This is a genomic window from Kribbella sp. NPDC049227 (assembly GCF_043197265.1).
Lineage (GTDB): Bacteria > Actinomycetota > Actinomycetes > Propionibacteriales > Kribbellaceae > Kribbella.
This window is the reverse complement of sequence record NZ_JBICST010000002.1, coordinates 807599-863641: the sequence shown is the minus strand read 5'-3', so window position 1 is coordinate 863641 and position 56043 is coordinate 807599. Positions and strand designations below refer to the sequence as shown.

52 protein-coding genes (2 of these 52 only partly in view) are annotated in these 56043 nt (G+C 69.0%); 20 read left to right on the top strand and 32 right to left on the bottom strand.

Going from position 1 to position 56043, the window contains the following annotated elements:
• Nucleotides 1–217, bottom strand: the start of a protein-coding gene (locus ACGFH6_RS10890; RefSeq protein ID WP_393382490.1) for a GNAT family N-acetyltransferase. The gene continues 326 nt to the left of window position 1, outside the view; the window shows 217 of its 543 coding nt (coding positions 1–217); it begins with the start codon at nt 215–217; the stop codon falls past the left edge of the window.
• Nucleotides 218–400: 183 nt separating this feature from the next.
• Between ACGFH6_RS10890 and ACGFH6_RS10885 the strand changes: the two genes are divergently transcribed.
• Together ACGFH6_RS10885 and ACGFH6_RS10880 are read left to right on the top strand one after the other, a co-directional pair.
• Nucleotides 401–1030, top strand: coding sequence for a sigma-70 family RNA polymerase sigma factor (locus tag ACGFH6_RS10885; protein WP_393382488.1), 630 nt, complete (start codon nt 401–403; stop codon nt 1028–1030).
• Nucleotides 1031–1128: 98 nt separating this feature from the next.
• Nucleotides 1129–3873 (top strand): AAA family ATPase, encoded by a 2745-nt coding sequence (locus ACGFH6_RS10880; RefSeq protein ID WP_393382486.1) that lies wholly within the window; start codon nt 1129–1131, stop codon nt 3871–3873.
• Here the strand turns inward: ACGFH6_RS10880 and ACGFH6_RS10875 are convergent.
• Nucleotides 3870–4031, bottom strand: a complete 162-nt coding sequence (locus tag ACGFH6_RS10875; RefSeq protein WP_393382484.1) for a hypothetical protein — start codon at nt 4029–4031, stop codon at nt 3870–3872. The genes ACGFH6_RS10880 and ACGFH6_RS10875 overlap by 4 nt on opposite strands.
• A 1293-nt stretch (nt 4032–5324) precedes the next feature.
• On the opposite strand from ACGFH6_RS10875, the gene ACGFH6_RS10870 reads away from it, so the two are divergent.
• Together ACGFH6_RS10870 and ACGFH6_RS10865 are read left to right on the top strand one after the other, a co-directional pair.
• Nucleotides 5325–6710 (top strand): NAD(P)/FAD-dependent oxidoreductase, encoded by a 1386-nt coding sequence (locus tag ACGFH6_RS10870; protein WP_393382482.1) that lies wholly within the window; start codon nt 5325–5327, stop codon nt 6708–6710.
• A complete protein-coding gene (locus ACGFH6_RS10865; RefSeq protein ID WP_393382480.1) occupies nt 6655–7401 on the top strand; it encodes a nucleotidyltransferase domain-containing protein in 747 nt (248 codons plus the stop codon). Before ACGFH6_RS10870 ends, ACGFH6_RS10865 begins: the two co-directional genes overlap by 56 nt.
• Here ACGFH6_RS10865 and ACGFH6_RS10860 read toward each other — a convergent pair.
• Genes ACGFH6_RS10860 through ACGFH6_RS10840 form a run of 5 tightly spaced genes read right to left on the bottom strand, consistent with a single transcriptional unit; the run spans nt 7388 to nt 12504 of the window.
• Nucleotides 7388–8407, bottom strand: a complete 1020-nt coding sequence (locus ACGFH6_RS10860; RefSeq protein ID WP_393382479.1) for an ABC transporter ATP-binding protein — start codon at nt 8405–8407, stop codon at nt 7388–7390. The genes ACGFH6_RS10865 and ACGFH6_RS10860 overlap by 14 nt on opposite strands.
• Nucleotides 8404–9444 (bottom strand): ABC transporter ATP-binding protein, encoded by a 1041-nt coding sequence (locus tag ACGFH6_RS10855; RefSeq protein WP_393382477.1) that lies wholly within the window; start codon nt 9442–9444, stop codon nt 8404–8406. Before ACGFH6_RS10855 ends, ACGFH6_RS10860 begins: the two co-directional genes overlap by 4 nt.
• Nucleotides 9441–10349 carry an ABC transporter permease gene (locus ACGFH6_RS10850; protein ID WP_393382475.1) on the bottom strand — a complete coding sequence of 303 codons (909 nt, stop codon included), beginning with the start codon at nt 10347–10349 and terminating at the stop codon, nt 9441–9443. Before ACGFH6_RS10850 ends, ACGFH6_RS10855 begins: the two co-directional genes overlap by 4 nt.
• Nucleotides 10342–11322 carry an ABC transporter permease gene (locus tag ACGFH6_RS10845; RefSeq protein WP_393382474.1) on the bottom strand — a complete coding sequence of 327 codons (981 nt, stop codon included), beginning with the start codon at nt 11320–11322 and terminating at the stop codon, nt 10342–10344. Before ACGFH6_RS10845 ends, ACGFH6_RS10850 begins: the two co-directional genes overlap by 8 nt.
• Before the next feature lie 6 nt (nt 11323–11328).
• Nucleotides 11329–12504 carry a serine hydrolase domain-containing protein gene (locus ACGFH6_RS10840; RefSeq protein ID WP_393382472.1) on the bottom strand — a complete coding sequence of 392 codons (1176 nt, stop codon included), beginning with the start codon at nt 12502–12504 and terminating at the stop codon, nt 11329–11331.
• A gap of 149 nt (nt 12505–12653) precedes the next feature.
• Between ACGFH6_RS10840 and ACGFH6_RS10835 the strand changes: the two genes are divergently transcribed.
• The 6 genes from ACGFH6_RS10835 to menC are packed head-to-tail and all read left to right on the top strand — an operon-like array spanning nt 12654 to nt 20890.
• A complete protein-coding gene (locus tag ACGFH6_RS10835) occupies nt 12654–14261 on the top strand; it encodes an amidohydrolase family protein (RefSeq protein ID WP_393382471.1) in 1608 nt (535 codons plus the stop codon).
• A gap of 18 nt (nt 14262–14279) precedes the next feature.
• Nucleotides 14280–16049, top strand: coding sequence for a serine hydrolase (locus ACGFH6_RS10830; protein WP_393382469.1), 1770 nt, complete (start codon nt 14280–14282; stop codon nt 16047–16049).
• 24 nt (nt 16050–16073) lie between these two features.
• Nucleotides 16074–17798, top strand: a complete 1725-nt coding sequence (locus tag ACGFH6_RS10825) for an ABC transporter family substrate-binding protein (protein WP_393382467.1) — start codon at nt 16074–16076, stop codon at nt 17796–17798.
• 25 nt (nt 17799–17823) lie between these two features.
• The gene (locus tag ACGFH6_RS10820; protein ID WP_393382465.1) at nt 17824–18915 is read left to right on the top strand and encodes a M20 family metallopeptidase; all 1092 of its coding nucleotides are present in this window, start codon (nt 17824–17826) and stop codon (nt 18913–18915) included.
• Nucleotides 18912–19784: a GNAT family N-acetyltransferase gene (locus tag ACGFH6_RS10815; RefSeq protein WP_393382464.1), complete on the top strand. Its 873-nt coding sequence runs from the start codon at nt 18912–18914 to the stop codon at nt 19782–19784. Before ACGFH6_RS10820 ends, ACGFH6_RS10815 begins: the two co-directional genes overlap by 4 nt.
• The gene (gene menC, locus ACGFH6_RS10810; RefSeq protein ID WP_393382462.1) at nt 19781–20890 is read left to right on the top strand and encodes an o-succinylbenzoate synthase; all 1110 of its coding nucleotides are present in this window, start codon (nt 19781–19783) and stop codon (nt 20888–20890) included. The genes ACGFH6_RS10815 and menC overlap by 4 nt, the downstream gene beginning before the upstream one ends.
• Here menC and ACGFH6_RS10805 read toward each other — a convergent pair whose 3' ends face one another.
• The 3 genes from ACGFH6_RS10805 to ACGFH6_RS10795 are packed head-to-tail and all read right to left on the bottom strand — an operon-like array spanning nt 20891 to nt 24141.
• A complete protein-coding gene (locus ACGFH6_RS10805) occupies nt 20891–22516 on the bottom strand; it encodes a helix-turn-helix domain-containing protein (protein ID WP_393382460.1) in 1626 nt (541 codons plus the stop codon).
• Nucleotides 22513–23061, bottom strand: coding sequence for a hypothetical protein (locus tag ACGFH6_RS10800; RefSeq protein ID WP_393382458.1), 549 nt, complete (start codon nt 23059–23061; stop codon nt 22513–22515). Before ACGFH6_RS10800 ends, ACGFH6_RS10805 begins: the two co-directional genes overlap by 4 nt.
• Before the next feature lie 51 nt (nt 23062–23112).
• Nucleotides 23113–24141 carry a DUF4037 domain-containing protein gene (locus tag ACGFH6_RS10795; RefSeq protein WP_393382457.1) on the bottom strand — a complete coding sequence of 343 codons (1029 nt, stop codon included), beginning with the start codon at nt 24139–24141 and terminating at the stop codon, nt 23113–23115.
• Between the two features lie 139 nt (nt 24142–24280).
• Between ACGFH6_RS10795 and ACGFH6_RS10790 the strand changes: the two genes are divergently transcribed.
• The 3 genes from ACGFH6_RS10790 (at nt 24281) to ACGFH6_RS10780 (ending at nt 25702) form a co-directional block, all read left to right on the top strand.
• The gene (locus ACGFH6_RS10790) at nt 24281–24844 is read left to right on the top strand and encodes a dihydrofolate reductase family protein (protein WP_393382455.1); all 564 of its coding nucleotides are present in this window, start codon (nt 24281–24283) and stop codon (nt 24842–24844) included.
• A gap of 83 nt (nt 24845–24927) precedes the next feature.
• Nucleotides 24928–25359: an SRPBCC domain-containing protein gene (locus tag ACGFH6_RS10785; protein WP_393382454.1), complete on the top strand. Its 432-nt coding sequence runs from the start codon at nt 24928–24930 to the stop codon at nt 25357–25359.
• Nucleotides 25349–25702 (top strand): ArsR/SmtB family transcription factor, encoded by a 354-nt coding sequence (locus ACGFH6_RS10780; protein ID WP_393382453.1) that lies wholly within the window; start codon nt 25349–25351, stop codon nt 25700–25702. Before ACGFH6_RS10785 ends, ACGFH6_RS10780 begins: the two co-directional genes overlap by 11 nt.
• Here the strand turns inward: ACGFH6_RS10780 and ACGFH6_RS10775 are convergent.
• The 4 genes from ACGFH6_RS10775 to ACGFH6_RS10760 are packed head-to-tail and all read right to left on the bottom strand — an operon-like array spanning nt 25679 to nt 30723.
• The gene (locus tag ACGFH6_RS10775) at nt 25679–27787 is read right to left on the bottom strand and encodes an alpha-galactosidase (RefSeq protein WP_393382451.1); all 2109 of its coding nucleotides are present in this window, start codon (nt 27785–27787) and stop codon (nt 25679–25681) included. The genes ACGFH6_RS10780 and ACGFH6_RS10775 overlap by 24 nt on opposite strands.
• Nucleotides 27784–28608 (bottom strand): carbohydrate ABC transporter permease, encoded by an 825-nt coding sequence (locus tag ACGFH6_RS10770; RefSeq protein WP_393382449.1) that lies wholly within the window; start codon nt 28606–28608, stop codon nt 27784–27786. Before ACGFH6_RS10770 ends, ACGFH6_RS10775 begins: the two co-directional genes overlap by 4 nt.
• Complete coding sequence (locus ACGFH6_RS10765) at nt 28605–29522, bottom strand: carbohydrate ABC transporter permease (RefSeq protein WP_393382447.1); 918 nt, start codon at nt 29520–29522, stop codon at nt 28605–28607. Before ACGFH6_RS10765 ends, ACGFH6_RS10770 begins: the two co-directional genes overlap by 4 nt.
• A gap of 28 nt (nt 29523–29550) precedes the next feature.
• A complete protein-coding gene (locus ACGFH6_RS10760) occupies nt 29551–30723 on the bottom strand; it encodes an extracellular solute-binding protein (RefSeq protein WP_393382445.1) in 1173 nt (390 codons plus the stop codon).
• 243 nt (nt 30724–30966) lie between these two features.
• Between ACGFH6_RS10760 and ACGFH6_RS10755 the strand changes: the two genes are divergently transcribed.
• Together ACGFH6_RS10755 and ACGFH6_RS10750 are read left to right on the top strand one after the other, a co-directional pair.
• Nucleotides 30967–32175 carry an ROK family protein gene (locus tag ACGFH6_RS10755; RefSeq protein WP_393382443.1) on the top strand — a complete coding sequence of 403 codons (1209 nt, stop codon included), beginning with the start codon at nt 30967–30969 and terminating at the stop codon, nt 32173–32175.
• A 108-nt stretch (nt 32176–32283) separates the two neighbouring features.
• The gene (locus ACGFH6_RS10750; protein WP_393382441.1) at nt 32284–35169 is read left to right on the top strand and encodes an alpha-L-fucosidase; all 2886 of its coding nucleotides are present in this window, start codon (nt 32284–32286) and stop codon (nt 35167–35169) included.
• Between the two features lie 106 nt (nt 35170–35275).
• On the opposite strand, the gene ACGFH6_RS10745 is transcribed toward ACGFH6_RS10750, so the two are convergent.
• A complete protein-coding gene (locus ACGFH6_RS10745) occupies nt 35276–35836 on the bottom strand; it encodes a TetR/AcrR family transcriptional regulator (RefSeq protein WP_393382440.1) in 561 nt (186 codons plus the stop codon).
• A gap of 91 nt (nt 35837–35927) precedes the next feature.
• Between ACGFH6_RS10745 and ACGFH6_RS10740 the strand changes: the two genes are divergently transcribed.
• Nucleotides 35928–36833 (top strand): SDR family oxidoreductase, encoded by a 906-nt coding sequence (locus tag ACGFH6_RS10740; protein ID WP_393382439.1) that lies wholly within the window; start codon nt 35928–35930, stop codon nt 36831–36833.
• Here the strand turns inward: ACGFH6_RS10740 and ACGFH6_RS10735 are convergent.
• Nucleotides 36830–37822: a Gfo/Idh/MocA family protein gene (locus ACGFH6_RS10735; RefSeq protein ID WP_393382438.1), complete on the bottom strand. Its 993-nt coding sequence runs from the start codon at nt 37820–37822 to the stop codon at nt 36830–36832. The two genes, ACGFH6_RS10740 and ACGFH6_RS10735, sit on opposite strands and share 4 nt — an antisense overlap.
• A gap of 11 nt (nt 37823–37833) precedes the next feature.
• Nucleotides 37834–38814, bottom strand: coding sequence for a Gfo/Idh/MocA family protein (locus tag ACGFH6_RS10730; protein WP_393382436.1), 981 nt, complete (start codon nt 38812–38814; stop codon nt 37834–37836).
• 199 nt (nt 38815–39013) lie between these two features.
• Between ACGFH6_RS10730 and ACGFH6_RS10725 the strand changes: the two genes are divergently transcribed.
• On the top strand, nt 39014–39727 hold the full coding sequence (locus ACGFH6_RS10725; protein ID WP_393382434.1) for an alpha/beta fold hydrolase: 714 nt from the start codon (nt 39014–39016) through the stop codon (nt 39725–39727).
• 88 nt (nt 39728–39815) lie between these two features.
• On the opposite strand, the gene ACGFH6_RS10720 is transcribed toward ACGFH6_RS10725, so the two are convergent.
• From ACGFH6_RS10720 to ACGFH6_RS10700, 5 genes are read right to left on the bottom strand one after another with little or no spacing between them, the layout of a single operon-like run.
• A complete protein-coding gene (locus tag ACGFH6_RS10720) occupies nt 39816–40580 on the bottom strand; it encodes an alanyl-tRNA editing protein (RefSeq protein WP_360449131.1) in 765 nt (254 codons plus the stop codon).
• Between the two features lie 3 nt (nt 40581–40583).
• Entirely contained in the window at nt 40584–40976 is a 393-nt protein-coding gene (locus ACGFH6_RS10715) for a hypothetical protein (protein ID WP_393382432.1), read from the bottom strand.
• Between the two features lie 50 nt (nt 40977–41026).
• Nucleotides 41027–41698, bottom strand: coding sequence for an APH(3') family aminoglycoside O-phosphotransferase (locus tag ACGFH6_RS10710; RefSeq protein WP_393382431.1), 672 nt, complete (start codon nt 41696–41698; stop codon nt 41027–41029).
• Between the two features lie 19 nt (nt 41699–41717).
• Nucleotides 41718–41924: a helix-turn-helix domain-containing protein gene (locus ACGFH6_RS10705; RefSeq protein ID WP_393382429.1), complete on the bottom strand. Its 207-nt coding sequence runs from the start codon at nt 41922–41924 to the stop codon at nt 41718–41720.
• Complete coding sequence (locus ACGFH6_RS10700; RefSeq protein ID WP_393382427.1) at nt 41924–42403, bottom strand: DUF2975 domain-containing protein; 480 nt, start codon at nt 42401–42403, stop codon at nt 41924–41926. The genes ACGFH6_RS10705 and ACGFH6_RS10700 overlap by 1 nt, the downstream gene beginning before the upstream one ends.
• Before the next feature lie 270 nt (nt 42404–42673).
• Here ACGFH6_RS10700 and ACGFH6_RS10695 point away from each other — a divergent pair, with 270 nt between their 5' ends.
• A complete protein-coding gene (locus ACGFH6_RS10695; protein WP_393382426.1) occupies nt 42674–44125 on the top strand; it encodes an alkaline phosphatase PhoX in 1452 nt (483 codons plus the stop codon).
• Nucleotides 44126–44159: 34 nt separating this feature from the next.
• On the opposite strand, the gene ACGFH6_RS10690 is transcribed toward ACGFH6_RS10695, so the two are convergent.
• The 3 genes from ACGFH6_RS10690 to ACGFH6_RS10680 all read right to left on the bottom strand — a co-directional run bounded on the left by ACGFH6_RS10690 (nt 44160) and on the right by ACGFH6_RS10680 (nt 47919).
• Nucleotides 44160–44618: a hypothetical protein gene (locus tag ACGFH6_RS10690; protein ID WP_393382425.1), complete on the bottom strand. Its 459-nt coding sequence runs from the start codon at nt 44616–44618 to the stop codon at nt 44160–44162.
• 37 nt (nt 44619–44655) lie between these two features.
• Complete coding sequence (locus tag ACGFH6_RS10685; protein WP_393382423.1) at nt 44656–45231, bottom strand: RNA polymerase sigma factor; 576 nt, start codon at nt 45229–45231, stop codon at nt 44656–44658.
• A 69-nt stretch (nt 45232–45300) separates the two neighbouring features.
• Nucleotides 45301–47919 carry a CHAT domain-containing protein gene (locus tag ACGFH6_RS10680; RefSeq protein ID WP_393382421.1) on the bottom strand — a complete coding sequence of 873 codons (2619 nt, stop codon included), beginning with the start codon at nt 47917–47919 and terminating at the stop codon, nt 45301–45303.
• A 74-nt stretch (nt 47920–47993) separates the two neighbouring features.
• Between ACGFH6_RS10680 and ACGFH6_RS10675 the strand changes: the two genes are divergently transcribed.
• Entirely contained in the window at nt 47994–49280 is a 1287-nt protein-coding gene (locus ACGFH6_RS10675) for a S8 family serine peptidase (RefSeq protein ID WP_393382419.1), read from the top strand.
• A gap of 183 nt (nt 49281–49463) precedes the next feature.
• Here the strand turns inward: ACGFH6_RS10675 and ACGFH6_RS10670 are convergent, their stop codons facing one another.
• Entirely contained in the window at nt 49464–50573 is a 1110-nt protein-coding gene (locus tag ACGFH6_RS10670) for a serine hydrolase domain-containing protein (RefSeq protein ID WP_393382417.1), read from the bottom strand.
• An 83-nt stretch (nt 50574–50656) separates the two neighbouring features.
• Between ACGFH6_RS10670 and ACGFH6_RS10665 the strand changes: the two genes are divergently transcribed.
• Nucleotides 50657–51238 carry a TetR/AcrR family transcriptional regulator gene (locus ACGFH6_RS10665; protein ID WP_393382416.1) on the top strand — a complete coding sequence of 194 codons (582 nt, stop codon included), beginning with the start codon at nt 50657–50659 and terminating at the stop codon, nt 51236–51238.
• Here ACGFH6_RS10665 and ACGFH6_RS10660 read toward each other — a convergent pair.
• The 6 genes in view from ACGFH6_RS10660 to ACGFH6_RS10635 are tightly spaced (at most 45 nt apart) and all read right to left on the bottom strand, a layout consistent with a single transcriptional unit that may run on beyond the window.
• Entirely contained in the window at nt 51207–52340 is a 1134-nt protein-coding gene (locus ACGFH6_RS10660; RefSeq protein ID WP_393382414.1) for an MFS transporter, read from the bottom strand. The genes ACGFH6_RS10665 and ACGFH6_RS10660 overlap by 32 nt on opposite strands.
• 45 nt (nt 52341–52385) lie before the next feature.
• On the bottom strand, nt 52386–53357 hold the full coding sequence (locus tag ACGFH6_RS10655) for a zinc-binding alcohol dehydrogenase family protein (RefSeq protein ID WP_393382413.1): 972 nt from the start codon (nt 53355–53357) through the stop codon (nt 52386–52388).
• A gap of 17 nt (nt 53358–53374) precedes the next feature.
• The gene (locus ACGFH6_RS10650) at nt 53375–53734 is read right to left on the bottom strand and encodes a hypothetical protein (RefSeq protein WP_393382411.1); all 360 of its coding nucleotides are present in this window, start codon (nt 53732–53734) and stop codon (nt 53375–53377) included.
• Nucleotides 53731–54594, bottom strand: coding sequence for a hypothetical protein (locus ACGFH6_RS10645; RefSeq protein ID WP_393382409.1), 864 nt, complete (start codon nt 54592–54594; stop codon nt 53731–53733). The genes ACGFH6_RS10650 and ACGFH6_RS10645 overlap by 4 nt, the downstream gene beginning before the upstream one ends.
• Nucleotides 54595–54621: 27 nt before the next feature.
• Nucleotides 54622–55398, bottom strand: coding sequence for a citryl-CoA lyase (locus tag ACGFH6_RS10640; protein ID WP_393382407.1), 777 nt, complete (start codon nt 55396–55398; stop codon nt 54622–54624).
• Nucleotides 55395–56043: the 3' portion of a CaiB/BaiF CoA-transferase family protein gene (locus ACGFH6_RS10635; protein WP_238163955.1), read on the bottom strand. The gene runs 488 nt beyond the window's last position; only the last 649 of its 1137 coding nucleotides appear in the window; the start codon falls outside the window, past its right edge; its stop codon occupies nt 55395–55397. Before ACGFH6_RS10635 ends, ACGFH6_RS10640 begins: the two co-directional genes overlap by 4 nt.

The following is a 56043-nucleotide window of genomic DNA, read 5'->3' as shown; positions in this document are numbered from 1 at the left end:
CGCGCAGCTCGACCGCCCAGTGACTGGCCGGTGCCACGTCCTGGGCCGCCCAGTCGTGCAGCACCTCTCGCATGGCCGGCTCGTCCGGAATCCGGCTCATGGCCGGCGTCAGCCAGCGGGTCACCTGCTCGTCGCCGTAGATGACCAGCGCGTCCGGCACATCGGTGTCGCGCCACGCCCTGATCAGCAGTCGTTCGGTCTCGATCGTCGGCTTCATCTCACGCTCCTGGGCTCAGCGAACCGGTCGGCACACCTAGGACCGGGCAGCGGCCGCGGCTGTGACACCCCAGGGAGACCACGGACTCGACCACGGACTTCCAGGGCGCGCCGACCACGGTCGGTCCGGGACGGTGTCAGTAGTCCTTCGCAAGCCCCCAGCGACGACTGAAGGAGTCCCGCCGTGAGTACGCCGACCGCCACTCTCGACCAAGCGGTGTCGGACTTCGTCCGGCTCCGTCCACGCCTGTTCCGGATCGCCTACCGGATCGTCGGCAATGTGCACGAGGCCGAGGACATCGTCCAGGACGTCTGGCTGCGCTGGCAGCGCACCGACCGGGCCGCCGTCGCCGACCCCGCGGCGTTCCTCGCCACCGCGACCTGCCGGCTCGCCATCAATGTCGTCCAGTCCGCCCGGCACCGGCACGAGACGTACGTCGCCCCGTGGCTGTCCGAGGAGACCGCGGAAGGCGGTGTCGATCCGCACACGGTGATCGAACGCCGTGAGGCCGTCGACCACGCCGTGCGACTCCTCCTGGAGCGACTGTCACCCGCGGAACGCGCCACCTATGTACTACGGGAAGGCTTCGAGTACCCGTACCGCGAGATCGCCGAGAGGCTGCACATCGCAGCGCCGAACGCCAGGCAACTCGTGAAGCGCGCCCGCGACCGGCTGTCGTCCGATCCCCGTCATCCGGTCGCCCCCGCGGCACACGATCGGCTCCGTCGTGCGCTGGCGTTGGCGTCCAGTGCCGGCGAGCTGGCCGGCCTCGAACAACTCCTCACCGCGGACCTCTCCGCCCAGGCAAGTTGACGCCGAACCCCTAGCAGATCGCGGATCTGAGACACCTCAGGGGTTCGCTGTCGTCGATCGGCGCCGGGCACTAGCCTCAGGTGAGGGGTGGTGGATTCGTGACGATCGGCGGGGCGGCACAGGAGCTGCGCGGGCGGCGGGCCGAGTGTGCCCACCTGGATCGGGTGGTGGCCGGAGTGCGTTCCGGCCAGGGCCAGGTCCTGGTCGTCCGGGGTGAGGCGGGCATCGGGAAGTCCGCGTTGCTCGACTACCTGGCCGGCCACGCCGGTGAATGCCGGGTCGCCCGCGCGGCGGGCGTCGAGGCCGAGATGGAGCTTCCGTTCGCCGGTCTGCACCAGTTGTGCCTACCGTTGCTGGATCACACCGATCAGCTGCCCCGGCCACAGCGCGAGGCGCTCGCCGTCGCGTTCGGCCTCGAGGCAGGTGGGCCACCGGACCGGTTTCTGGTCGGTGCGGCGGCACTGAGCCTGCTGGCCGAGGCGTCCGACGAGAAGCCCCTGCTGTGCGTGATCGACGACGCACAGTGGCTCGACCAAGCCTCGGCGCAGGCCCTGACGTTCGTCGGACGTCGCCTGTTCGCGGACCGCATCGGCCTGGTGTTCGCCGTACGCGAGCCTGTGACCGGTCCTGAATGGCGCGGGCTCCCGGAGTTGACCGTCGGGCGGTTGTCGGACCCCGATGCGAGCGCGCTGCTCGACTCCGTGGTTCCGGGGCGGCTGGACGAGCACGTCCGCGATCGGATCGTGGCCGAGACCCGCGGCAACCCGCTCGCCCTCCTGGAGCTGCCGCACGGTCTGACGGCTGCCGAGCTGGCCGGTGGGTTCGAGCGCCCGGACGCCCGGCCGCTCGCGAGTCAGATCGAGCAGAACTTCGCGCAGCGGCTGCGGGGGCTTCCGGCGGAGACGCAGATGCTGCTCCTCACCGCCGCAGCCGAGCCGGTCGGCGACGTACCGCTGCTGCTCCGGGCGCTCGGGATTCTCGGGATCCCGGTGAGTGCTGCCGGGCCGGCAGAGACGGCCGGTCTGTTCGAGATCGGTCGCCGGGTGCGGTTCCGGCATCCGTTGGTGCGATCGGCGTCGTACCGGGCAGCGACCTGGGCCGATCGTCGCGAGGTCCACCAAGCCATCGCCGAGGCGATCGACCCCGGCCACGATCCCGACCGGCGCGCCTGGCACCGCGCCAACGGAGCGGACGGGCCCGACGAGGACATCGCCGCTGAACTCATCAGCTCCGCCGACCGGGCGCAGCGCCGTGGCGGTGTCGCGGCCACGGCCGCGTTCCTGCAGCGAGCGGCCGAGCTGACTCCCGACCCGGCCCTGCGCGCGCAACGTGCCCTCGCCGCGGCGCAGGTCACCCTCGGCGCAGGTGCGTTCGAGACTGCGCTGAAACTGCTCGTCACCGCCGACGAGATTTCAGTCGGCACTCTCCACTCAGCCCAGGTGAACCTGCTCCGGGCACAGATCGGGTTCGCCTCGGGTCACACTGCGGACTCCGCCCACCTGCTGCTGGACGCCGCCCGGCGATTCGAACCGCTGGATGCCGACCTTGCCCGCGACACCTACCTCGACGCGATGGCGGCGGCGATGTTCGCCGGCCGCCTCGGCCCGGGCTCTCCACAGACCGACGTGGCGCGGGCCGCTCGCGCGGCACCACAGCCGGCGAAGCGCCGCAAGCACGACCTGCTGCTGGAGACCGAGGCGATCATGTTCACCGACGGGTACGCGGTAGCGGTCCCGTTGGCTCGGGAAGCGCTCCGGGAATTCGCCGACGAGCAGCTCGCCGAGCCGGGCGATCTGCGGTGGTTGTGGCTGGCCTCGCGTACCGCCGTGGATCTCTGGGACGACGAGTACTGGGATGTGCTCACCGCCCGGCACATCCGGATCGCGCGTGAGTTCGGCGATCTCGCCGGGCTTCCGCTGGTGCTGAACTCGCGAGTGTTCCTGCACCTGTTCGCCGGGCAGCTCGCGGCGGCCACGTCGCTCGTGGCCGAGATCCGGACGATCTCCGACGCGACCGGGCTCGGCCTGGCGCCGTACGGCACGCTCGGGCTGACGGTCTGGCGGGGTGACGTCGCCAAGGCCACCCCGCTGATCGTGGAGAGTCTGGAGGATGTGAGGGCACGCGGCGAAGGCGGCGGGATGTCCTTCACCCAGTGGGCCGGCTCGTTCCTGATGAACGGGCTCGCTCGCTATCCGGAGGCGCTCGAATTCGCCCGAGCCGCCACCGAGGATCCGAAGGACTTCGGCGTGGCCAACTGGGCCCTGCCGGAGCTGGTCGAGGCCGCGACGCGGTGCGACCGGACCGACCTGGCCGCGGACGCTCTCGACCGGCTGTCGGGGATGGCGCGTGCCAGCGGCACCAACTGGGCGCTCGGTTTGCTCGCCCGCTCGCGCGCGCTGATGGCTGGGCAGGAGTCCGACTACGAGGAGGCCGTCGTGCTCCTCGGCCGGACCCGCGCCCGGGTGGATCTCGCCCGGACCCATCTGCTGTACGGCGAGTGGCTGCGCCGGGAGGGCCGTCGCCAGGACGCTCGCACGCAACTCCGGACGGCGTACGAGATGTTCACCGCAGCCGGCGCCGACGTCTTCGTCGAACGGACGCGCAGTGAGCTAGCGGCCACCGGCGAGGTCGTCAACGGCGTAACCCGCCGCGCCGGCGACGGCCTCACCGCACAGGAAGCCCATATCGCCGAACTGGCCGGCACCGGCCTCACCAACGCCGAGATCGGCGCAAAGCTCTTCCTCAGCCAGCACACCGTCGAATGGCACCTCCGCAAAGTCTTCACCAAACTAGGCATAACCTCCCGCCGCCAACTCCGCCCCACCCCCAACCTCACCGGCTAGCGCCCGGCTACAACTGCCTGCCCGGCCCAAGTCACGTATCCGGTTGCCTCGACGGTCAACTGCGCCAAGGGCAGTCCGTCGAGCGCCTCCGCCTCGTCGAACCTCAGCAAATCGAAGTGCAGTCCGTCCAATGCCAATGCCTGATTGATAGACGTCATCTTCTCCGACAACCTCCGACAACGGCGACGGTGAAATCGTTTGAATCACGCACGCTTCTTTCGCCAACGTGAGAGCAGACTCTTGCGATCTTGCCCGCGCCCAACCGGAAGATACTGATACGGAGCGCCGAAATCATCCCAAAATGCCCACAGCCGAGCGCAGTTCGAGCATCTCCAAATCTCCTTCGAACGCCCTCTTAGCACAGCACTGTCCAGCTCCACATCATAATCGCTGTGTGAGATCACTAAGAACGTATCGACAGGATCATCGTCACGGACAACTTCCCCACAGACACACCGCATCTTCGCCACGAATCAAAGATATCAGCCATCGGAAACCTCGCCGTACCTCTTGACGAATCCGCCAACAATTCCGTTGGGATGAGAGGTTGTGGTCGCCGGTTGTCGGCTCCTGTGTTCAAGGCTTCAGTCGCCATAGATCAGCGGCTGGCTGCGTAACCGCCGACACCTGGAATCCGAAGTCCCGCAAGGCGTGCAAGATATTGTCGGATTGAGACGTCTTGAAGTAATACTCGCGCCCGTCGGTTCGCCTGAATCCCACACCACGGAACCGGAGAGTCGACCTGATCGGGAACGCTTCCACGAGATCGCCTGGATTCGCATGAAGGCTTTCTGCACGAGTTATTCGATGAAGTGGACCCCGGAGTCGCAATTCAACGGAGTTGCGGTCGAGGCGGAGCTCAGCGAAGAACTCCGTGGCGTTGATCCGCCACCCACCCATCGTTGGTAGATTCGCGCCTCCGATCCATCGCAGACTCTGAGGCGGACCTCCAGCCATGCTGTCATCACGCATGAGAAATCCTTACATGGCGGGAACACACCGTGCAGGCTTTGGCGGTTTTGGCGCGGTCGACGGGATCAGCCTCGCCGACAGACGCCCGCACCGAACCCACGTCCCCAGTCTTACCCGGCGCGCCGTACGAGCATGATGACCTACTCACCGTCACATCAACAGCACTCTCTGCCATTGCGTCGACCTGCGATGCATCCTGACGGTCGCCGGCACGTCAGCTTGCTGTCGGCGAGGCCAGGCGGGCGACGGGAACGACGTCGGAAGGACGGCTCTCCGGAAAGAAAGTTGCGCCTGGGGGCTGCAAGTTTCCGGAAAGGGCGGAAACGAGGGGCCTGTGGGGTGAGATGGTGGTCGGTTGGTTCAGCTGGGTGGCGCCGAGGGCCATGGGCTGACGAGACTGCGGGCAGGGCGCGGTGGCATGTCACAAATCGGTGGGCTGCCCTGTCTTAGTTAGTGAGGAATCGATGGAGGAGATGTTCGTGCGCAGGATTGTTGTGGTCGGTGGTGGGTACGCCGGCTTCTATGCGGCGTGGAAGCTGGAGAAGAAGCTGCGGCGGGGTGAGGCCGAGGTGGTTGTGATCGATCCGCGGCCGTACATGACGTACCAGCCGTTCCTGCCTGAGGTGCTGTCCGGGTCGGTCGAGGCTCGGCATGCGGCGATCTCGCTGCGGCGGAACCTGCGTCACACCAAGCTCATCGCCGGATCGGTGACCAGGGTCGAGCATGCCCGGCGCACGGTGACGATCCAGCCGGTCAAGGGGGCCGAGTACGAGCTCGAGTACGACATCATCGCGGTGACCGCCGGTGCGGTCACCCGGACGTTCGACCTGCCCGGTGTCGCCGACCGCGCGATCGGCATGAAGCACGTGGAGGAGGCAGTCGCGATTCGCGACCGTCTGCTCACCGCCTTCGACGAGGCGTCCGTGCTTCCGCCCGGGCCGGAGCGGCAGCGCCTTCTGACCGTGACGTTCGTGGGTGGCGGCTTCGCCGGCGTCGAAGGCTTCGGTGAGCTCCTGTCGCTGGCCAACGCCCTGCTCAAGAAGTACCCGGAGCTGAGCCGCGACGATCTGGCCTTCCACCTGGTCGAGGCGACCCAGCGGATCCTGCCCGAGGTCACCGACGGGCCCAGGAAGTGGGTGCGTTCGCTGCTCGAACGGCGTGGCGCACACCTCCACCTCGACACCACCCTCGTGTCGGCCGAGGACGGCCACGTGATCCTGTCGGACGGGACGGAGTACGACACGGAGCTGCTCGTCTGGACGGCCGGCAACGCCGCGACCCGACTGGTGCGTGGCCACACCGACCTGCCGGTGACGGAACGTGGTCTGATCCAGACGCGCGCCGATCTGCGGGTCGGCACCGAGGCCGAAGTGGTCCCGGACGCCTGGGCAGCCGGCGACGACGCCGCCGTCCCGGACCTCGCCTCCCCGGTCCCCGGGGCGTCCACGGTGCCCAACGCGCAGAACGCCGTACGCCAGGGGAAGCGGCTGGCGAAGAACCTGCTGGCGTCGCTGCGTGGCCGCGAGCCGAAGAACTACATCCACCACACGCTCGGGGCCGTTGCGACCCTGGGCCTGGGCACCGGGATCTTCCAGTTCCGCTGGATCGTCGTCAGGGGCTTCCTCGCCTGGCTCATGCACCGCGGCTATCACGTCCTGGCCGTCCCGACCTGGGACCGCAAGATGCGCGTGCTGTCCGTGTGGCTCGCGGCCGCGATCTACGGCCGCGACATCGTCTCGCTGGCGTCGGTCCAGCGACCGCGGGACGCCTTCGTGAACGAGGCTTCCCTGCCCAAGTTAAGTTTGGCGGATGTTCACAGTGGAGGAACGCCTGCGGTTGCGGAACCGGCTGATCGAAGCAGCTGAGCACGACGACCGGATCGCCGCTGCGGCACTGACGGGCTCGGCGGCCGCCGGGGCCGAGGACGAGTGGTCGGACATCGACCTCGCCTTCGGCCTCGCGGACGGAGCCGATCAGGCCGCCGTACTCGACGACTGGACCGGCCGGATGTACGGCGACCACGACTGCGTGGCCCACCTGGACATGCGGGTGCGCGGGACGGTCTACCGCGTCTTCCTGCTGCGGAACACCCTCCAGGTGGATATCGCGTTCGCGCCCGCGGGCGAGTTCGGCGCGCTCGGTCCGACGTTCGCGCTGCTGTTCGGCGAAGCGAGCGAGCAGCAGCCGTTCGCCGAAGCCGCGGCGAAGGACCTGATCGGCATGGCCTGGCTGTACGCGCTGCACGCCCGCTCCAGCATTGCCCGCGGCAAGGACTGGCAGGCCGAGTACATGATCAGTGGACTCCGCGATCACCTGCTCGCGTTGATGTGCCTCCGCCACGGCGTACCGACATCCCAGGGCCGCGGCTTCCACCTGTTGCCGGAGGCAATCACCAAGCCGGTCGAGGACACACTGGTCCGCTCCCTCGACACCGGCGAGCTGACCCGCGCGTTCAGCGCATCGATCGACGTACTCCTGCCCGAGATCGAGGCCGCGGATCCCGAGCTGGCCAGGAAGCTCGCCGATCCGCTCCGGGCGCTGGCTACACCACGGTGAGTACCTCGGCGTAGTGGCACGCCGCCGGATGCCCCTGACCACGGTCGGTCAGCGCCGGAGTCTCCTCCACGCAAAGACTCTGCTCGGTCTCAGTCAGTACGGCGAACTTCGGGCAACGGGTGCGGAAGCGGCAACCGCTCGGCGGACTCACCGGGTTGGGCACGTCACCGCTGATCACGATCCGCTCCCGGGCCCGGATCCGCTCCCGGCGTGGATCCGGTAGCGGGATCGCGGAGATCAACGCCTGCGTGTACGGGTGAGCCGGACGGTCGAACAGCTCGTCCCGGTTGCCGATCTCGACGATCTGGCCGAGGTACATCACCGCGACCCGATCGGCGATGTGTCTCACCACCGACAGGTCGTGGGCGACGAACAAGTACGCCAGCCCGAGCTCCTGCTGCAGGTCTTCGAGCAGGTTGACGACGCCGGCCTGGATCGACACGTCCAGGGCCGACACCGGCTCGTCGAGAACGAGCAGATCGGGGCGCAGGGCAAGGGCGCGCGCGATGCCGACTCGTTGCCGTTGGCCACCAGAGAACTCGTGCGGATACCGGTTGCCGTGCTCGGGGTTCAGCCCGACGGTTGCGAGCAGTTCGCGCACCCGGGCCGGCCCTTCGGCGTCGTACCGGCCGTGGATGCGCAGCGGTTCGGCGATCGCGTCCGTCACGGTCATCCGCGGATCGAGCGACGCGTACGGGTCCTGGAAGACGATCTGCAGCCGTTGCCGGAGCTTGCGCATCCGGGCCGAGCCGACCGCACGGAGGTCCTCGCCGTCGAACACCACCTTGCCCGCTGTCGCAGGTTGCAGGTTGAGGACGGCGCGACCGGTGGTCGACTTGCCACAGCCCGACTCGCCGACCAGGCCCAAGGTCTCACCGCGATGCAGGTCGAACGAGATGTCGCAGACGGCATGTACGTCGCCGTTGCGCCTGCGGAGCACGCCCTTGCTCCGGACGGGATAGTGCTTGACCAGGTTCTGCACGGACAGCAGCGGCTGCTCGCTCATCGGGTTCCTCCCGCACTGTCCAGCGACGTCTGAGCGAACACGTCCTCCGGTCGCCTTCCTTCGAGATCGTTGGAGAAGTGGCACGCCGCGAGATGATCGGCCGCGCCGACCGCGAGGAGATCGGGCTCATCGGTGTCACAGATCTCCGCCCGCATCGGGCATCGCGGCGCGAACGGGCAGCCCGGCGGCAGATCGAGCAGGGACGGCGGTGCACCCGTGATCGGGACCAGACGCTCCGACCGCCCGTCCAGCCGTGGCAGGCTCCCGATCAGTCCGAGCGTGTACGGCATCCGTGGCGCGTAGTAGATGTCGTCGACACCACCGAGCTCGACCGGGCGTCCGGCGTACATCACCAGGACGCGGTCGGCCGATCCGGCGACGACGCCGAGGTCGTGGGTGATCAGGACCATCGCGGCGTCGGTCGCGGCGCGGGCCGTCTCCAGCGCCTGCAGGACTTGGGCTTGCACGGTGACGTCGAGGGCCGTGGTGGGCTCGTCGGCGATGATCACGTCCGGGTCGTTCGCCATCGCGGTCGCGATCACCACTCGTTGCCGCATGCCGCCGGAGAACTCGTGCGGGAAGTCGCGGGCCCGTTCCCGTGGGCGTGGGATCTGCATCGCCGCGAGCAGGTCGACGGCCCGTTCGCGGGCGGCCGCCGCGCTGACGTCGTTGTGCGCGCGGACGGCCTCGGCGATCTGGTCGCCGACCGGGTAGACCGGATTCAGCGACGTCATCGGGTCCTGGAACACCATCGCGATCCGGCCGCCGCGGATCCGCTGCAACTCCTTGTCCGGGGCACCGATCAGCTCCTGCCCGCGGTACCGGACCGAGCCGCCTACCCGGGCCGAGGCCGGCAGCAGGCCCATCACCGCCATCGAGGTGACCGACTTGCCCGAGCCGGACTCTCCGACGATGCCGAGTACCTCGCCGCGGCGCAGTGCGTAGCTGACGCCGCGGACCGCGCGGACCAGGCCGTCCTCGGTCGGGAACGACACGGTGAGGTCCTCGACCTCGAGCACTGTCTCGCGGTCACTCACGGGCGCACCTTCCGCTGGGTCGGATCGAACGCGTCCCGCAGTCCGTCGCCGATGAAGTTGATGGTGAGCGCGATCAGCACGATGAACGCGCCGGGGAAGTAGAACAGCCAGGGCCGTGTGCTCACCGCGGTGTCGGCCTCACTGACGAGCAGGCCGAGCGAGGTGTCCGGTGGCTGTACGCCGAGACCGAGGAACGACAGTGCGGTCTCGACGAGGATCGCCGCCGCGACCAGGATCGTGACGTTGACGATGATCGGTCCGAGCGCGTTCGGAATCAGATGCCGGAAGATGATCCAGCGGTCGGTCGCGCCGAGTGCCCGGCTGGCCTCGACGTACTCCTTCTCCCGCAGCGACAGGACGACGCCGCGCACTACCCGCGAGACGTAGGCCCACTGGAGAGCGGCGATCACCAGCGCGACGAACCACCACGAGCCCGAGGTCGCCCGGGTGAGTACGGCGGCGACCGCCAGCAACGGCAGGGTCAGGACCAGGTCGGCGATGCGCATCATGATGCTGTCGGTCACACCGCGGTAGTAGCCGGAGAAGGCACCCCACAACGTGCCGAACAGCCCTGCCAGCAAAGCGATCAGCAACGCGATCTCGATCGATCGTTGGGTGCCCCGCAGTACCTGCGCGAAGGTGTCGTGACCCAGGTTGTCGGTGCCGAACGGATGCTGGGCCGACGGCGGCACGGACGCCGCCGGCGTGATGTCGGCGTACCCGTACTGCCAGACCGCGCCACCCACGAAGGCCAGCAGGACGATCGCGACGAACAGGACCAGACTGATCACGGCCGCCTTGTGCCGGAGGAATCGGCGCAGGACCAACTCGCGCTGGCTGCGCTGCCTGACGGTGCTGACCGGCCGGGTGGTGGGTGCGGCGACGGTCGAGAGATGCTCACTCATAGCGGATCCGTGGGTCGAGGAGGGCGTACAACAGGTCGGCGATGAGGTTGAAGACGATGACGGCGACCGCGACCACGAGCAGCCACGCCAGTACGGCGTACGCGTCGCGCTCGTTGATCGAGCTGACCAGGAAGTCGCCGAGTCCACGCCACTGGAACACGGTCTCGGTGATCACCGCCCCCGAGATCAGGGCGGCGAAGTCGAGCGCGGTGATCGTCACCATCGGGATCAGCGCCGTCCGCAGCGCGTGTTTGATCACCACCCGGCGTCGCGACAGCCCTTTCGCCCGGGCGAACAGAACGTAGTCGCTGTTCAGTACGTCGAGCATCGAGGCTCGCTGGAAGCGGCTCCACGCACCGAACGAGATCAGCGCCAGCGAGATGGTCGGCAGCACCAGGTGGCCGGCCGCGTCGGTGAGATGGGCCCACGTCCCGCCCTCCACGATGACCGATCTCTCCCCGATCGTGGAGACGACCTGCCCACCGACCAGGTTGTTCAGCGAGATCCCGCCCTGCTTGAGCAGTACCGCGAACCAGAACGACGGCATCGACAGGAAGAGGAACGCGGCGAAGGTGAAGCCGTAGTCGATCCCGGAGTACTGCTTCACCGCACTGACCACGCCGACGAACACCGCCAGCAGCAAGGCGAGGACGACGGCGACCGCGATCAGCCGCAGCGTGACGCCGAACCGGGTGACGATCTCATGGCCGATGTCGACGTTGGTGCGGACCGACGGCCCGAAGTCGCCGTGCACCACGCCGGTGATCCAGGTCCAATAGCGCTGCAGGACCGGCTGATCCAGATGCAGGCGCTCCGCCTCGACCGCGACGACCTGCGGCGACGGTGGCGGGTTGCGTCCCTTCAGGTTCGCCAGCGGATCGCCTGACAGCGTGACGAGCAGGAACACGATGAACGTCGACGCGATGATCACCGGGATCGAGACCAGCAACCGGCGGATGGTGTAAGTCAGCACGTCGGCCTACCGCGCCGCGGTGATCGCGTCGAACACCGCGGTCGCACTCGGGTCGACTTGGGCCTGCGTCGTCTGGTCGTTCCCGAGCAGCACCACCGCGATCCCGTCGTCGGGGAACAACGCATGCATCGCATGGAAGCCGCCGACCGTACCGTTGTGCCAGATGAGCGGTTTGCCCGCGTACGTCTGGGCGACCCATCCACACGCATAACTGCCGAGGTTCGGCGTGAACATCAGCCGCAGCGTCTCGGCCCGGAACAGCCCCGGCCGCAGCAGCGCCGCATCCCAGCGCGCGAGGTCTCCCGCGGTCCCCGTGATTCCACCCGCGCCCAGCATCCACGGCAGGTTCCACTGGTACGCCCGGCGTACGCCGTCCGCCTCGGCGTAGTAGCCGAGGGCAACGTCCCGGCTGCCCAGCGCCGGATAGCTCTGCCTGGTGTCGCGCATCCGCAGGGGCCGGAAGAACGACTGCGCGAGGTACTCCCCCAGCGTCATCCGCGTCACCTTCTGCACGACCAGCCCCAGCAGCAGGTAGTTGGTGTTGCTGTAGGCGTACTGCGATCCCGGTGCGAACTGCAGCGGCAGGGTCTGCAGTTTCGCCACCACCTCCGAGTGATCCCGCTCGCCGCTCGCGACAAAGGCGTCGTACGCCGGTTCGAACAGCGGGAACTGGTTGTAGTCGATAATGCCGCTGACCTGCTGCAGGAGTTGGAGCAGCGTGATCGCGGCCCCGCGTGGATAACCGGGCAGATACTTGCCGAGGGGATCGTGGACGGAGAGCTTGCCGCGTTCGTGCAGCCGCAGTACGGCGGCCGAGGTGAAGCCCTTGCTGATCGAGCCAAGGTTGTAGATCGTGTCCCTGGTCGCCGGGCGCCGGCCCCGGGACAGGTGCAGCCGGTCGTCCAGCTGCTCGACCTCGAAGAAGTCCTCGCCGGTGAACACGTCGGGCTCGCCACGGTCGCGCAGGCCGTAACCCTTCGTGAAGATCGTCCGGCCGTGCTTGCTCACCGCAACGGTGATGCCGACGCCGGGTGGCCGGATCGCCGCCACGATCTCGTCGATCCGCCGGATCGTCCCGCGGGGGGACCGCGCTGCCGCCTCGGCCGGCGCCGTCAGACCCGCCGCGGCGACGCCGGCCAGAGACGCCGTCAGGAGCGTCCGTCTCGAGGGTGTGCTCGCCATTCCCGACCTCCGTGTCGTCGTCCGGACCTCGCAGCCCAGTGCAGCCGGTCGGTCCAGGTCGGCTCTTCGTCGTATCGCACACAAGATCGGCGCCGACTTCGGCCGATTGGACGAGTACCGCGGCCGTCGCAGCGGCTCAGGATGCTCGCATGTCGACGACTCTGATCATTCGAGGCGGTACTGTCCACGACGGCACCGGCGGCCCCGGCCGGGCCGCCGATGTCGTGATCGAGAACGACCGCATCGTCGCGATCGGGCCCGATCTGGCCCGCGACGACCAGGACGCCGAGGTCCTGGACGCGACCGGTCTGGCAGTCGCGCCGGGCTTCGTGAACGTCCTGAGTCACTCCTACTTCACCCTCGAACGCGACGGCCGCGGACTGTCCGACCTGTACCAGGGCGTCACCACGCAGATCTTCGGCGAGGGGATCTCGATCGGGCCGTTCACCCCGGCGATCCGGGCCGAGCTCGAAGCGACCCGCGACGCGGGCGACCCCGAGCTGGTCTGGGACCGGCTCTCGGAGTTCCTCGCTCACCTCGAGACCAAGGGCGTCGTCCAGAACGTCGCCAGCTTCGTCGGAGCGCACAACCTGCGGATGATCGGCGCCGGCGCCGACGACCGCCCGATGACCGCGGCCGAACTGGCGAACGTCACCGGCATCCTGGACGAGGAACTCGCCGACGGCGCCCTGGGGATCGGCTCCGCCCTCATCTACCCACCCGGCTGCTTCGCCTCGACCGACGAACTGGTTGCCTTGTCCACGGTCATCGCCAAGCGGGGTGGCATGTACATCTCGCACATGCGCAGCGAGGGCGACCACTTCCTCGAGGCCGTCGACGAGCTGATCGAGATCGGCCGCCGCGCCGGGGTCCACGCGGAGATCTACCACCTCAAGGCGGCGGGACGGCACAACTGGCCGAAGATGGCGCAGGCGATCGAGCGCGTCGAGGCGGCCCGCGCGACCGGTCAGCCGGTCACCGCGGACATCTATCCGTACCTGGCCGGTCAGACCTCGCTGGGGGCGTCGATCCCGCCGGACTTCCACGACGGTGGCCATGAGGCGCTCGCCGCACGCCTGGCCGACCCCACCGAGCGGGCCCGGATCCGGGAAGCGGTCGTGACGCCCTCCCCGCGCTGGGAGAACCTCTACCTCGCCGCCGGCGGCGCCGACGGCGTGATGCTGCTCCCCGATCCGAACGGCCCGGTCGCGAAGTACCGCGGACTCAGCCTGCAGCAGGCGGCCGACGCCGACAGCCAGGATCCGGTCGAGATGCTCTGTCGCCTGGTCGAGCAGGAACCGTCGCTGAGTGCGATGTACTTCATGATGGACGAAGACGTGCTGCGCAGCGCGCTGCGCAATCCCTGGGTCTCGGTCGGTTCTGACGCGCAGACGTTCGCGACCGAGGCGCCGTACTCGGACGGTGCGACGCATCCGCGCTCGTACGGCACGTTCGCCCGCATCCTCGGCCGGTACGTCCGCGAGGAGTCGCTGCTGAGCCTGCCCGAGGCGGTCCGCCGGATGACCAGTCTGCCGGCCGGCAACCTCGGTCTGCGCGATCGCGGTGTGCTTGCTCCGGGCAACTATGCGGACGTGATCGCGTTCGATGCCGGGACCGTCGCCGACCGGGCGACGTACGAGGAACCGCACCAGTACGCCGTCGGCATGCGGCACGTCGTCGTCAACGGGACGGTCGCGCTCGCCGGCGGCGTACCCACCGGCAACCTGCCCGGCCGCGCGCTGCGCCGTGGCCAGTAGCCCCGCGAAGGAGAAGGCATGAAGGAACAGCTGGAGCAGGTGCTCGGGCCTGTGCATGCGCAGGCCTGGGTGCACGCGGTCGACCTCACCACCGGCAAGGAAGCCGGGTACGGCGAGGACACCCCGGTGGTCCTGGCGAGTGTGTTCAAGATCCCCGTACTGGTGGAGTTGTTCCGCCGGTTCGGCGACGGTCGGCTCGATCCGGCGACGCGGATGGATGTACCGGTCGACGGTCGTTCGGCCGGGCCGACCGGGTTGTCGGTGATGGCCGGCCCGATCGAGCTGTCGCTGCGCGATCTGGCGTACTGGATGATGAGCGTCAGCGACAATGCGGCCACCGACATCCTCGTCAACCTGCTCGGCACCGAGTCGATCAACGCGACCGTGCGCGAGCTCGGACTGACCGCGACCCGGGTCGACGGCACCTGTGACGACATCTACCAGACCATCTACGCCGACATCCCCGACACCGACGAGCTCGAACTGGAGGCCTGGCGAGCCGCCCGGGCGATCGATCCCGCGCGCACCCTGCAGGCCTCGACGCCCCGCGACATCACCAGGCTGCTCGCCGCGATCTGGAACGACGAGGCAGCGCCTCCCGAACAGTGCGCGGAGATGCGTCGCATTCTCGCGGGGCAAGCCTGGCCGCATCGACTCCGCAGCGCGTTCACCGAGACGGGCACGATCGTCAGCGCGAAGACCGGCACGCTCCGGTTCTGGCGGAACGAGGCAGGTGTCGTCCGAACTCCCGACGGAAGCCGGTACGCCGTCGCGTCGTTCGTCCGGACCGACGACCCGGACTACCGTCTCCCCGCGGTCGACGCGGCAGTGGGATCCGTCGCGCGGATCCTCGTCGACAATCTGAGGTCGGTCCCGACCAAGCTTCGTACGCCGGTCACCGCGACCGCGTCGACTCCGGACGAGATCCGCGCGTACGCCGGTGAGCTCGGCGCCGAGATCTGGTTGCATGCGCGTGATCTCACCACCGGCCGGACGGTCGGCGTCGACGCGGAGACGCCGGTGGTCACCGCCTCGGTTCTGAAGGTCCCGGTGGCGCTCGAACTCGCGCGTCAGGCCGTGGCGGGCGAGGTGGATCTGACCGAACGGATCACGGTGCCGGCCGAGGGCCTCGTCGCTTCGCCGTACGGGCTGGCCATGCACCGCGATCCGACGCTCATCTCCTACGACGACCTCGCCCTGCTGATGATGGTGATCAGCGACAACGTGGCCACTGACCTCGTGATCGATCGGGTCGGCAAGGACCGTGTGGCCGCACTGCTGGCCGAGCTCGGGTTGCCGGGGACCGCCGTACCGCAGAACTGCGCGGAGATCCTGGCGTCGATCGAGGCCGACCTCGCGATCAGCTACACCGACGACGAACGCGAGCTGGCCGACGTACCGGTGGAGCAGCTGCGCGCGCTGCGCGCACTCGATCCGGCCGGGACCTGCCGGACGACGCCGGACGAGATCACCAGTCTGCTGGCCGCCATCTGGCGGGACGAGGCCGCCGATCCGCAGGCTTGTGCCTTGGTCCGCGGCTGGATGGGCAAGCAGGTCTGGCCGCACCGCCTGAGCAGTGGATTCCCCGGTGACGACATCACGGTCAGCGGCAAGACAGGCACGCTGCCGTTGGTCCGCAACGAGGTCGGCGTGGTCGAGTTCCCCGACGGCGGCCGGTACGCCGTGGGTGTCTTCACCCGGGCCGCCGATCCGGCTCCCAATGCCCCGCAGTTCGACGGGCTGATCGGCTGGGCGGCCGCGCAGGCCGTGGCCCAGCTGCGTTCCTGATCCTTCTCATCCCCTGGAGCCGACATGGCTTTGCGAACCGCAGTCACGGCCGCCGCTGGTGCCGCCGTACTGCTGCTGGCCGCGTGCAGCGGCGGCGGCGGTACGACGAACTCCGGCGACGGCCGGGTGTCCGATCCGCTCAACACCGCGAACACCGCCACCGTACGATCCGGCGGCACCGTGACCTACACGATCACCTACCCGATCTCGAACTGGAACGTGCTGAACTCGGGCGGCGCGACGTACTCGGTGCTGGACATCTCCAGCGTGCTGCTGCCAGGCGTGTTCCTGATCCAGCCGGACGGATCGCTGGCCCCGAACGAGCCGGTCGCCACGAAGGTCGAGAAGGTCGCCGATTCACCGCAGACGATCCGCTACACGCTCAATCCGAAGGCGGTCTGGTCCGACGGTACGCCGATCTCGGCCGACGACTTCGCCTACACCTGGCGGGTGCTCGATCCGCGCCAGTGCCCGAAGTGCCAGGCGTCCAACACGGCCGGGTACGACCGGATCAAGTCGGTCACCGGGTCGAACGGCGGCAAGACGGTGACGGTCGTGTTCGACCAGTCGTACGTCGACTGGAAGGCACTGTTCTCCCCGATCCTGCCGGCACACGTGGCCGCGACGTACGGGTCGGTGACGACGCCGGCCGGGCTGGAGAAGAGCTTCAACGAGGGGTTCGCGAAGAACGTGCCGAAGTTCTCGGCCGGGCCGTTCAAGATCCAGGAGTACACCTCGGACGGTTCGGTGGTGATGGTCCGCAACGACAAGTGGTACGGCAAGGCGCCGAACCTCGACAAGCTGGTGTTCCGCCTGATCACCGACGTCTCGCAGCAGCCGACCTCACTGGCCAACGGCGAGGTCGACGTGATCTACCCGAACCCACAGGTCGACATCGTCCAGCAGGTCGACGACCTGCCCGGGGTGAAGTACCAGGTCACGCCCGGCGCGTCGGTCCATCAGGTCTGGCTCAACCTGAACGCGCCGGCGCTGAAGAACATCGCGCTGCGCAAGGCGATCATCCAGGCCGTCAACGTGCAGGGCGTGATCGACAAGACGATCGGGCAGTTCGACCCCACGGCCAAACCGTTGCGCAGTCACCTCTTCATCGAGGGCTATCCGGGCTACTCGGACGTGGACTCGGCGAACGAGTACGGCATCGGCGACGTGGAGAAGGCCAAGAAGACGCTGACCGACGCCGGCTACACCGGAGTCGGGTCGAAGGTCGTCGCTCCGGACGGTACGCCGGTACCGACGCTGCGGTTCATCGTCCAGGCCGGTGACAAGCTCCGTGCCAGCGAGGCGCAACTCGTGCAGGCGGCGGTCGCGCCGCTGGGCCTCCAGGTCAAGTCCACCCCGGTGCCGAACACGATCGACGGAGTCCAGGCCGGCAACTGGGACCTGACCGTGGGCACCGTGACGCAGTCACCGTTCTCGGCCACCAGCAACATCCCCTACTACCTGAGCTGTCCGGCTGGGGTCACTTTCTGCCGGTTCAACCTGAACAACTACGGCAACCCGAAGGTGGACAAACTGCTGAACGCGGCGCTGTCCGCGACCAGCGCCGACCTCGCGACGAAGGATCTGCAGGAGGCCGACAAAATCGTGTCCTCGGACTACGCGGTCCTGCCGCTCTACCAGAACCGGTCGTTCCTGGCCTACAGCGCGAAGATCGGCAACATCCGGGAGAACAGTCTCGCGTTCCCGACCTACAACACCGAGCAGTGGGGACTGCTGGACGGCTCATGACGACCACCGCGGAAGGACGACCCCGATGCACGACCTGATGCTGGCAGATCTCGAGCGGCTGATCTGCTGCGAGTCGCCGTCGTCAGACCTCGACGCCCTGCACCGCTGCGCGGATGTCCTGACCGGCATCGGTACGACGCGCCTCGGCCAGGCACCGGTCCGGACGGGGGCCGGCGGCCGGCCGGTCCTCCGGTTCGGACCGGCCGACCCGGCCGTCCTGCTGCTCGGGCACCTGGACACGGTCCACCCGATCGGCACGCTCGAGCAGACGCCGTACCGAGTGATCGACGGGCGCGTCTACGGGCCCGGCGTGTTCGACATGAAGGTGGGACTGGTGCAGGCCGTGCATGCGATGGCTGCTTGCACTGCCCGCGACGACGTGGGCCTGCTGGTCACCGCGGACGAGGAGCTGGGCTCCCCGGCCAGCCGTGAGGTGATCGAGTCGGCGGCGGCGCGGAGTCGCGCCGTACTGGTGCTCGAGGCAAGCGTCGACGGCAGGCTCAAGACGGCTCGCAAGGGTGTGTCGACCTACGAGTTGGTGTTCACCGGACGGGCGGCGCATGCCGGCCTGGAGCCGGAGAAGGGTGCCAACACGAGCCTGGCGCTCGCGCAGGCGATCCTCGCGGTCAGCGATCTCGCGGACACCTCGGTCGGGACCACCGTCACTCCGACGGTGGCCCGGTCGGGCGTGACGATCAACACCGTTCCGGACACCGCGTCCCTCGCGATCGATGTGCGGGCCGCGAGCAAGGACGAGCAGGAGCGGGTGGACAAGGCGATCCGGGCGCTGCCGAGCCCGGTCGACGGCGTGTCGATCGAGGTGCTGGGCGGGATCAATCGCCCACCGCTGGAAGAGAGCCTGTCGGCGGAGCTGTTCGCCCTCGCGCAGGACGTTGCGGGCGAGCTCGGTCTGCCGCCGTTGGAAGGGGCTCACGTGGGCGGCGGGTCGGACGGGAACTTCACCGCCGGACTCGGGATCCCGACGCTGGACGGACTAGGTGCCGTGGGCAACGGTGCGCACACGGTCCACGAGTGGGCCGACGTCGCCGCGCTCGGCGAACGTACGCGGCTGCTGACGGGACTGATCGACCGTATCGCCGCCGGAGCGCGCGGATGACGGCCGTGCTCGAGGCCGAGGTGCGCGAGGCCCGGAAGGTGGCCGACGCGGTCGCCCGGGCCCGGGACCTGACCATTCGCGAGCTGCACGAGCCGATCGAGCATCGCGACGCGGAACGCCTCCTCGGGCGGGTCTGGCGCACCGGACCGGCCAGCCCACCGGTGTCGGGCGACCTGATGCGCGCGCTGTCGCACGCCGGTGCGTACGTCGCGGGCGCCTTCCTGGACGACGAACTGGTCGGTGTCACCGCCGCATTCCTGGCCAACCGTCCCGGCTCGTCCGCCGAACTGCACTCGCACATCACCGGCGTCGTGTCCGAGGTCCGGGGCCGGCAGGTCGGCTGGGCGTTGAAGCTGCACCAGCGGGCCTGGTCGCTGGAGCGCGGGATCGAGTCGATCGCATGGACCTTCGACCCGCTCGTCCGCCGCAACGCGTACTTCAACCTGACCAAGCTCGGCGCGCACGTGGTGTCGTACCTCGTCGACTTCTACGGCGAGATGGCTGACGGCGTCAACGCCGGTCAGGGCAGCGACCGGCTCCTGGTGCGCTGGCCGCTGCGGGCTCCCGACGTCATCGCGGCCGCGGCGGGCAATCACATCGAGACACCTGTGGCAGCGGGCGCGACGATCCTCGACACCGATGGTGACGGGCGGCCGCGCCGGCTGGCGATGCCGGACGGGCCGACGATCCGGTGCGCCGTACCGGCTGACATCGAGGGAATGCGGCTGGACGACCCGGCGCTCGCGCAGGTCTGGCGAATGGAGGTCCGGGCAGCGTTCGAGGAGGTCCTGGCGAGCGGGGCGCAGGTGGCCGGAGTGACGAAGGACGGCTGGTACGTGTTCACGAGGGAGAGGAAGAAGAACCGATGAAGATCACAGGTGTCGAGCTGCGGCGGATCGGGCTGCCGCTGGTCGCTCCGTTCGAGACGTCCTTCGGTGCGCAGACCCATCGCGACATACTGCTGCTCCGCGTGGTGACCGCGGACAGTGAGGGGTGGGGCGAGTGCGTGGCGATGTCGGAGCCGGTCTACTCCCCCGAGTACGTCGACGGTGCGGCCGACGTACTGCGTCGATTCCTGCTCCCCGCGGTCGCCGCCGCCGGGCCGATCACTGCTCCGCTCATCGCCGAGGTGCTGGCGCCGTACCACGGCCATCCGATGGCCAAGGCGGCGCTGGAGGCCGCGGTGCTCGACGCGCAACTGAAGGCGGCAGGCGTGTCGTTCGGTGACTACCTCGGTGCGGTCAAGCCGTCCGTGCCGGCCGGGGTCTCGGTCGGGATCATGGCGTCGGTCGACGTACTGCTCGAGGCTGTCGGCGGCTATCTGTCCGAGGGGTACGTACGGATCAAGCTCAAGATCAAACCCGGTTGGGATCTGGAGCCGGTGCGGGCGGTGCGGGAGCGGTTCGGTGACGACCTGATCCTGCAGGTCGACGCCAACACGGCGTACGAGGTCCGGGATGCCCGGCACCTGGCGCAGCTCGACGCTTTCGACCTCGCGCTGATCGAGCAGCCGCTGCCGGAGGACGACCTGCGCGGCCACGCCGAGCTGGCCCGGATGATGTCGACGCCGATCTGCCTGGACGAGTCGATCACCTCGGCACGGTCCGCGGCGGATGCGATCGCCATCGGAGCCACCTCGGTGGTCAACGTCAAACCTGGTCGGGTCGGCGGCTACCTCGAGGCCCGGCGGGTTCACGACGTGTGCGCCGCGAACGGAGTCCCGGTGTGGTGCGGCGGCATGCTGGAGACGGGCATCGGCCGCGCGGCCAACGTGGCGCTGGCGGCCCTGCCGGGCTTCACGTTGCCCGGTGACACCAGCGCCTCCAACCGGTACTACGCCCGCGACGTGACTACTCCGTTCGTGCTCGAGGGCGGGCATGTCACCGTACCGACCGGTCCCGGGCTTGGTATTGACATCGACCGCGACTGGCTGGACGAGATCACGACCGGAGTGGAGTGGGTCGCGTTCTCCTGATCATGCGTCCCCGGCGAGCCGGCGAAGCCGCAGTTGCAACATGGTGGCCAGCCGGACGTCGGGGTCGTCCAGGTCGAGGCCGCTGATCTCGCACAGCCGGCGCAGGCGGTAGCGGAACGAGTTGGGGTGCAGGTGGACCGCGGCAGCCGCGTCCGCGACGTTGCCGAAGGCATCGAGATAGGCGACCAGGGTGTCGACGAAGCCGATCTCGTGCCGGTCGTCGTACTCGATCAGCGTGGCCAGCGGTCCCAGATGCAGTTCGCCGTCCTCGGTGACGAGGTCGGCGAGCCGGAGCAGGAGTGACTCGGCCTGGACGTCGTCGAAGCGGGCGATCCGGCGGCCGCGGCGGTCCGCCTGCAACACCCGTAGCGCCCGGTCCGCCTCCCGGCGGGACAGCGCGACCTCGGCGAGCGATTCGGTCGTCCGGCCGACGCCGATCACCGCGTCGGCGCGGGCACCGATCCGGGCCAGGAAGTCCTCGGCCAGCCGGATGATGTCGCGATCGTCGTTCAGCACCGTTCGCGTCGAACCGTGGCCGGCCGGGAGGACGACGTACGTGACCCCGCCGACCAGAGCGGCCGCCGACCTCGGGTGGACCGCGGCGAAGTGGAGAGCCAGCGCATCGCGCAGCCGTTGGGAAGCGGCCTCGTTGTCAGCCGCGTCGCCCTCGAGGACCTGAGCTGCCATCACACACAGCCGGCCGTCGGCCAGACCGAGTCTCTGGGCGGCCTCAGACGCACCCGCGCCACCTTCGAGCACAGTAGCGACCAGGTCGGCGCGGAGCCGTCGCTCGACATCTGCGCCGGCCCGGGCCCGAAGCATCTGCAAGGCAACAATCCGCGCGGAGTCGGCGAAGGCCGCGGCACGATCGGCGGTCAGTGGCTCCCGGGCGACGGCCCACATCGACCCCAGTACTTCGTTGCCCGCGCGCACTGCGATGGCGACGCGGGGCAGCATCTCGTCGGTCAGCGCCTCGACGTACACCGGCTCGTCGCCGTGGAAGAGCTCCCGGAACGCGCCACGCTCGTGCAGCATCCGGGTGTACCGGTCCGGCACCTGACGGCCCAGGATCGTCTCGACCCGGCCGGGGTCGGACTCCTCCTGATGCCCGGAGAACGCCAGCACCCGCGACGCCCGGTCCTCGATCGTGACCGGCGCGTCCAGCAGGGCGCCGACCGCGTTCGCGAGGGCGAAGAGATCGCCGGCCGGTGCGCCCGCGAAGTCGTCCGTGCCGCCGACCATGTCGGCCGAGGCCAGTGACATCGTCCGGAGCAGCGCCGCCACGTGCGACCACGACGCCGCCCGGGTCAGCCCGAGCAGCGCGACCGAGCTCTCCCGGACCGCCCTGACGACCGCCTCGGAGGTCTCGACCGGATGCTTCACGACGAGCCCGATCGCACCGCACTCACCGAGCCGCCGCAACAACTCGATCGTCGTCTCCGCGTCCCGGACGCCGACCCCGAGCACCAACTCCCCCGGACTGACCACCAACTCGTCGTCCGGGTCGTAGATCAGTACGCCGGTCAGCTCCGCGTCGAGCTTCCCCGGCGACGCGACCACATCCAGCAACGTCCGCCCGAGATCCTCGAGTACGCGCGAAAGCTTCGACCTCGCCTGACCGCTCATTGCCCACCGATCCTAGTACCGGGTTCCTCCAGGACCGGCTCATGTCCGGCGACCGTCCTCCGGTGGTACGCGAGCGTGACGGCGGCGAGCAACGGTCCCCACAGGACCAGCGGGAGGTAGACGGAGCCCATCAGGATCTGCCAGCCGCCCTGCGGTTCCAGCGGGTCGTAGAACAGATCGGTGAACATCAGCGGGTTCGGGCTCCACAGCAGCAACAGCGCAACCGACCCGATCGAGGCGGGTACGACGGCAGCCTTCGGCGGCACGCGGCGACCACCGAGGACCGGTATCCAGGCCGGCAGCCGCTCACCCCAAGGGCTGACCAGACCGAGTGTCAGCAAGGCCAGACCTTCGGTGAGCAGGCTGAGTACGACGAGGTACGCGCGATCGCCGACGCTGCTCGCGTTCTCCGCGATCCAGGCCGGGTGGTAGCCGAGGTCGAAGCCGGCCGCGAGGGCCAGCCGCCAGATGCAGGAAGGCAGAGTGGTCAGGGCGGCGAGGTGCGCGGCTCTCACCGCCCATCGCGGCGGTTGCGGGTTGCTCACGGTCCCGAGTCTTGTCGGCTTCGGCGCGCCGCGCCTCCCCCTCCGGAGGGATCAGGCTCCCGCTGGAGGGCGAAAGGCGCTGATCAGCTTCCGGTACGCCGATGGGTTGCTGAGGAGATCGGTGTTGTCGGCGAACTGGTCGATGGCGCCGAACATCCCGAGCGCCCGCACGCGTGGGTCGGTAACCGTGGCCTGGCAGGCGTCGACGAAGCGGTCGGCGCCGAGCACCATCGCCGGGCGGTCGAAGAACTGGCGTGGTGACGGATCGACCTCGGGCGTGATCCCCAACGCGTTGTGGCGCCGCGCGACCAGCCCGTACGCCGTGGTCAGGGCGCGCTCCCGATCGGCGTGGTCGCCGGCCGCGACCACCTCAGCCAGCACTCGGTCCAATCCGTCCGCGTGCCCGAGCCGGGCGAACGCCGTACCGAGCCATTTCGTGTACGGCGCGTAGGCGCGCGACTGGAGCAGCGCAAGGCGCATCAGGTCCCGGACCAACCGGGTCGCGACGACGCGGGAGCCCAGCTCGTCGCCGACCTCGTGCGCGCGCTGGACGAACGGCTCCTCCTGCGCGATCCGCGACCACTGACACGTGAGCAACCAGCGCCACAGCTCGTCCGGATACCACTGCAGTGCAGCCCGGACCGGCTCGAGCCGACCGTCGTCGGCGTACACCGCACCTGCGACCACACCCTGCAACTGCTGCTGTGGCGTGACCATCCAATCCTCGAGGCTGACGCCCTTGCTGGCATCGAATCCGAGATGATCGACCAGCCAGCCGGACAGCGTCGTGACGGTGATGTGGTGAGTCGGCTCGTGCGCATCCCACCCGAACCGCACCGCGTAACCGTCGTACTCCTCCGGCAGATTGGCCTCGATCGCCTCACGCACCGGCTCGACGTCGTCGACGAACACGTGCAACCGCGGACCCCAGCCATGGTCCGTCGACCGCTCGGTGTCATACCCCAGTACGTCGGATCCCCACCCCAGCAACCCGGCCGCGTGCGGAACCTGCACCACCGGCCTGATCACCTCGGCATAGAACCCACGACTGACCTCGAGCGCCGACCGAAATCCCGTCACCGCCCCATCATCGGCCGGATCGAGGTTCATGCTGAGCTGTCCTGACCGCGTACTGGGCCAAGCTAGGGCATGTCGAAGTTCCGGCGGGTGCTCCGACGTTGCGGGAAAGGTATGACCTCGGCTACGGAAGGTGTTCGAGATGGGAACCACGGTTACTGCTGACCTGTTCATCTCTGCGGACGGTTGGGCCCGCGGAGCTGAGTCGCCCGGGTACTTCGGGTATCTCGGGCCGGAGCTGCAGCAGTGGATCGATGAGGAGTCTGCCGCCCCGCAGCACGTGCTGATGGGACGCAAGACCTACGAGATGCTGGCCGGACTGCCGGCGGCGGTGCAGGACAACGACTGGGACCGGATGACGAAGCTGCCGACGACCGTCTTCTCGCGGACGCTCGAGTCCGTCGAGTGGCCGAACACGACGATCGAGTCCACTGACCTGGTCACGTGTGTGCGAGCGCTCAAGGACACGAGCGACGTACCGCTGCGCACGATGGGCAGCATGTCGGTGGTGAAGCAGCTGGTCAACGCGGGTCTGCTGGACAACCTCCGGCTGATGGTGTTCCCGCTGTTCTGCGGCCCGACCGGCCGCGAGTGGGCGTACGACGGGCTGAACGAGTCCGAGCTGACCCTCTCCGGTCAGCGCGTCCTCGACAACCGCGTCCTCCTGGTCGAGTACACGCCGACAGGCACCCCGATCCCCCGCTGAGGTGTCAGTCGAACGCGGTCATCGGCTGAATCCTTTCGGCGCGCTATAGTCCAAGCAACCATACGGTTGCAATGGAGGTCGTCGTGGGTTTTCCCGATCGGATCGAGCGGGTGCTGGAGCTTGCCCACCCGCCGGAGAAGGTGTGGACCGCGCTGACCACAGCCGAGGGCCTAGGCACCTGGTTCGGGAACGAGGCGACCATCGATCTCCGGCCGGGCGGTGTGGCGCGGCTGACCTGGACCAGCGGTGACACCGCCGAGCTGACCCTGGAGCGTGTCGAGGAGCCGACGGTCTTCGCGTTCACCTGGCACATCTACGGACTGCCCGCGGACGACCCGCGCCGGACGTACGTCGAGTTCTCCCTCGAGCCGACCGGCACCGGCACCCGGCTCACCGTGGTCGAGTCCGGCTTCGCCCAACTGCCGCAGGAGGCACACGACAAGGCGTTCGGCGGCAACAGCACCGGCTGGACCCACGAACTCGGCGAACTGGTCGACTACCTCGATGCCGCCTGAGTCCGGTACGCCGTCAGCACCCGACGTCGAGGCGGTCGCGGAGCAGGTGTTCGTGGCCCTGGCCGACCCGAGCCGACGCAACATCCTGGCCGCCCTGGCCGCCGGCGGCCCCGCGACCGCCACCGACCTGGCGAATCGCCTGCCGATCACCCGGCAGGCGATCGCCAAGCACCTCACGCTGCTGTCCGAGGCCGGCCTCGTCACCGCCGAACACGGCGAACGTCGCCGTGTCCGCTACCGGCTCCAGTCCGCGCCGATGCAGGTGGCGCAGCAGTTCCTCGCCGCACTGGCCCGGGACTGGGACACCAACCTCGATGCCCTACGCAACCACCTCGACGGCTGACCTCAAGCCGACGACCTGGCTCGCGTAATCACCGGTCAAGGTCAGCGACAACCCGTGGCTCATCAGCAGAGCACCCGACACCGACGTCTCACCGACCTGGTAGGTCGCTGAAGCGTCCAGGCCCTGCAGGCGAAGTGGTCGCGGCGCACTGTCGTACTGCTGCGCCTCCTGATACACGAGTACGACGGACTCCGTGCGATCAGCCGTCACGTACTGGACCGCCGACGCCGATCGACCAGGCTCACCCAGCCGGTACTGCGATCCGTGCTGCACGACATGCCGGATGTCCTTGTACTCGGCGATCAGCGACTTCGCCAACGCGAGTTCGTCGGCCGACCATTCGGTCAGATCACCACCGATTCCGAGTACGCCGGCCATCGCGACGTGGAAGCGGTAGGTCAGGGGGACCTGACGCTTGTTGATGAACGTCGGCAGATCCGTGACCCAGCACGACATCGTGCGGGCCGGATAGACCTGACTGAACCCGTGCTGGATGTAGCGGCGATCCAGCGCGTCGGTGTTGTCCGAGGTCCAGAACTGGTCGGTGCGAGCCATCATCCCGAGGTCGACCCGGCCACCACCGCCCGAGCACGCCTCGATCGCGACCCCGGGATGCTTCGCTCGCAGCGCGCCGATGATCGCGTACACCGCCGTCACGTGGTCGAACCAGATCCGCCCCTGCCGGTCGGGTTCGGCCGGCCAGCCGGTGTCGGTGAACGGGCGGTTCATGTCCCACTTCACGAACTGGAGATCGTTCGTGCTCAGCAGTTCGTCCAGCACACCAAGAACCCAGTCGGCGACGTCCGGCCGGGCCAGGTTGAGGACCAACTGGTTGCGCATCAGCGCGGGATCGCGCTCGTCGAAGTGGTAGACCCAGTCCGGGTGGGCGCGGTAGAGGTCGGAGTCAGGATTCACCATCTCGGGTTCGACCCACAGGCCGAAGCCCATGCCGAGCGCGTGGACCTTGGAGATCAGCGGTTGCAGCCCGTTCGGAAAACGGTCCGGGTTCACCGACCAGTCTCCCAGCCCGGTGCGGTCGTCGACCCGTTGGCCGAACCAACCGTCGTCCAGCACGAACAGCTCGCAGCCGAGGTCGGCCGCCTGCGTGGCCAGCTCGACCTGGCTCGCCTCGTCCACGTCGAACTCGGTCGCCTCCCACGAGTTGAACAGCACCGGACGGACCTCAGTTGCCCGGGGCAACACGTGCCTGAGTGCGAACGAGTGCCACGCGCGGCTCGTCATACCGAAACCGCCGGTGCTGAACAGACCCGAGGTCACCGGCGTCCGCAGCTGCTCTCCTGGCTCCAGCCGGCGCGGGCCGAAGTCCTCGTGGCCCCAGCCGAACAGCGCCTGCACCGGCTCATCGAGTTCGCGCTGGGCCAGCAGCCGCCACGAACCGCTCCAGTGCAGTGCCGCGCTGTAAACCTCGCCGTGCTCCTCGGTCGCTGATCCGTCGTCGATCGCGAACCACGGGTTGACGTGGTGGCTCGTGATCCCCCGTCGACTCTCCAGCACGAACCGCCCCTCGGCCAGATCGGTCCGGCCGAGGCGGGTCTCGGCCGCCCACCGCCCGGTCAGATGCGACATCCGGTACTGCGCCTGTTCCGGCATCACCCAGGCGGCCGAATCGAGCCGATGCACATCGACCGCATCACCCGACTCGTTCCGCAGCGTCACCCACCGGTCGATCACGTCGCAGTCGTCGTACACCCGGTAATGCAGGCCGATCCTGACCTCGCGGGCGTCGAACAGCAGCTCGAGCTCACGTCCGTCGTGGACGACATGTCCCGCGAACGACCACTCGGTACTACGGACGTCCCCGAAGCCGAGCGACAACGCGGCCCGCCCGAACTGCAGGCGTCCGTCGAGCGGGTACTCCTCATGGCCGTTGGCCGGCGACCGGAAGCTCGGCCACTCCGCGGCCAACCGGGCCGCCGTACTCGTCGCCAGGTACGCCGCGTCGGCCGGCGTGATCCGGTTGCCCCAGTGCGTGTGAATCGGGATGTCGTCGTCGCCGAGGTACGCCGAGTACGACGTACCGGGCGTGGTGAGCAGCAGGACCCGGTTCTCGAAGAAGACAGTCACTTGACCGCCCCCGCGGTGAGACCGGCGACGAACTGCTTCTGCAGGGCGACGAAGAACAGCAGTACCGGCAACGACGCCAGGAACGAGAAGGCGTACAGGGTGCCGAAGTTCGTCGAGTACTCCCCCACCGATCGGTAGACGCCGACGGTGACCGTGGTGCCGGACTCCGGGCCGAGGACGATCAGCGGGGTGAGGAAGTCGTTCCAGACCCAGACGCCGAGGAAGATCATCACGCTCGCCGCGGCCGGGCGCAGTGTCGGGAAGACCACCTGCCAGAACAGGCGGAACCGGCTCGCGCCGTCGATGCTCGCGGCTTCCTCCATCTCGACCGGCACCGTGCCGATGAAGCCGGAGAAGACGAACACGCCGAACGGCAGGTAGTAGGCGACGTTCGCGCAGACCACGCCGACGACGGAGTTCATCAGGCCGGCCGCGCCGAGCACCTGCGTCACCGGTTGCAGGATCACGGCAGGCGGGATCATCAGGCCGGCCAGCAGCATCAGCAGTGCCGGCCGCGTCCAGCGGGCAGTGGACCGGACCAGGTAGTGCGCCAGCATTGCCGAGAGCAACGTCAGCGCCAGGACCGAGAGGACGGTGATCTGGACGCTGTTGAGCAGCGCCGACCAGTACAGGCCGTCCTCGCGGCCGAGTACGGCGCCCAGGTTCGCTCCGGTCGGCGGCGTCGGCAGGCCGAGTGGCGAGGACTGGATCTCACTCGGCGGTTTCAGCATGCCCATCACGACGACGTACACCGGGAAGAAGAACAGCGCGGCCAGGGCGACCGCGGCGATCGGGCGTGCGGTCCCGAAGCAGTTCCTCACAGCTGCACCTCCCGCCGTTGCAGCAGGCGCAGGACGACGCCGCTGAGGACGACGATGATGCAGAGCATGATGGTGGCCTCCGCCGCGGCGTAGCCGATCCGGTCGCCGCGGACTCCCTTCTCGATCACGTCGAAGGCGATCGAGGCGGTGGTGTTGCGCCCCGGTCCGCCATTGGTGAGCACGAGGATGTGCTCGTACACCTTGAAGCCGCTGATCAGCAGCATCACCGTGTTGATCGTCACCGCCGACGCGATCATCGGCCAGGTGACCGAGCCGAACCGGCGCCACCAGCCCGCGCCGTCCACGATCGCCGCCTCGTACAACTCCTTCGGTACGCCGTTCAGCCCGGCCAGGTAGACGACGACGCAGAAGCCGAGCATCTGCCAGCTGAGGATCCCGCTGATCGAGTACAGCGCGATCGACGGGTCGGACAGCCAGCCCGGCGCGGACTCGACGCCGGCGTCGGCCAGCACCTTGTTCAGTACGCCGTCCGGCCGGAGCACGCTCTGCCAGATGACGCTGACCACGATCCCGCTGAGAATCACGGGCGTGAAGAAGACCGACCGCAGCAGCCGGTACAGCAACGACTCGCGGTCCAGGAGCAGCGCGATGCCGAGGCCAAGCACATTCGGTACGACGACCACGATCGCGGTCACCACGAACGTGTTCTTCAGCACCAGCCAGAACTGGTCGTCCTCGAGCAGCCGGTGGAACTGGTCCAGCCCGACCCAACTGGTCTGCGGGTCGAACCGGTTCCGGTCGGTGAACCCCTGGGCGACGGTCCATCCGATCGGAACCAGCACGAGTAGCCCGTAGAGGAACAACCCGGGGAGAGCGAACCCGGAGAACTCCCGCGCCCGGCGCAGCACGGACGGCAACTCCCGGCGCTTCGGTGGCCTGCTTGGCCGCAGCATCGACTACCTTTCCTCGTCGGCTGCCGCACTACTTGAGTGCGGCGTATTCCTTGTCCAGCTTGGCGGCGGCGGCCTGGGCGTCGGACTTCCCGTTCAGCAGTTCGACCGCGATCTGCTGCACCGGCACGGTCAGGTCGGCGGGCAGGCCGTTGTCACCCTGCTCGATCGACAGCGCCGGGGTGACGGTGCCGTCCTTGACGGCTTGGTTGTACAAGGCAAGCGTCGCCTTGAACAGCGGACCCATGTCGGCCGGCGGCTGGTAGCCCGCGACGGTGTTGAAGGTTCCGTCCGCCCGGGTGAAGGCGTCCGAGGTCTCCTTGTCCTTCGTCCACTCGAGCGCGAACTTCTTCGCCAGATCGACGTTGTCCGCCTTCGCACTGACGCTCAGCCCACCGCCGGTGAGGTTCGGCACGACCGCCTTGCCGTCGTCGGACGGCCAAGGGAACACGCCCACGTCGAACTTCGGCTTGTCGTTGTCGGCCGAGGCGGCGAACCACGAACCCATCGGGTACATCGCGGCGGAGCCGGCCCGGAACGCCTTCTCGTGGTCGGCGTACGACCGGCTGGTGCCCTGCTTGTCCAGGTAGCCGAGCTTGGCCAGCTGGGCGACCTTGTCGGTGGCCTTCACGAACAGCGGGTCGGCGAAGGTCTTCGAGCCGTCCCGGATCTGCTTCGAGAAGTCCGGGTCGGACAGGTAGACGTCGGTGCCGACCGTGCCGACCCAGGTGTACATGCTGGCGAACGTGTCCTGGCCGCCACCTCCGACCGCGATCGGGGTGATGCCCGCGGCCTTGAGCTTCGCGCACGCGGCCAGGAAGTCGGCCCACGTCTTCGGCGGAGCGGTGATGCCTGCCTTCGTGAAGTCGGCCTTGTTGTAGTAGAGCAGGGACTGCGGCTGAGCATTGGTCGGCAGCTGGTAGATCTTGCCGTTGATCGCGCCGGACTCCGGGCTGGCGAAGTCCTTCAGCTCGTCCTTGCCGAACTCGGCCAGCTGACCGCCCTCGGCGAAGCCCTGCGGGTTCACCGCGATCATGATGTCCGGCAGCTGCCCCGAGCTGGCCAGTTGCTTGGCGTACGTCGTCCGGTCGACGTTCGGGGTGACCAGCTTCTTGATCTTCACCCCGGGCACCTTCTGCGACACCCGGGCGATCGCCGAGTCCCACAGCGAGGCGGGCAGGTTCGGGGTCTCGAAGGTCAGCATGGTCAGTTCGACCGTTCCGCTCGCGTCACTCGTCGACGCCTTGCCGCCGCTGGTACAGCCGGCGAGCGCTACCGTCAGAAGCGTCGCCGCCGCGACTGCGCGTGTCCACCGTGCTGAGCCTGTCCCACGTGATGGCATCGGGTTCCTCTCGATCTGGCCCGCGCGGTCGCCCCGGCGACCCACCCGGCAGTAATATGCAACTCAGTTAGCAATATTGGCGCGAGCATAAGGACGATTCATCGGATGAGTCAAGACAGAGCCGCCGGCGGCCGGATGGGCGATTCGTCGCTGTTGCGCAGACTGAACCTCGCGGCAGCGCTCGGCGCCTTCCTCGAGTCGGAGTCGCTGACGCTGCGTGAGCTGCGCGCCATCGTCGGCGTCTCCCGGCCGACCGCCGAGGACCTGCTCGCCGAGCTGCTCACCGAGGGCCGGGTCGAGGAGACGACCCCGCCCCGGAAGCCGTCGTCCGCCCGCGGCGCCGGCCGTCCCGCCCGGTACTTCCGATTCCGCGCCGAATCCGGGTACGTCGCCGGACTCGACATCGGGGCCCACAAGGCGATGGCCGTGGTCAGCGACCTCCGTGGCAACACGCTCGCGACCCATCGGGTCGAGCTCGACCCGGAGCTGCCCGGTCCGGACCGGGTGCAGGCTGCCGTCGATGTGGCTCGCGCGAGCTGGGCCCAGGCGCAGCTCGGCGCGGACGACATCACCGGCATCGCCTGCGGTGTGACCGGTCTGCTCAGCGCGGCCGAGGGCGTGCACGACGTCCGCGAGGGACCGGTCGGCTCAGGGCTGGCGCCGTACTCGCTGCCGGGATTCACCGAGCTCGACGTGACCGGTGAGCTGTCGGAAGGGCTCGGACGGCCCGTGACCGTGGCCAACGACGTGAAGCTGGCCGCGCTCGCCGAGCACTGGAAGGGTGCCGCACGCGAGCACCGGGACATCGTCTACATGTTCGCCGGACACCGCGCGGGCGCCGGCGTACTGATCGACGGGCAGGTGCACCAGGGCCGGCACGGCGCCGCGGGTGAGATCGGCGCCCTGCCGATGCTCGGATGGGAGGCGGCGGTCGATCGGCTCCACGCGCGCGGTGCCGCGCTGGCCGCCGAGCAGGGTGCCGGGCCGGGGCGGGAGGGCGAGTTGGTGATCGCCTCGGCCGCCCGCCAGGACCCGGAGAGCCTGGCGGTGCTGATCGAGTTCGCCGAAGTGCTGGCGCGCGGCGCGGCCGTGCTCGCGCTGGCGGTCGACCCCGAGGTGGTCGTGCTCGGCGGCGGTATGTCGCGCGGTGGCGCGATCATCGCCGAGCCGTTCCGCCGGGAGCTGGCGAAGCTGACGCTGGTGCCGATCGAGGTGCTCAGCTCGACGATGGGCGCCGACTCGGTCGCGCTCGGCGCGGCCCGGATGGCGCTGGACACCGTGCTCGCCGATCTGCTCGCCGTGCCCGGCAGCTGAGCCTGGGGGCTTGACCGCGGGCGGGAACCGTTGGAAAGATCGGATCTCTCAATAGGCAATCTTGTTGTCATTATTTCTCCCGCCCACCCTGGAAGTGAGAGAACCCCGATGGCCTTCCGACTTGCCCGGCGCCGGCGGCGGCTCAGCGCGCTCGCCCTCGCGCTGGCCCTGCTCGCCGCGCTGCTCAGCACCGCACCCGCCCGGGCGGAGGTGGAGAACCCGCGCCAGCAGTGGATGCGCGACTCCACCGCCGGGCTCTTCCTGCACTGGGGCATGTTCACCGCGCCCCGCCACACCGATTGCGCCGCCTGGGAGCGTGACGTCACCGCCGGTGGCTGGAACGCCGGCTACTGGGTCGACGAGGCGCAGAAACTGCACGCGTCGTACATCGTGCTCGCCACCTTCCACAGCCGCCTCGGCTACGCCCGGCCGTGGCCGTCCAAGATCCCCGGTAGTTGCTCGACGCAACGAGACTTCCTGGGCGAACTGGTCGCGGCCGGCAAGGCCAAGGGCGTGCATGTGCTGCTCTACATGACCGACGACCCGCAGTGGCACAACGAGGTGCCCGGGGTCGAGACCCTCGATTCGGCGGCCTACTCGGCGTACAAGGGCCAGCAGGTCGACCTGACCACGCGGGACGGGTTCGGCATGTACAGCTACGACCTGTTCCACGAGGTGATGGACAACTATCCGGACCTGTCCGGCTTCTGGATCGACAACGACAACGCCTACTGGGAACAGCACGGCCTGTACGAGCAGATCCGCCAGCAGCGTCCCTCGTGGTTGCTCAGCAACAACAACGAGGACACACCGATCATGGACACGGTCAGCAACGAGCAGAAGACCGGCATGACACCGGCCTACGACTACCCGCAGGCCACCTTCACGCCGATGCCGCGGCTGACCGAGGCGGACTACAAGCTGCCCACCTCCGGCCAGTGGTGGTACGACGGCAGCGACAGCAAGGTCGACTACGGACTCAGCGTCGGGCGGTACGTCGCCAACGCGGGATCCTCGATCAAGTCGCTGATGGCCGAGACCGCGATGGTGAACGGCAAGTTCCCGCCACAGCAGGTCGCCTTCAACAACTTCATGGCCGACTGGCTGCCGCCCGTCTGGTCCTCACTGACCAAGACCAACGGCGGCGGCTACATGTACGGCGGCATGCAGCCCGGGTTCTGGAACGACGGGGCGCACGGCGTCGTCACACTCGCGGACAACGCCCGGACGCAGTACGTGCACGTGCTGACCAAACCGAAGTCACAGGACCTGGTGAGACTGCGGGACAACGGCTACCGGGTCACCGGGGTGACGGACGTCCGGACCGGGAAGAAGTTCCGGTTCAACCAGTCCGCCGGCTACCTCACCATCCTCGGGGTCACCGACTGGGACACCTACGACACGGTGTTCAAGGTGACCACGGCCGGGCAGGTCGGCCTGTACCCGCAGTCGATCCTGACCGCGACGGCCACCGCCGCCACCGCCGACCACCCGGCCTCGAACCTTGTCGACGGCAACTATCCGGACTACTGGGACGCGAACGGGCAGTTCCCGGTCGCGACGACCCTCGACCTGGGCCAGCCGCGGCCGGCGACGTACCTGGCGGTCAACCAGACGGAGTGGTCGCCGACGCACGCGCGGGAGTCGTTCGGGCGACCGGAGGACTCAGCGCGGATCAAGGACTACAAGGTGTCGGTGAGCATCGACGGCACGCACTGGAAGACGGTGCGGACCAGCGCGATGCCGAGCCGGCGCGGTGTGCAGTTCATTGACATCGGCAACCAGCTCGCCCGTTACCTCAAGCTCGAGGTGCTCAACACCTGGTCAGGCCCGCAGTCGCCACCGTTCTACCGGCAGCTGAAGATCGACGAGATCAAGGTCGGCTACGCCTACCCGCAGGCTCTGGCGAACCCGCTGCCACTGGAGGCGGAGTTCCACCGCAGCGGTGCGTCCCGGATCGACATCTGCACGGCCTGCTCAGGCTCTGCGCAGGTGGTCGGACTGGACCGCGGCAGCGTCACCTACCGGGACGTCCAGGCTCCGGCCGACGGGACCTACCGCCTGCAGCTCGACGGTACGACGTCGGCCGCCGGCACGTTCGCGATCCGCGTCAACGGTGCGGCTCCGATCACGGCCCACCTGGACGCCGGCAACCCGGAGGTCCCCGGCAGTACGGCGGTCGCCGTACCGCTGAAGGCTGGTTCCAACACGATCCAGGTGTCGGGCACTGCCGGACTCGACCGGATCAGCGTCGGCCCGATGCCACCGGCGTCGTACGTGCCGAAGACGACCATGACGGTGAAGCCTTCCGGCGTCGTATGGGTCGGTCCGGGTCAGCAGTCGGTCGAGGTGTCGGCCGAGCTGCGACTGGACGAGGACTCGGTCGACAATGTGCGAATGGCGCCGGCCGTGCCGTCCGGTTGGACGGTGTCGGGCGATCCGGTCACCTCGGCCGGATTGCGGCTGGGTCAGACGATCAGCGGCTCGTGGAGGATCACCAGCCCGGCGTCGGGCCAGACCGGTCCCGTGCAGGTCCCGGTCGAGGTGTCGTTCGAGACGGTCGGTCTTCCGCACAAGGTGAGCAAGACCGTCCCGATCCAGGTCCGTCCGGCCGACCGGGTGTTCATGCGTGAGGCCGAGAGCTCGCTGAACCAGATCGGCAGTGCCGGTGTCACCAGTTGCTCCGGCTGCTCGGGCAGCCAGAAGGTCCGCAACCTCGGCGGCTCGGACGACGCGCACGTGGTCGTTCCGGACGTCACGGTGGCACAGGCCGGCCAGTACCAGCTCTACCTGGACTACACGGTCAACGGGACCAAGTCGTACTTCGTCTCCGTCAACGGCGGCGCCCCGACCGAGGCGTCGGTCACGGGCATCGGCAACTCCACCGTCCAGACGGTCGCCGTACCGGTCGAACTCGAGGAGGGCACGAACACCCTCCGCATCTTCAACGACGAGGACTCCGCCCCGGACCTCGACCGCATCTCCATCGGCTGAGGCTGAAGCCGACGCTCCGCAAGCCGGCCGGGACCACGCGTCCCGGCCGGCTTCGGCGGCTCAGGCGGTCAGGCCGGCTCAGGCGGTCAGGCTGGGCCTCGGCGGTTCAGGCGGTCAGGGTGGACAGGTCGGCGAGGGTGGCTCGCATGATCTCGGTGATGTCGGTGTCCTCAGAGTCCGCGACCCACCGCTCGAACGCCACCCGGAAGACCGCCACTCCGGTCTCCGCCGCGAGGGAGGCGATCTCCGGCGCGACGCCTCGCTTGCGCAGCGCGTCGCTGAAGGCCGCGGCGAGCGACGCCATCTTGATGAACTCGCGCTCGCGCAACTCCGGCGTCGCCGTGATGACGGCCTGGCGGCGACGCGAGTGCTCGCGACGGTCGACGAAGAACTCGCCCGAGGCGAGCACCCCGGCCGCGACCGCGTCCATCGGGCCGGCCGACTCGGGCGCCGCCAGCACCGCCTCGACCATCCGCCGCTCGAGCTCCTCCGAGCCGGCGAACAGCACCTCGCGCTTGTCGGCGAAGTGCCGGAAGAACGTGCGCGCGGTCACTCCGGCCCGGTCCGCGATCTCGGCGACGGTCGTGCGCTCGTAGCCGCGCTCGGCGTACAGCGCCATCGCCGCTTCTCGCAGCCGTCCCGCCGCATCCGGTTCCCACCGCGCCATGGCTCTGATCCTAGCCGATGTCATCGAGTGACATCATCGGTGTAGGCTGAGTGATGTCACTGACTGACATCACCGAAAGGGAACCATCACCATGCATGTGTTCATCACCGGAGCCGCTGGTCACCTCGGCTCCGCAGTCGTCCCCGAACTCCTCCAGCACGGCCACTCGGTCGCCGGCCTGGCTCGCTCGGACACCTCCGCCGCCCGGCTCACCGAGTGGGGTGCCGACGTGGTCCGCGGCGACCTCGACGACCTCGACGGTCTGCGCGCCGCAACCGACGCCGCCGACGGCGTCATCCACCTGGCCTTCCCGCACGACGCCATGCAAGCAGGCGATCTGGCCGGCGCGGCCGAGACCGATCTGGCCGCTGTCCGAGCGATCGGCGATGCGCTGGCCGGCACGGACAAGCCGTTCGTCGGTACGTCGGGAACGGGTCTGCTGGGTCACGCCGGCCTCGGTCGCAGCGGGACCGAGGACGACACCTTGCCGGGCGGTTACCGCATCGACGCGGAGAACTTCGTCATCGACCTGGCCGGCAAGGGCATCCGGTCCTCGGTCGTCCGGCTGCCGATCGTGCACGGCCCGCTCGACCACACCGGCTTCGTGCCCGGGCTGATCACCTTCGCCCGCCGGAACGGATTCGCGGCGTACGTCGGCGACGGGACGAACCGCTGGCCGTCGGTGCACACGCTCGACGCGGCCCGGCTGTACCGGCTCGCGCTCGAGTCGGCGCCCGCGGGCACCCGGCTGCACGCGGTCGCGGAGGAGGGCGTCGAGTTGCGCCGGATCGCCGCGGCGATCGGACGCGGTCTCGACGTACCGGCCCGCTCGGTCACGCCGGAGGAGGCGGCCGAGTACATCGGCTATCTGGCGGCGTTCGCCGCCCTCGACCACCCGGCGTCCGCGGTCCGGACGAGTGAGCTGCTCGACTGGCAGCCCACTCACCCGGGCCTGCTGGACGACCTGGCCGAAGGCTTTTACTTCAAGGAGGTCTAGACCTTCGGGATGGGAGCGATCGTCTTGGTGCGGGATCCTTCGTAGGCGGCCAGGAGGATTCCGAGGACGGCGATGCCCTCCTCCTCGGTGTGCAGCGGGCGGGTCCTGCCGAGCAACGAGTCGGCGAAGTGCCCGATCTCGGCGACGAACGTGTCGACCGGTTCCAGCTCGAACGTCTCGGTCTCGCCGGACCGCAGCCGGTAGGACAACGACGTACCGTCGCTGTGCAGGGAGCCGAGCTCCCCGACGGCGGAGAACCGTTCGGTGGAGGCGGCCGGCTGGTAGGCCCAGCTGGTCACCATCTGACCGACGACTCCGTTGTCGAACCTGATCAGAACCTGCGCGGAGTCCTCGCCCTCCATGAACTTCAGCCGGTGGGTGGACAGCATCGCCGTCGCCTCGACCGGCAGCCCGCCGGCCAGGTGCAGCATCAGATAGGTGGGGTGGTACCCGGTGTCGATGAGCTCGCCACCCCCACTGGTCTTGCTGCTGGCGCGCCAGCCCATGCTGCTCGGGTCGAAGTTGTTGTAGAAGCTGTCGGTGGTCCGCACCTCGTAGACGGTGCCGATCGTGCCGGCCTCGAGCAGTTCCTTGGCCTTCGCGACCGTTGGCATGAACAGCTGGTTGTGCGCGCACATCAGCGTCACGCCGCTCTTCGTGACCGCCTTGCGGACGTCCGCGGCCTCGTCCGCCGACAGGCACAGCGGCTTCTCGCAGAGCACGTGCTTACCCGCCTCGGCCGCCGCGACGATCGCGTCGCGGTGCAGATGGTGCGGCAGGCAGATGTCGACCGCGTCCAGGTCCTCGTTCGCGAGCATCTCGCGATAGTCCGTGTACGGCGTCGCGCCCAGCTCCTCGCCCCGCGCGGCGGCCGTGGCCTCCACGGCGTCGGCGACAGCGGTGATGCCGATCTTGGCGGAGTGTTCCTGGTAGCCGCGGATGTGTGCCGACGCGATGCCGCCGGCCCCGATGAGCCCAACCTTGATCATCGGCAGTCCCTTCACTTGTAGGCGATCGATCGTCCGGTCTCCGCGGCTTCGTTCGCGGCCACCACCAGCCGGGTCAGCTCGACCGCCCGGCTGATGTTGTCGTCGGCGCGGGTCCCCTCGGTGATGTGGTCGACCCACTGCCCGAACGCGTCCTGGCCGTGCTCGGGCACCGGCAACTGCTCGTCGCCGACCTTCAGCACGTTGCCGTCGTCGGTGTAGGTCAGCGTGCCCTCGGTCCCGAAGAGCTCGATCGTGAACGGGTTCCGGCTGGCGAACCCGGCCTCGATCACGCCGATCGTCTGGTCGGCGTACCCGGCGGTGACGACGGCGTTGTCCTCGAGGCCGCGGCCGGCGACCGACCGGTACGTCGCGCTGATCGTCTCCGGCGTGGAGCCGAGGAACAGCTGGGTCAGGTACACGGGGTGGCAGCCGAGGTCGGTCAGCGCGCCGCCGATCGCGGTCTTCGGCTCGAAGAACCGCTGCGGCAGCCAGCCCTCTTGGCCGTCCCGCGGCAGGGCGCCGTCGTGGGACAGGCGGACCCGGCCGTAGTTCAGCTGCCCGAGCCGGCCGCTGTCGATCACCTCGCGGATCGCCTGGGTGTAGCCGTGGTACAGCCGCGGCAGCGAGACGATGAGCTTGACGCCGTTCGCGTCGGCGGCGGCGACGATCTCCTCCGCCTCGGCCACGGTCGGCGCCAGTAGCTTCTCGGTGAAGATGTGCTTGCCGGCGTTGGCCGCCTTCACCATCACGTCGCGGTGGACGTTGGTGGGCGTCGTGATCGTGACGCCGTCGATGTCCTCGCGTGCCAGGAGGGCATCGAGGTCATCGGTGTACGCGACGCCGAAGTCGTCGGCCCCCGCCTGTCCGAGTCCTGGGTCGTCGTCCCAGACCGCGACCAGTTCAGTCCCCGGATGCTGCTGGGTCTGCCGGGCGTAGTCCTTCGCGTGAACGTGCCAGAATCCCAGGACCGCGATGTTGAGCGGTTTCGACACCTTGTCCTCCTCGCGCAAGTCATTGACGGTCTCCCGCAGTACTTTGCCAAGACAAAAGGGGGCCCGCGCGGGTTGTCGGCGGTTCGTCTCACGGACCGGTCAGTAGTTCACGCTGCGACGGCCGCTGTCACATCCCGGCCGGGTGTCCTGTCCTGATGGACAAGGAGCAACACCACCGAGTCAAGGGGAGAAACTCACCATGCCCGAGCAGAACCCGGTCGTCGTGCTGGTGCACGGCGCCTTCGCCGAGTCCGCCAGCTGGAACGGCGTCGTCGAGCAGCTGCAGGCCCAGTCCATCGACGCCGTCGCCGTCGCCAACCCGCTGCGCGGTGTCGAGGGTGACGCGGCGTACGTCCGTGACGTGATCGCCGGCCTCGGCCGGCCAGTGGTGCTGGTCGCCCACTCGTACGGCGGCTTCGTCATGACCGAGGCGGCGGCGAACAACGACGCGGTGAAGAGCCTGGTCTACGTCTGCGCGTTCGCTCCGGACACCGGCGAGAACGCCTTCGACCTCTCGCTGAAGTTCCCGGGCAGCACGCTCGGCGACGCGCTCAACGCCTACCCGGTCAGCACCGGCGGCAACGAGCTCGCCATCCGCGCGGAGGTCTTCCACCACCAGTTCTGCGCCGACGTACCGGCCGGCACCGCCGCACTCATGGCCGCGACCCAGCGCCCGGTCACCCAGGCGGCACTCACCACCGGGCTGCCGACCGACTCCCCGGCCTGGAAGACGATCCCGTCCTGGTTCGTCTTCAGCGACCAGGACCTCAACATCCCGGTCGCCCTGCACCGCTTCTTCGCCGACCGCGCCGGCGCCAAGAACGTCCGCGAGATCGCCGGGGCCTCCCACGCCCTCAGCGTCTCCGAGCCGGACGCCGTCACCGCCACCATCCTGGAAGCCCTCAATGCCTGAGGTCGCCTGACGAAGGGGGTCGCTGGCGGGTTGTTCCACCGATGACGGGGAGTTGTCACGGTAGCGAGCAAACAACCCGCCACCGGGCCTAGTGGACTTCGAGCCGGATGCGTTTGTTGGCTTTGCCCCGGGACTCGGTGCCGGTGACCTTGACGGAGCCGACCTCGGCGGTGGTGAGGACGTGGGTGCCGCCGTCGGCCTGCTTGTCCAGGCCTGTGATGTCGATGACGCGGAGCGGGTCGATCTCGCGCGGGATCAGGTGCGCGGCGATCCGGATCAGGGCCGGGTCGGCGTCGGCGACCTCACGGCCGACGAAGTCGACGACGATCTCGCGGGCCGCCGCGATCTCCTCGTTGATCCGGGCCTCGATCCGGCGGCCGAACTCGGCCGACATCGAGTCGAAGGCGAAGTCCAGCCGGCCCTTGCCCGGATCCATGTTGCCGCCGGTCACCGCGACGTGGTGGTCCGCCCAGATCACACCGCAGAGAATGTGCAGCGCGGTGTGCGTCCGCATCGTCAGGTGGCGGCGTTCCCAGTCGAGCTCGCCGTGCACCTCGTCGTCGGGACCGGGCAACTGCTCGCCGTCCAGCCAGTGCCAGAGCAGTGGTCCCTCGCGCTTGACCCGAGTGACCGGCGCCGAGCCGTCGGCCCAGCGCAGCGTGCCCACGTCGTACGGCTGACCGCCGCCTCCCGGGAAGAACGCCGTACGCCGCAAGGCCACCCGGCGCTGCTCCGCGTCGACCTCGACGATCGGAGAGTCGAACTCGGCCAGGTACGCGTCGACGGCGTACAGCTCGGTGTCGGCCAGCGCCGGCGGGGCGTTGTCCGGCACCTTCTGTCCGGGAACTGCCATCGGTCAGCCGCCTACGGGTGGTTGGGGATTCGTGCAGAGGAACGGGGGCCGGTTCGGGCCGGAGTGGTAGTGGTACTCCTTGCCGCCGGACTCCAGTACGACGCGGCTGCCGTTCACCAGCGCCTGCGTGTAGTGCATGCCGGGCTGGGGGCAACCGAGGCTGCCGTCACGCCACATCACCTCGGCGGAGCTGACCACGGTGACCTGCGCCGCGTCGACGCCCAGCCGCTTCACCAGGTCGGCCTTCGCCAGCTCGGCCGGTCCCGACGGCGGCGGCGAATCGCTCTCGGACACGCCGCTGCTGGACGGTGTCATCGACGGCTCCTCTCCCGCATCAGATTGGTTGCCGCACGCAACCAGCAGGAAGAGCGCGGCCAGCACAGTGAACACTCGCATCACGATCACCTCCTACCCTAGACGCTCCGCGGGCGGCCGCCGTTGCAGCCTCAGAAGAACTCGTCCAGCAGGATGTAGAAAGCCAGCTTGTCCTGGTCCGGCCCGGTCAGCCCATAGCCGGCCAGGAACGCGGCGAACGGCTCCTCGGTCAGCTCCCGCTGGAGGATCGCCAGATCGAGCCACCGATCCGCGACGCCAAGCCGCCCGACATCGATCACCCCAGTCAGCCGGCCGGTGTGCGGATCGACCAGGACGTTGTCCGGAGTCAGATCGCCGTGACACACGACCAGGTCCTCGCTCGACGGCCGGGTCCGCTCCAGCTCGGCCAGCAGTTGCTCACCGGTCCAGCCGGCGTACGAATCCTCGAGGTTGTCCAGATCCACCAGGCCCGCGGCGACCCGCGAGCGAGCCTCCGCCATGGTCGTGTCCAGGTCGCGACGGAACGGGCAGTCCTCGATCGGCAGGCTGTGCAGGGCGCGGGCGAGTTCCACGAACGTCGCCACGACGGCGGGCAGCTGCTCGCCGGTCCAGTCGTACGACGCCGGTACGCCCGGGACCGCCTCGGTCGTCAGCACACCGTCGCGGTGATCGACGATCCGCGGCACGTCGATCCCCTGCCGCGCCAGCCACTCCAACCGCTCCGCCTCCGCGCCGACAGCCGGGTCGCGCTTCACGAAATGGTTGCCGACGCGCCGGACCTCGGCGCCCGAGAGCCCTGTCATCCAGGCAGCCTACCGAGCATCAGTCCTCGACGAACTCGAGCAGATCGCCGGGCTGGCACTCCAGCACGCGGCACATGGATTCGAGGGTGCTGAAGCGGACCGCCTTGGCGCGGCCGTTCTTCAGTACGGCGATGTTCGCCGGCGTCAGGCCGACCTTCTCGGCGAACTCTCCCACGCTCATCTTCCGCTTCGCGAGCTCGACGTCGATGCGCACCACGATGGGCATCAGATGACCGCTTCCATATCGGACCGCAGCGTAGTGGCGCGCCTGAGCAGGGCCCGCATCACCACCATCAGCAGCACCAGGACGGCACCGGACAGCACCATGCCGAACAGAAGGATCGGCAAGGCCGGGTCGTCGGCCAGGAAGCCGAGGTAGACGAACCCGGCGAACAGCAGAACCCAGGCGGCACTCAACGCCCACAGGATCGCGTCCACCCAGGCGAACGCCTCCTCGGTGAAGATCCGGTCGGCCTTCACCATCGTCAGCAGCCGCCACGTGCACACGATCACGACCTGCACGCAGAGCAGTCCCAGGATCGCCCAGATCGTCAGCGGCCAGCGCAGGTACGCCAGGTCGGGGTCTTCCTTCGCCATGTACGCGAACTGTCCCGGCATGCTCAGCGCCTGCGCGACCACCAGGCCGGCGAACAGCATGACGAGCAGGATCCGGAGGGGTACGACGACCCGGTCGACCAGATTCATGCATCGACTCTCGGTGGCTACCTATCGATTGTCAATAGACCTCACGGCACCAGTTGAGGCCGGTCGGCGATTACCACTGAGTTGTTCAGATGGTGTTTGCCGTCTGGCAGCCGACCGACGGCAGGATCATCCACGCTCGGGCGGACACCGTCGCCCTGCGGGAGAGATCGCGGCCCGCAGTGCCGCCGAGCGACTCTGTGCGGTTCGAGAACACAGGATCTCCGGCTGTCGCCCGCGTTGGTCCGCCACTAAATGCTTGAGGAGCATTCCATGTCAGTCGATCGCCGTTCCGTTCTCCGTGGTGCCGCCGTCGGCGCCGCGGGCGTCGGCTTCGCCACCGTCGGCTCGGTGCCGTCACTCGCCGAGGCCACCCCGGTCTCGCACTCGCACCACGGTCCCGGCCCGTTCCCGACGCACCGTCCGTTCCCGCCGCTGCTGGACGACCCGAACGGCCTGCTGGCGCTGCCGGCCGGCTTCAAGTACAAGGTCGTCACCCACGCCGGCGAGACCAAGCTGAAGAGCGGCCAGCCGACGCCGTCGCTGCACGACGGCACCGCCGTGGTCGGCAGCGACCGCAACGGCTACACGCTGATCCAGAACCACGAGATCGGTGGCAACGACCCGCTGGGTGTGCCGCAGATCCCGGGCACCGTGTACGACTCGGCTGTCGGCTCGGCCGGCGGCTGCACCGTCATCTCCGTCGACAAGGACGGCCGCAACAAGGGCGAGTGGGTCGGCATCTCCGGCACCCTCACCAACTGCGCCGGCGGGCCGACCCCGTGGGGCACCTGGATGACGTGTGAGGAGACCGAGAGCAAGGCCAACGGCACCAGCCGGCTCAAGGACCACGGGTACGTCTTCGAGGTCTGGGCCGACGGCAAGACCGCGCACCCGGTGCCGCTGAAGGCGCTCGGCCGCTACGCCCACGAGGCGCTGGCGATCGACGAGGACCGGACCCACATCTACCTGTCCGAGGACGCCAGCGGCCCGAACGGCCTGTTCTACCGCTGGTCCGCGCCGCGCGGCTACAAGCTCAGCTCGCGCAGCTACAAGGACCTGGCCGACAAGGACTTCGGCACGCTCGAGGCGATGGCGATCCTCGGTGACGACGGCAAGCCGATCCCGGACGTCGCCTACCTGACCTCGGCGCAGTTGCTCCGGCCGTTCCGGGTCGCGTGGGTGCCGGTGGCCGACCGCGACGGGCTGACCGTCTCGGTGCGCAACCAGTTCACCGAGGGCCAGGTCACCCGCGGCAAGAAGTTCGAGGGCGTCTACGGCACCCGTGACGGCGTGTACGTCGTCAACTCGTTCGCCGAGGGCGGCACCGCCGACCTGCCGGCCGACGGCGTCCCGCACGACGGCATGGTCTGGTTCTACAACTACGACGCCAAGACCATCCAGCTGGTCACGTACTTCCCCGAGAGCGCCGCCGCGAACAAGGGCGCCGCGGCGAAGTACGACGACTACAACTTCGACGGTCCGGACAACGTCACCGTCACCCCGTGGGGCTCGCTGATCCTCGCCGAGGACGGCACCGCGAGCAGCCACGTGCTCAGTGCGACCCCGGGCGGCCCGACGTACGCGATCGCCCGGAACATGCTGAACGACTCCGAGTTCACCGGTCCGACGTTCTCCGCCGACGGCAAGGTGCTCTTCGTCAACATCCAGACCCCGGGCATCACGCTGGCCATCACCGGCCCGTGGCGCGACTACCTGGGCTGACGCCGGGCGCCGTAGCCGGCCCCCCAGGGGTCGGCTACGGCGTCACCCAGCCGGTGAGGATCGTCGGCCCGGAGGCCGGCGTACAGATCAGGCGGTAGGGCTCGGCCGGGATCGGCCAGAGCACGAAGAACCCGAGGTCGTCGATCTCGGCCGAGGCCAACTCACCGCTGTGGCCGCGGGCACTGACCGTGCCGGACTCGGGCGGGTCCAGCTGGCCGAGTACGCCGGTCGGCGTCAGCTCGATCTCGATCGTCCAGCCGTCGGAGGCGAACGTCAGCGCGCGCAAGGTGGCGCTCTCCGATCGGACCGGCGCGGCATCCGCGCTCTCCCAGGCCGAGTCATAGGTCAAGGCGGCGAGCTCTGCGTCGATGGTCCGCCAGACGAACGCCGCCTTCCCCGCGTCGACGAACGTCCGTGGCATCTCCCGCTCGGTCCGCAGCGCGTCGCGCAGCGCGTCGAGGAGCTCGTCGTCGTTCCAGCCGGTCTCCGTCATGCTTCCCACCTCCTCACTGATCCCTCAGTGTTCGTCCTCAGTGCTCGTCCACCAGTGTCGCCAGTGCCGGCGCCCGCCGCAGCCGGTCCAGGCAGCGGGCCCGGTTCGGGCCGATGCTGCCCATCGGCATGTGCAGCTTGCGGCTGATCTCGTCGTACGGCGCCGGCGGGTCCCGCGTGATCATTGCCAACAGCAACTGACAGCGCTGGGACAGCTGGCCGAAGGCGGCCCGGACGATCCGCCGTCGTTCGTGCCGCAGCACCTCCTCCTCCGCCACCGCGTGATCCACGGCGTGCTCTCCCACATCCCGCGAGTCCACCGGGTCGACAGGGTCGACCCGGCTCGACACCCGCAGCAGGCGCAGGCACTCGCGTTGCGCGGTCGTCGCGATCCAGCCCGGTAGCGCGGCCGGTTCGCGAAGCCCGGGCAGATGCTCGATCAGCCGCAGCCACACGCCCTGACCCACGTCGTCGGTGTCTCCCGGCTGAAGCCGGTACCGGCGGCAGATGGACCAGATCAGTGGGGCGTACCGCTCCACCAGCTCGTCCCAGGCTTTCTCGTCCCCGTCCCCGGCGCGCACGACCAGGCTGACGACGGTCGGATCATCCCGCATTCCCCCGCTCCTTCCGCCCGCCGTCATTGATACGGAGTCCGCGGGCCACGCGTTGATACATGGTGTGAATCACGCTCCCAGTGCGACGAACGACCGGCCGGCCGCACGCGCGACCGGGTCGTCGCCAACCTTGGCACGGGCGAGCGCGAACGCAGCCGCCAGCGGCTGACCGGCTTGCAGGTGATCGTGGAGCGCCGTCATCAGTGGCACGGTGGCCGGGTCGTTCACCGGTACGACGCTGGCCAGGATGCCGGCCGCGCCGAGCGGCACGAGGCTGCTGCTGAGTCCGAGCAACTCGTCGGCGCCGACCGGTTTCGCCAGGCCCGACTCACAACTCGACAACACCAAGCGGTACGGCGCCCGCCGAAGCCGCTCGAAGTCGTAGACGGTCAGCGGACCGTCGTCCAGTCGCAACGAAGAGAACAACGGACTGTCGGACCTGAACGTGCCATGCGCCGCGATGTGGCCGATCCATGCACCGTCGAGTTCCTTGAGCACCCTGTCGGCAGTAGCGTCGCCGTTCGCGAGGACAGTCGCACCCGGGTACCGCTCGGCGAGGCTCGCGACCTCGGCACGGCCGGCCGGCAGTCCCGGGCCGAGGACCAGGACGACTCGTCGATCGGACGGCGGCTGCAACCGCCGCGCCCGCAACCAGGTCGCCGCCGACGGTACGACGTTCACCGCACGGCTATCCAGCGACGGCACCAGCCCCCAGGGCAACGCCTGCAATCGCGCGGGCGGCACGATCACGACGGGCCGATCCCCGAGAACGTCCTGCACTTGGCCGAGGATCGCGCTGCCCAGCCGCGCACCCAGCACGTCCAGCGAAGGACCGGACTTCGATCGTCCATGGGCCAGCCAGCGCAGCCGGAACCGAGACCGCTCCACCTCGACCTCGGCCGCCGCCATCGGCCCGACCGTGAGCCGGCTGATCCGGCCATCGCGAACCACCACGGCATGCAGGACTCCGTCGATCTCGATCAACTCGACCAGCACCGTGTCACCGAGTTCGTCGACCAACTCGTCGATCTGAACCCCCGAGGTCTCTGGGTGCGAGCGATGCCCGTGCGCCCGGAGCGTGTGTTCTCGCACCGCCTTCTCGAGCCGGCGCCGTTCACGATCGAGAGCCGGGTCGGTCCCGTCCCCCTCGCGCTTCGCGTCCAGCCGTCGTACGACGTCGCGCAGGGCGGCGAGATCGTGGACGAGTTGCTGGTCGTCCGGTGGACGCACGGGAGGAACCGTGAGCGCGGTGGCACGCCAGCGTTCGCCCCATTTCAGCAGGCTCCTGGCGTTGTCGCGTCGCAACGCGTCGCGGAGCGCCAGTCCGGCCAGCTCCGCGCCATGACCGGTCGCGCGCGCTCGCAGTTCGGTCGCACCCATCATCAGGCGATGCTCGTCCAGCGCGTCGAGGCCACGGGCGCAGGCGGTCAGCATTCCGCGGACGTCTCCCCTGGCCTCGGACCGCAACGCCTTGCCGAGCCAGGCGGCGCCACGGGCGAGTGGTGGAGTGTCCCGGGTCCGCCGCCCGGCCAGCTCCAGCTGCCGCTCGGCTGTCCGCTTTCGTCCGTCGGTCAACGCGAGTCGGCCGGCGAGCAGGTGCGCGGCCGACGCTTCTGTCGCGCCGAGAGTGTCGAGGCGCCTGGCGGTCTCCGTCACTTGCCGCAGCAACTTGGGGCCGCGCTCTCCGGATTGGTAGCGGGCGTCGAGCTGCACCATCGACGCGCGGACCGACCACCATGGACGACGTTGTGCCGAGAACAGCCGGCGGGCGCTCTCTGCGCGGGAACGTGCCGTCTCGAGCTCACCGGCCGCGAGCGCCGCGGTCGCCGCCGCGAACAGCACCTCGGCTCGCTTCGTGGCCTGCCCGCCGACGGTCTCCATCCGGACGATCGCTTGGTCCGCCTCGGCGAGCGCCTCGGTCGGCAGACCCGCAGCGAGCAGGACGGCACACCGGTCGATCGCGAGCTCGGGCCAGACCACACCAACCTCCGCGAACCCGCGACCGGCCTCGTCGAGGTACTGCAGCGCCGCCGGCAGATCGCCGCGCGAGAACGCGACCAGGCCACGGTTCTGGCGGGTCTCGGCGTACTCGAACTCCTGGCCGCTCGCGGCGTACAGCCGGCCGGCCTGTTCGAAATCGGTGTCGGCCTGCCGCGTGACACCCATCTCGAGCTGGATGAACCCGCGGTAGTTGCGGCAGCGCGCCTCCCAGACCCGGTCGCCGGACCGCCGCAGCCGGCTGATCGCGATCCGCAGATCGTCCAGCGCCTCGCGATGTCTGCCCAGGATCAGCAGTACGTCGGCACGCCGCAGGAGAACGCGGCCCGAGAGCGCTCCGCGGCTGAGGCTCACCGCACGGTCCAGGTGGGTGAGTCCCTCGCGGCTGCGGCCGGCGCGGCCGAGGGTCGCGCCGAGGGTGGCGAGGACGTCGGCTTCGCGCTCGGGCCGGCCCGCGGTCTGGGTGAGTCGCAGCGCGATCCGGAGCTCGCGGATCGCCGTCTCCACATCGCCGAGCTGGCGCAGGCCGATCCCGATCGCCTGGTGCGCGCAGGACGCGGCGTCCGGATCCAGGTCGCCGACGAGCAGGAATCGAGCCGCCGCGATGGCGTCGTGTGGGCGCGAGAGAGCCAGCGGCAGCAGATCATTCGGGGCAACCGCCGTTCCAACACTCCCCCCGGCCGTCTGCACGGTGAAATGATATCGGTCCGTTCGACGATTTCGTCGAATCCCGGGTTACCGATTCAAGGGGGATCGCCCACCGAATGGCGAAAAAAGCAGGAAATCAAACGACCGACCAACAGGACCCGAAGTACATCGCCCAGATCAAACTCATCCTGGAGGCATTCGGACGGGACGTCGGCGTCCATCCGCCGGAGTGGGAAAAGGACGGCGCCGACTATCTGTACCGCATCGGCACGGTGCTGGTCCGGGACGAGGATCTGCCGCGCGTGGTCGAACTCTTCCAGGGCGGCACGACGGGTGAGGGCGGCATCGGCGGGGTCACCCGGCTGCTGCTGCCGGACAAGGTTCCGCCGAACGCACCGGAGGGACCGAACCCCACGCAACGCTTCCTGGCTCTTGCTGACCAACGCCTCGGCCGCGGGGTCGTCACGCCGGAGCACTTGTTCTACGTGACTCCCAGCGTCAGCCCGTGTCCGGCGACCGAACCCGAGGAGGTCGCGCAGGGCATTCCGCCGGACCCGGTACTGCCGACGCCGTTCCTGCCCGCCGGCGCGGCCGACGGACGCGGAGTGAAGGTGGTCGTGCTCGATGTCGGTTGGTCCGAGGCACCCGCGGCGTACTGGCTGAACGGTGTGACCGGCGATCCGGAGGACGCGTTCTTTCCCTCCGGCCGGATCCGGCCGTACGCGGGTCACGGCACCTTCATCGCCGGTGTACTGCGGGCGGTGGCGCGAAATGTCGAGGTGGTGGTCAAGAGTTATTTCACCAGCGTCGGCGCGATGTGGGAGTTCGATCTCGCCCAGGCTCTTGACGAAGTACTCGATCTGGCCCCGGACATCATCAGTCTGTCGGCCGGAACCAGGACGCGTTTCGACCTTCCGGCGCTCGGACTCGACGTGTTCGTCCAGACCCGGCTGAATCGGGTGAACGGTCTGGTCCTGGTGGCCGCGGCCGGGAACGAGAACAGCCGGGACTATTTCTGGCCGGCGGCGTTCCCGGAGGCCGTGTCGGTCGGAGCGCTCGCCGACAACGGGCGCGACCGCGCGTCGTTCAGCAACTTCGGTGGCTGGGTGGATGTCTACGCGCCGGGCGAGAACCTGGTGAACGCGTTCCTGACCGGGAGTTACGAGTGCACCGAACCACCCAACACCGGCCAGATCCGGGACTTCACCGGCATGGCGCGCTGGAGTGGTACGTCGTTCTCGACACCGCTGGTCGCCGCGCTCATCGCCGGTCGCATGTCGCTGACCGGGGAGAGCGCTCGCCAGTCCGCGGACGCGTTGCTCGCCTTCGCACTGACCCAGCCGTCACCGGGGGTCGGGCCTGTTCTCACCACCGGCGACGCGTTGGCGTCATTGGGCCAGTGAGCGTGTGAGTGTGTCGACGCGGCGCGGCCCCCATCCGGTCTGACCCCCGGATTCCTCCCGCACCGCGTCGACGCTCCCCCCTCTATGCCCCCCGCTTGCTCTCCCCCCAGAGCATCTCGAAGGGCGCCCCACTACGCGGAGTCGCCGTCGGCGCGGGTTGATACACCGATTTCGGGAGAGATCTCAGCCGGCGCTCTCCAACGCGTCGAGCAGAGTCTGCGGCCGCGGGTCGGGCACCGTGCGGACCTGGTTCATCAGGTAGGAGAAGGTGATGCGCCGAGACGGCCAGGCGCCGTGGGTGGAGCCGCCGGCACCGACGTGGCCGAAGGCATCGATCGGCCGGCCGAGGCGACTGCCCGGGACGTGGAGTTCGAAGCCGGCGCCGTACACCATCTCGCTCCCCCAGGTCGGCTCGGTGCCGCGGCGGATCTCCCGGCGAGCAAGCTCGACGGTGGCCGGAGTCAGAATGCGCTGACCGTCGACCTCACCGACGAGGGATGCGTAGAAACGAGCCATGCCGCGAGCAGTGGCGAAGCCTCCCACTGCGGCAAGCCCCGCGCTGCGGTACTCGGTGCTGTTCCAGATCTTCTCGGCGCCGGGCACCCAGAGCGGATTGCGGTTCAACTGCAGAAGTCGGTCGGTGTGTGGCTCATCGGTGAGTACGCCGTCCGGCGCGACCATCGTGGTCGCGCGCCAGTGCAGGTCCTCGGGCAGACCGATCCACACCTCCAGCCCGAGCGGTACGGCGTACTCCTCGGCGAAGAACTGCTGAACGGTCCGGCCGTCGACACGTCGTACCAACTCGTCGACGAGCCAGCCCCAGGTGATCGCGTGGTACATGAACGCGGCCCGTGCATCCGTCGACGGAGCCTGCGCCGCGAGGTGCGCGGCCATCACGTCGTGGTCCAGGAGATCGGCGTACCCGGCCTCGACCCAGGGCAGCCGGGCCTGGTGGGAAAGGACGTCGGAGAGCGTCGTCCCGGTCTTCCCGGCGGCGCCGAACTCGGGCCAGTAGCGGCTGAGCCGGTCGTCCAGCGAGACCTGACCGCGCTGCACCATCAGCAGGACGCACGCCGACGCGAGCCCCTTGGTGCCGGAGAACATCAGCTGGATCGTGTCCCGATCCCACCCACGCCCGGTGTCCGGGTCCGCCGTACCGCCCCAGAGGTCGACCACCGGTCGCCCGTCCTGGTACGCCGCGAAGGCAGCGCCCAGCTCGCCTCGCTCGGCGAAGTTCCGCGCGAACGCATCCGCCACCTTGCCGAATCCTGTTGCCGTCCAGCCATCGATCATGGACAGATAGTACCGATCGGTCTTATCTCGCGCCACCCGGAGATGACACCGATCGGTATCCTGTTCTCCGGAGGTGGTGCTCGATGCCGGTGAAGGCCGGAGAGCGGCTGGACCCCGAGGCGACCAGGGCGCGGATCCTGAAGGCCGCCTCGGAGGTGTTCACGCAGCGCGGTATCCACGCGGCCGGGATCAACGAGGTCGCCGAGGCGGCCGGCGCGTCCAAGCTCACCATCTACAAGAACTTCGGCTCCAAGGACGGTCTCGTCGAGGCGGTTCTGACCGACCGCACTCAGCGGGTCCGCGCGTGGCACGAGCAGGCGGTCGAGCAGGCCGCGACCGGCCGGGAGCGGATCCTCGCCGTCTTCGACCTGGTCGCGAGCTGGTACGCCGAGACCGGCTTCCGCGGTTGCGCGATGATGAACGCGGCCACCGAGGACCGCGGCCATGACGGCGCACCCCGGCGACTCGCGCAGGACCACCTGACCTTCTACCGCGGCCTGTTCCAGCGGCTGCTCGCCGAGACCGGCGTGCGCGACCCGGAGACCACAGCTCGCCAACTGGTCATCGTCCTGGAGGGAGCGACGATCATCAGCGCGGTCGATCGGGATCCGGGCCTGGGCGCCGAGGCGCGCGTCATCGTGGAGACACTGCTCGACGCTGCCTGAGGAACACCAGGCAGACGACGACGCAGGCCGCGGCGGACACCGCGGCCAGGTAGAACGCCACCGGGAATCCCAGCCGCTCCGCAACGAGTCCACCGAGCGGCCCGGCCACCATCACGCCGAGATCCCAGAACGACGTCATCACGCCCATCGACACACCCGGCCGCAGCCCGCGCACCCGGTCCAGCGTCATCGACACGCACGCCGGGTAGATCAGCGCCATCCCGCATCCGGCCAACGCGGTGAACACGAGCGCACCAACCGCTTCGCCGGCCAGCGCGAGCCCTACCAACGCCACGACCTCGATCGTCACGGTGACGGCCGCCACCGCGCGCCCGCCGTACCGATCGACCGCGGGGCTGCCCGCGAACCGGACCACCAGGAACGCCGCAGCGAACACCGCGAGAGCGACGCCGTCACCACCGATCCCGTCCGCGCGCAGGCGGAGGACCAGCAACGCCGCGACCGTGCCGTAGCAGTACGCCGCCAGTCCGACGGTTGCCCCGGGCAACGGGACGCCGACCGGGACCAGGTCGCGGATCCGCCGGATTCGAACCAGCGGCTCGATCCGGCCGGGATCCGAGCGCGTCGTCAGCACCAGGAGAGCCGATGCGGCCGCGAGACCGACGACGACCCACCAGACGCGATCCCCGATCAGCGACGCGATCACAGGTCCGGCGGCCAACCCGCCCCACATCGACAGGCCGAACCACCCTGCCGCGCGCCCGCGTTGCGCCATCCGCATCCCCGACAGGACCCACGGCAGTGCAGCGGAGAACAGCGCCGCCTCCCCGGCGCCCATCACCAGTCGCGCGATCATCAGGACCACGAGACTCGGCGCCAGCAGTTGCCCGAGTCCGCCGAGCGCCGTCAGCACTCCCCCGGCCAGGACGACCGGACGCGACCACCCGGCATCGGCCAACCACCCCGCGACCGGGCGGCCGCACGCCGTGGCCAGGAAGGCGATCCCGACCGCGGTCCCACTCGCCAGCGCACCGCCGCCGAACTTCTCCGGCACGTACGCCGGCAAGGCCTGCAACGTCGCACCGAACGCGAGATACCCGCTCAGCACCGCCAACCACAACCGCCGGACCGGAACTCCCATGCGGGAGATGATACCGCTCGTTCTTATCTCGGCGGCGCGACTGTCTCAGATGGTCAGCACCAGGCGGCCCGAGGTCAGACCTGCCGACTGCCGCTCCCAGGCCACCGCGATCTCGGGCAACGGAACGCTCTCGTAGGCGACCGCGATCTCCCCCACCGCAGCGTGCTGCAGCACAGCGGTGAGCGCATCCCGGCGCTGCTCCGAGGTCAGGGAATTGTTGGTGTAGCCAAGGACACTCATCGAGCGGCTCCGTAGCACCGCAGAGGAGAACGTTGCCTCGTCCCCCGATGCACCACCGAGATTCACCAACCGCCCACCAGCGGCCAGCACCCGCGACGCCGCGGTCGCCGCAGCGCCGAAGACCGGATCGACCACGACATCAACCGAGCCACCAGTTGCATCGGAGAACGCCCGCGTGAGTTCTCCGACGTCACCGGTCAGCGACACGACCTCGTCCGCACCTGCCGCAAGCGCCCGCTGCCTGGCCTCCTCCGATCGGCACTCCGCCACGATCCGACTGGCGCCGAGGACGCGCGCCGTACCGATCGCCGCCTGGCCGACGGCTCCGCCGCCGCCGAGAACGAGAACGCTCTCCCCCGGCTGCAACTGAGCACGCCACGTCAGCACCATCCACGCCGCGACCGCAGACAGACCGAGCGCCGCGACCTGGGCATCTGCCACCGGGGCATCGAGGACGATGAGATCCGCATCCGGTACGGCGCACCGCTCGGCGAAGCTGCCGTCACCCGGAGACATCCCAGCCGACGTCGGGAAGAACACTCTGGTCCCGGGAGCCAGGACCTCCGACTGCTCAACGACACCGACACCCTGCACGCCCGGGACGTACGGCAACGGCTGCTGACCGAAGTACGACGTACCTGATGCACACAGCAGATCCAGCGGTACGACGGGGGCCGCGGTGACGCGGACGATGGACTGGCCCGCGGACGGCACGGGGTCCGGGTGTTCAGCATGCGCCGGCGATTCACCGTGGGCGCGGAGTACGGCTGCTCGCACGCGTGTCTCCTCAGAACTCAGGTGGCGATGTCCGGGTACGGCAGGGCGAGGTGTTCCATCGCCTTGCCGTAGGCCTTCTGGTACTCGAGCGGTCCGTGGTCGCGCTCGAACATCGCGATGAACAGGGTGAGCGTGAGGAACGGATGCGCCCCCAGCTCGAACAGCGCCACATGATTGTGCTCGCGCAACGCCGTCCGCTCCTCGTCGGTGAACTGCTGCCAGGTCGACTTCTCGCCGGTCGTGCAGTTGAGGATGCGGTTCGCCACCTCCGCTTCCCACCAGCTCACCGTCCCGGCCGCGTCCTCGCGATACCGCTCGACCAACTCAGGATCGCGGTCGACGGTGAACAGGAACTTGTCCAGCAGGTACTTGCTCATGCCGGCACTCCGTTCGGATACCAGGTGAAGTACGCCTCCATGGTGTGGAACAGGTCGAGCGAGTCGACGTGATCCGCCTTCGCGCCGGCCCCGGCCACGCCCATCATCAGCATGAAGTCCATGAACCCGTGCGTCGCGTTGCCCGGCAGGTGCAGGCTGTCCAGCGTCACCTCGGCCAGGCAGCCCTCGATGTCGCCGCTCGCGATCCACTCGACCGCCTTCCGGTCGAACTCCGGATCGGGGCCGTGGGCACCGAACTGCCGCGGCCCGCCGAGTTCGAGGGACAGATGCCCGGTGCCGATGATCGCCACCCGCTTGTCGTCCGGCCAGGACTCGACCAGCTGCCGGATCGTCCGGCCCAGCTCGACGAACCGCTGCGGCCGCGGCAGCGGCGGCGCGAAGATGTTGGTGTAGATCGGCACGATCGGAAGGTCGGCCTCCGGGCGGAGCGTGATGATCGGGCAGGTGATGCTGTGGTCGATCCGCAGTTCGTTGCTGAAGGCAAGGTCGAAGCCGGCGTCCAGCCCGTTGCGCAGGATGTGCGCGGACAGCCGCTCCTCCCCCGGCAGCGTCATCCGCGGCAGCCCGAACTCGCGCTCCTCGTTGTACCAGTTCGCATCGAAGTACGGCGCCTTGCCGACCAGGAACTGGGGCATGTTGTCCAGCCACAGCTGATGGAAGTGGTCACTGCCGACCATCACCAGGATGTCCGGCCGGGCCTTGGTCAGGGTCTCCCGGAACGCCTCGATCTTGGCGACCCACTCGTCGGCGAACGGCGGCCGGTCGGCACCGGTCGAGGTGCTGGCCCGGTAGTAGAACGGATGGTGCGTCGAGGCGATGACCGCGGCGACGGTGGCCATGAAGAGCTCCTCTGCTTCCGGGAACTGTCAGTCGTTGGGGTCGACGTAGACGGCGTTGCGGTCCACGGTGAGGTAGGCATCCATGCCGATCGGCCGGCGACGTTCCTCGGCGAGTTGCCCGAGCAGGCCGGCAGCCCTTGCCAGCAAGGCGAAACCACGCAACAGCTCGACCGGCAGGCCGAGATCGGCGAGGGCAGCGCCGCAGACACCGGCGCCGTTCAGCGGCAGTCGACGGCCTAGGACCTGCTCATGCGTGCGCCCGATGGCTTCGAAGAGTCGTAGGTGTGGTCCGCGGAGGCCTTCATCTTCGGCAATGCCGATCAGCACCGGCGTTCGCGGGTCCTGCACCTTGTGCACCGGATGCCCGAGGCCGGGAACGTACTTCCCCGCCGCCCGCGTCGCGGTGACCACCTCCAGCGCCAGCCCGTCCCACCCGGCGTCGTCGGTCGGGAGGTCCCGGCCCTCCAGCGCTTCGTGCAGGTACATCCCGCAGTCCTCGGTCACCCCGAGGAAGCGCGACCCACCGCCGAGCAGCCCGGCTGCGAGCGCGCCTTGGAGCGAGTCCGGCGCCGACAGGTACGTCAGCCGGGCCGCGATCGCCGTCGGGGTGAAGCCATGGTCGGCGAGAGCGACCAGGACCGCCTCGAACACCCGTGTTTCCGACGGCGTCGGACGGCGCAGCGCGACCAGCCAGAAGGCCAGCTCGCCGAAGCCGACCTTGCCCATCAGGTCGGCCGTGAGGTCCTGCCCGAGCAGGCGGATCTCGTCGGCCGTCGACGTACCCAGGGACGTTGGGAAGCTCATTCCTTCAGCCACCTCCGCAGCTCGGCTCCGTGTTCGTCCAGCGACGGCGGCGGCAGCCGGTACTCCGCCGGGGTCTCCGAGAACGTGATCGGGTTGCGCACGGACGGGATCGAGTCGATCGTCACCACCGGGTCCAGCCCGATGTCCTCGGCGAACGCCACACCACCGTCGATCGTGTTGATCGGCCCGCACGGCACGCCGGCGGCGATGATGTCGCCGAACCATTCCATCCGGGTCCTGGTCCGCAACCGCTCCACCAGCAGCGGCCGCAGTTCCTCCCGGTTCGCGGTCCGCTTCTCGTTGCGGTCGAAGCGCGGATCGTCGGCCAGCTCCGGTACGCCGAGCACCTCGGTCAGGCGGCGGAACTGGTTGTTGTTCCCGGCCGTGATGATCAGCTCGCCGTCGGAACAGGGCAACGGCTCGTACGGGAACAGGCTCGGATGGCTGTTCCCCATCCGCAGCGGTACGACGCCGCCCGCGACGTACGCGCTCGACTGGTTGACCAGCCCCGACAGCGCCGACGACAGCAGGTTGACCTCGACGTGCTGCCCGCGCCCGGTCTCGTGCCGCGCGTTCAGCGCGGACAGGACGCCGATCGTCGCATGCATCCCCGCCATCACGTCGAACACCGAGATCCCGGCCCGG

What these genes read in the sequence shown, in the direction of transcription:
- ACGFH6_RS10820 (WP_393382465.1), top strand. Translation starts at nt 17,824, where the DNA reads ATGCACGACCTGATGCTGGCAGATCTCGAGCGGCTGATCTGCTGCGAG.
- ACGFH6_RS10640 (WP_393382407.1), bottom strand. Translation starts at nt 55,398, where the DNA reads ATGAGCTTCCCAACGTCCCTGGGTACGTCGACGGCCGACGAGATCCGC.
- ACGFH6_RS10670 (WP_393382417.1), bottom strand. Translation starts at nt 50,573, where the DNA reads ATGATCGATGGCTGGACGGCAACAGGATTCGGCAAGGTGGCGGATGCG.
- ACGFH6_RS10790 (WP_393382455.1), top strand. Translation starts at nt 24,281, where the DNA reads ATGGGAACCACGGTTACTGCTGACCTGTTCATCTCTGCGGACGGTTGG.
- ACGFH6_RS10690 (WP_393382425.1), bottom strand. Translation starts at nt 44,618, where the DNA reads ATGACGGAGACCGGCTGGAACGACGACGAGCTCCTCGACGCGCTGCGC.
- ACGFH6_RS10835 (WP_393382471.1), top strand. Translation starts at nt 12,654, where the DNA reads ATGTCGACGACTCTGATCATTCGAGGCGGTACTGTCCACGACGGCACC.
- ACGFH6_RS10675 (WP_393382419.1), top strand. Translation starts at nt 47,994, where the DNA reads ATGGCGAAAAAAGCAGGAAATCAAACGACCGACCAACAGGACCCGAAG.
- ACGFH6_RS10780 (WP_393382453.1), top strand. Translation starts at nt 25,349, where the DNA reads ATGCCGCCTGAGTCCGGTACGCCGTCAGCACCCGACGTCGAGGCGGTC.
- ACGFH6_RS10865 (WP_393382480.1), top strand. Translation starts at nt 6,655, where the DNA reads ATGTTCACAGTGGAGGAACGCCTGCGGTTGCGGAACCGGCTGATCGAA.
- ACGFH6_RS10815 (WP_393382464.1), top strand. Translation starts at nt 18,912, where the DNA reads ATGACGGCCGTGCTCGAGGCCGAGGTGCGCGAGGCCCGGAAGGTGGCC.
- ACGFH6_RS10745 (WP_393382440.1), bottom strand. Translation starts at nt 35,836, where the DNA reads ATGGCGCGGTGGGAACCGGATGCGGCGGGACGGCTGCGAGAAGCGGCG.
- ACGFH6_RS10735 (WP_393382438.1), bottom strand. Translation starts at nt 37,822, where the DNA reads ATGATCAAGGTTGGGCTCATCGGGGCCGGCGGCATCGCGTCGGCACAC.
- ACGFH6_RS10825 (WP_393382467.1), top strand. Translation starts at nt 16,074, where the DNA reads ATGGCTTTGCGAACCGCAGTCACGGCCGCCGCTGGTGCCGCCGTACTG.
- ACGFH6_RS10805 (WP_393382460.1), bottom strand. Translation starts at nt 22,516, where the DNA reads ATGAGCGGTCAGGCGAGGTCGAAGCTTTCGCGCGTACTCGAGGATCTC.
- menC (WP_393382462.1), top strand. Translation starts at nt 19,781, where the DNA reads ATGAAGATCACAGGTGTCGAGCTGCGGCGGATCGGGCTGCCGCTGGTC.
- ACGFH6_RS10860 (WP_393382479.1), bottom strand. Translation starts at nt 8,407, where the DNA reads ATGAGCGAGCAGCCGCTGCTGTCCGTGCAGAACCTGGTCAAGCACTAT.
- ACGFH6_RS10750 (WP_393382441.1), top strand. Translation starts at nt 32,284, where the DNA reads ATGGCCTTCCGACTTGCCCGGCGCCGGCGGCGGCTCAGCGCGCTCGCC.
- ACGFH6_RS10725 (WP_393382434.1), top strand. Translation starts at nt 39,014, where the DNA reads ATGCCCGAGCAGAACCCGGTCGTCGTGCTGGTGCACGGCGCCTTCGCC.
- ACGFH6_RS10645 (WP_393382409.1), bottom strand. Translation starts at nt 54,594, where the DNA reads ATGGCCACCGTCGCCGCGGTCATCGCCTCGACGCACCATCCGTTCTAC.
- ACGFH6_RS10715 (WP_393382432.1), bottom strand. Translation starts at nt 40,976, where the DNA reads ATGCGAGTGTTCACTGTGCTGGCCGCGCTCTTCCTGCTGGTTGCGTGC.
- ACGFH6_RS10755 (WP_393382443.1), top strand. Translation starts at nt 30,967, where the DNA reads ATGAGTCAAGACAGAGCCGCCGGCGGCCGGATGGGCGATTCGTCGCTG.
- ACGFH6_RS10710 (WP_393382431.1), bottom strand. Translation starts at nt 41,698, where the DNA reads ATGACAGGGCTCTCGGGCGCCGAGGTCCGGCGCGTCGGCAACCATTTC.
- ACGFH6_RS10830 (WP_393382469.1), top strand. Translation starts at nt 14,280, where the DNA reads ATGAAGGAACAGCTGGAGCAGGTGCTCGGGCCTGTGCATGCGCAGGCC.
- ACGFH6_RS10875 (WP_393382484.1), bottom strand. Translation starts at nt 4,031, where the DNA reads ATGACGTCTATCAATCAGGCATTGGCATTGGACGGACTGCACTTCGAT.
- ACGFH6_RS10665 (WP_393382416.1), top strand. Translation starts at nt 50,657, where the DNA reads ATGCCGGTGAAGGCCGGAGAGCGGCTGGACCCCGAGGCGACCAGGGCG.
- ACGFH6_RS10700 (WP_393382427.1), bottom strand. Translation starts at nt 42,403, where the DNA reads ATGAATCTGGTCGACCGGGTCGTCGTACCCCTCCGGATCCTGCTCGTC.
- ACGFH6_RS10695 (WP_393382426.1), top strand. Translation starts at nt 42,674, where the DNA reads ATGTCAGTCGATCGCCGTTCCGTTCTCCGTGGTGCCGCCGTCGGCGCC.
- ACGFH6_RS10850 (WP_393382475.1), bottom strand. Translation starts at nt 10,349, where the DNA reads ATGAGTGAGCATCTCTCGACCGTCGCCGCACCCACCACCCGGCCGGTC.
- ACGFH6_RS10660 (WP_393382414.1), bottom strand. Translation starts at nt 52,340, where the DNA reads ATGGGAGTTCCGGTCCGGCGGTTGTGGTTGGCGGTGCTGAGCGGGTAT.
- ACGFH6_RS10765 (WP_393382447.1), bottom strand. Translation starts at nt 29,522, where the DNA reads ATGCTGCGGCCAAGCAGGCCACCGAAGCGCCGGGAGTTGCCGTCCGTG.
- ACGFH6_RS10705 (WP_393382429.1), bottom strand. Translation starts at nt 41,924, where the DNA reads ATGCCCATCGTGGTGCGCATCGACGTCGAGCTCGCGAAGCGGAAGATG.
- ACGFH6_RS10720 (WP_360449131.1), bottom strand. Translation starts at nt 40,580, where the DNA reads ATGGCAGTTCCCGGACAGAAGGTGCCGGACAACGCCCCGCCGGCGCTG.
- ACGFH6_RS10740 (WP_393382439.1), top strand. Translation starts at nt 35,928, where the DNA reads ATGCATGTGTTCATCACCGGAGCCGCTGGTCACCTCGGCTCCGCAGTC.
- ACGFH6_RS10650 (WP_393382411.1), bottom strand. Translation starts at nt 53,734, where the DNA reads ATGAGCAAGTACCTGCTGGACAAGTTCCTGTTCACCGTCGACCGCGAT.
- ACGFH6_RS10760 (WP_393382445.1), bottom strand. Translation starts at nt 30,723, where the DNA reads ATGCTGACCTTCGAGACCCCGAACCTGCCCGCCTCGCTGTGGGACTCG.
- ACGFH6_RS10685 (WP_393382423.1), bottom strand. Translation starts at nt 45,231, where the DNA reads ATGCGGGATGATCCGACCGTCGTCAGCCTGGTCGTGCGCGCCGGGGAC.
- ACGFH6_RS10840 (WP_393382472.1), bottom strand. Translation starts at nt 12,504, where the DNA reads ATGGCGAGCACACCCTCGAGACGGACGCTCCTGACGGCGTCTCTGGCC.